Origin of the sequence: Photobacterium sagamiensis, from assembly GCF_050337085.1 — a bacterium.
GTDB classification, from domain to species: Bacteria; Pseudomonadota; Gammaproteobacteria; order Enterobacterales; family Vibrionaceae; genus Photobacterium; species Photobacterium sagamiensis.
On record NZ_JAKJSP010000035.1, the window covers coordinates 1 to 57,671 of the forward strand.

46 protein-coding genes and 3 tRNA genes (1 of these 49 running past the window's edge) are annotated in these 57,671 nt (G+C 46.4%); 23 read left to right on the plus strand and 26 right to left on the minus strand.

Going from position 1 to position 57,671, the window contains the following annotated elements; all coding sequences use genetic code 11:
- Window positions 1–6: 6 nt before the first annotated feature.
- The 3 genes from L4D76_RS17055 to L4D76_RS17065 all read left to right on the plus strand — a co-directional run bounded on the left by L4D76_RS17055 (window position 7) and on the right by L4D76_RS17065 (window position 292).
- Window positions 7–83: transfer RNA gene (locus L4D76_RS17055), tRNA-Pro, on the plus strand.
- Between the two features lie 9 nt (window positions 84–92).
- Window positions 93–168 (plus strand) — tRNA-His (locus tag L4D76_RS17060).
- 47 nt (window positions 169–215) lie between these two features.
- Window positions 216–292, plus strand: a tRNA-Pro gene (locus L4D76_RS17065).
- A 109-nt stretch (window positions 293–401) separates the two neighbouring features.
- Here L4D76_RS17065 and L4D76_RS17070 read toward each other — a convergent pair.
- From L4D76_RS17070 to tesA, 4 genes are all read right to left on the minus strand, one after another.
- The gene (locus tag L4D76_RS17070) at window positions 402–1,265 is read right to left on the minus strand and encodes a TraB/GumN family protein (RefSeq protein ID WP_428442099.1); all 864 of its coding nucleotides are present in this window, start codon (window positions 1,263–1,265) and stop codon (window positions 402–404) included.
- Window positions 1,266–1,441: 176 nt separating this feature from the next.
- The gene (locus tag L4D76_RS17075; RefSeq protein ID WP_428442100.1) at window positions 1,442–2,296 is read right to left on the minus strand and encodes a co-chaperone YbbN; all 855 of its coding nucleotides are present in this window, start codon (window positions 2,294–2,296) and stop codon (window positions 1,442–1,444) included.
- Between the two features lie 500 nt (window positions 2,297–2,796).
- Window positions 2,797–3,624 (minus strand): SDR family oxidoreductase, encoded by an 828-nt coding sequence (locus L4D76_RS17080; protein WP_428442101.1) that lies wholly within the window; start codon window positions 3,622–3,624, stop codon window positions 2,797–2,799.
- A gap of 11 nt (window positions 3,625–3,635) precedes the next feature.
- Window positions 3,636–4,235, minus strand: a complete 600-nt coding sequence (tesA, locus tag L4D76_RS17085; protein ID WP_428442159.1) for a multifunctional acyl-CoA thioesterase I/protease I/lysophospholipase L1 — start codon at window positions 4,233–4,235, stop codon at window positions 3,636–3,638.
- Between tesA and L4D76_RS17090 the strand changes: the two genes are divergently transcribed.
- Both L4D76_RS17090 and L4D76_RS17095 read left to right on the plus strand, forming a co-directional pair.
- Entirely contained in the window at window positions 4,234–4,908 is a 675-nt protein-coding gene (locus L4D76_RS17090; RefSeq protein ID WP_428442102.1) for an ABC transporter ATP-binding protein, read from the plus strand. The genes tesA and L4D76_RS17090 overlap by 2 nt on opposite strands.
- Window positions 4,905–7,358, plus strand: coding sequence for an ABC transporter permease (locus L4D76_RS17095; protein ID WP_428442103.1), 2,454 nt, complete (start codon window positions 4,905–4,907; stop codon window positions 7,356–7,358). The genes L4D76_RS17090 and L4D76_RS17095 overlap by 4 nt, the downstream gene beginning before the upstream one ends.
- A gap of 48 nt (window positions 7,359–7,406) precedes the next feature.
- Here L4D76_RS17095 and L4D76_RS17100 read toward each other — a convergent pair whose 3' ends face one another.
- Window positions 7,407–8,315 carry a TIGR01777 family oxidoreductase gene (locus L4D76_RS17100; RefSeq protein ID WP_428442104.1) on the minus strand — a complete coding sequence of 303 codons (909 nt, stop codon included), beginning with the start codon at window positions 8,313–8,315 and terminating at the stop codon, window positions 7,407–7,409.
- Between the two features lie 351 nt (window positions 8,316–8,666).
- Here L4D76_RS17100 and L4D76_RS17105 point away from each other — a divergent pair, with 351 nt between their 5' ends.
- The 5 genes from L4D76_RS17105 to yfcE all read left to right on the plus strand — a co-directional run bounded on the left by L4D76_RS17105 (window position 8,667) and on the right by yfcE (window position 11,629).
- Window positions 8,667–9,401 carry a DUF1538 family protein gene (locus L4D76_RS17105; protein ID WP_428442105.1) on the plus strand — a complete coding sequence of 245 codons (735 nt, stop codon included), beginning with the start codon at window positions 8,667–8,669 and terminating at the stop codon, window positions 9,399–9,401.
- Window positions 9,402–9,419: 18 nt separating this feature from the next.
- Window positions 9,420–10,214, plus strand: a complete 795-nt coding sequence (locus tag L4D76_RS17110) for a DUF1538 domain-containing protein (RefSeq protein ID WP_428442106.1) — start codon at window positions 9,420–9,422, stop codon at window positions 10,212–10,214.
- Complete coding sequence (locus L4D76_RS17115) at window positions 10,214–10,564, plus strand: P-II family nitrogen regulator (protein WP_428442107.1); 351 nt, start codon at window positions 10,214–10,216, stop codon at window positions 10,562–10,564. Before L4D76_RS17110 ends, L4D76_RS17115 begins: the two co-directional genes overlap by 1 nt.
- Window positions 10,561–10,977 (plus strand): CBS domain-containing protein, encoded by a 417-nt coding sequence (locus tag L4D76_RS17120; protein WP_428442108.1) that lies wholly within the window; start codon window positions 10,561–10,563, stop codon window positions 10,975–10,977. Before L4D76_RS17115 ends, L4D76_RS17120 begins: the two co-directional genes overlap by 4 nt.
- Before the next feature lie 103 nt (window positions 10,978–11,080).
- Window positions 11,081–11,629, plus strand: coding sequence for a phosphodiesterase (yfcE, locus tag L4D76_RS17125; RefSeq protein WP_428442109.1), 549 nt, complete (start codon window positions 11,081–11,083; stop codon window positions 11,627–11,629).
- A 45-nt stretch (window positions 11,630–11,674) separates the two neighbouring features.
- Here the strand turns inward: yfcE and L4D76_RS17130 are convergent, their stop codons facing one another.
- Window positions 11,675–12,436: a sulfite exporter TauE/SafE family protein gene (locus L4D76_RS17130; protein WP_428442110.1), complete on the minus strand. Its 762-nt coding sequence runs from the start codon at window positions 12,434–12,436 to the stop codon at window positions 11,675–11,677.
- Window positions 12,437–12,781: 345 nt separating this feature from the next.
- Here L4D76_RS17130 and focA (L4D76_RS17135) point away from each other — a divergent pair, with 345 nt between their 5' ends.
- Entirely contained in the window at window positions 12,782–13,627 is an 846-nt protein-coding gene (gene focA, locus L4D76_RS17135) for a formate transporter FocA (protein WP_428442111.1), read from the plus strand.
- A gap of 155 nt (window positions 13,628–13,782) precedes the next feature.
- Here the strand turns inward: focA (L4D76_RS17135) and pta are convergent, their stop codons facing one another.
- Together pta and L4D76_RS17145 are read right to left on the minus strand one after the other, a co-directional pair.
- Window positions 13,783–15,933, minus strand: coding sequence for a phosphate acetyltransferase (pta, locus tag L4D76_RS17140; RefSeq protein ID WP_428442112.1), 2,151 nt, complete (start codon window positions 15,931–15,933; stop codon window positions 13,783–13,785).
- A 182-nt stretch (window positions 15,934–16,115) separates the two neighbouring features.
- Window positions 16,116–17,312 carry an acetate kinase gene (locus L4D76_RS17145; protein WP_428442113.1) on the minus strand — a complete coding sequence of 399 codons (1,197 nt, stop codon included), beginning with the start codon at window positions 17,310–17,312 and terminating at the stop codon, window positions 16,116–16,118.
- A 334-nt stretch (window positions 17,313–17,646) separates the two neighbouring features.
- Between L4D76_RS17145 and yfbV the strand changes: the two genes are divergently transcribed.
- A complete protein-coding gene (gene yfbV, locus L4D76_RS17150) occupies window positions 17,647–18,096 on the plus strand; it encodes a terminus macrodomain insulation protein YfbV (protein ID WP_428442114.1) in 450 nt (149 codons plus the stop codon).
- A 265-nt stretch (window positions 18,097–18,361) separates the two neighbouring features.
- Here the strand turns inward: yfbV and L4D76_RS17155 are convergent, their stop codons facing one another.
- The 5 genes from L4D76_RS17155 to rlmA all read right to left on the minus strand — a co-directional run bounded on the left by L4D76_RS17155 (window position 18,362) and on the right by rlmA (window position 23,608).
- Window positions 18,362–19,156, minus strand: a complete 795-nt coding sequence (locus L4D76_RS17155; RefSeq protein WP_428442115.1) for an ABC transporter ATP-binding protein — start codon at window positions 19,154–19,156, stop codon at window positions 18,362–18,364.
- Between the two features lie 15 nt (window positions 19,157–19,171).
- Entirely contained in the window at window positions 19,172–20,098 is a 927-nt protein-coding gene (locus L4D76_RS17160) for an ABC transporter permease (protein ID WP_428442116.1), read from the minus strand.
- Between the two features lie 93 nt (window positions 20,099–20,191).
- Complete coding sequence (locus L4D76_RS17165; protein WP_428442117.1) at window positions 20,192–21,157, minus strand: ABC transporter substrate-binding protein; 966 nt, start codon at window positions 21,155–21,157, stop codon at window positions 20,192–20,194.
- 516 nt (window positions 21,158–21,673) lie between these two features.
- Window positions 21,674–22,630, minus strand: a complete 957-nt coding sequence (locus L4D76_RS17170; protein ID WP_428442118.1) for a ChaN family lipoprotein — start codon at window positions 22,628–22,630, stop codon at window positions 21,674–21,676.
- 162 nt (window positions 22,631–22,792) lie between these two features.
- Window positions 22,793–23,608 (minus strand): 23S rRNA (guanine(745)-N(1))-methyltransferase, encoded by an 816-nt coding sequence (gene rlmA, locus L4D76_RS17175; protein WP_428442119.1) that lies wholly within the window; start codon window positions 23,606–23,608, stop codon window positions 22,793–22,795.
- Between the two features lie 421 nt (window positions 23,609–24,029).
- On the opposite strand from rlmA, the gene L4D76_RS17180 reads away from it, so the two are divergent.
- On the plus strand, window positions 24,030–24,662 hold the full coding sequence (locus tag L4D76_RS17180) for an oligogalacturonate-specific porin KdgM family protein (protein WP_428442120.1): 633 nt from the start codon (window positions 24,030–24,032) through the stop codon (window positions 24,660–24,662).
- Between the two features lie 109 nt (window positions 24,663–24,771).
- On the opposite strand, the gene L4D76_RS17185 is transcribed toward L4D76_RS17180, so the two are convergent.
- The 6 genes from L4D76_RS17185 to focA (L4D76_RS17210) form a co-directional block, all read right to left on the minus strand.
- Window positions 24,772–26,049, minus strand: a complete 1,278-nt coding sequence (locus L4D76_RS17185; protein ID WP_428442121.1) for a sigma-54-dependent transcriptional regulator — start codon at window positions 26,047–26,049, stop codon at window positions 24,772–24,774.
- Window positions 26,036–28,396 carry an ATP-binding protein gene (locus L4D76_RS17190; RefSeq protein ID WP_428442122.1) on the minus strand — a complete coding sequence of 787 codons (2,361 nt, stop codon included), beginning with the start codon at window positions 28,394–28,396 and terminating at the stop codon, window positions 26,036–26,038. Before L4D76_RS17190 ends, L4D76_RS17185 begins: the two co-directional genes overlap by 14 nt.
- Window positions 28,396–29,646: an ABC transporter substrate-binding protein gene (locus L4D76_RS17195; RefSeq protein WP_428442123.1), complete on the minus strand. Its 1,251-nt coding sequence runs from the start codon at window positions 29,644–29,646 to the stop codon at window positions 28,396–28,398. Before L4D76_RS17195 ends, L4D76_RS17190 begins: the two co-directional genes overlap by 1 nt.
- A 379-nt stretch (window positions 29,647–30,025) precedes the next feature.
- The gene (locus tag L4D76_RS17200) at window positions 30,026–30,526 is read right to left on the minus strand and encodes a YfbU family protein (protein ID WP_428442124.1); all 501 of its coding nucleotides are present in this window, start codon (window positions 30,524–30,526) and stop codon (window positions 30,026–30,028) included.
- Window positions 30,527–30,879: 353 nt separating this feature from the next.
- The gene (locus tag L4D76_RS17205) at window positions 30,880–32,634 is read right to left on the minus strand and encodes a formate--tetrahydrofolate ligase (protein ID WP_428442125.1); all 1,755 of its coding nucleotides are present in this window, start codon (window positions 32,632–32,634) and stop codon (window positions 30,880–30,882) included.
- Between the two features lie 320 nt (window positions 32,635–32,954).
- Window positions 32,955–34,424: a formate transporter FocA gene (gene focA / locus L4D76_RS17210; protein WP_428442126.1), complete on the minus strand. Its 1,470-nt coding sequence runs from the start codon at window positions 34,422–34,424 to the stop codon at window positions 32,955–32,957.
- Window positions 34,425–34,660: 236 nt separating this feature from the next.
- Between focA (L4D76_RS17210) and L4D76_RS17215 the strand changes: the two genes are divergently transcribed.
- Entirely contained in the window at window positions 34,661–35,566 is a 906-nt protein-coding gene (locus L4D76_RS17215; protein WP_428442127.1) for a LysR substrate-binding domain-containing protein, read from the plus strand.
- Between the two features lie 636 nt (window positions 35,567–36,202).
- Here the strand turns inward: L4D76_RS17215 and L4D76_RS17220 are convergent.
- Window positions 36,203–37,144 (minus strand): LysR family transcriptional regulator, encoded by a 942-nt coding sequence (locus L4D76_RS17220; RefSeq protein ID WP_428442128.1) that lies wholly within the window; start codon window positions 37,142–37,144, stop codon window positions 36,203–36,205.
- A gap of 141 nt (window positions 37,145–37,285) precedes the next feature.
- Between L4D76_RS17220 and L4D76_RS17225 the strand changes: the two genes are divergently transcribed.
- The 3 genes from L4D76_RS17225 to L4D76_RS17235 all read left to right on the plus strand — a co-directional run bounded on the left by L4D76_RS17225 (window position 37,286) and on the right by L4D76_RS17235 (window position 40,507).
- Complete coding sequence (locus L4D76_RS17225; RefSeq protein ID WP_428442129.1) at window positions 37,286–37,966, plus strand: type 1 glutamine amidotransferase domain-containing protein; 681 nt, start codon at window positions 37,286–37,288, stop codon at window positions 37,964–37,966.
- Window positions 37,967–38,039: 73 nt separating this feature from the next.
- Window positions 38,040–39,191, plus strand: a complete 1,152-nt coding sequence (locus tag L4D76_RS17230) for an iron-containing alcohol dehydrogenase (RefSeq protein WP_428442130.1) — start codon at window positions 38,040–38,042, stop codon at window positions 39,189–39,191.
- Window positions 39,192–39,547: 356 nt separating this feature from the next.
- Window positions 39,548–40,507: a hypothetical protein gene (locus tag L4D76_RS17235; RefSeq protein WP_428442131.1), complete on the plus strand. Its 960-nt coding sequence runs from the start codon at window positions 39,548–39,550 to the stop codon at window positions 40,505–40,507.
- Between the two features lie 65 nt (window positions 40,508–40,572).
- Here L4D76_RS17235 and pflA read toward each other — a convergent pair whose 3' ends face one another.
- From pflA to ycaO, 4 genes are all read right to left on the minus strand, one after another.
- On the minus strand, window positions 40,573–41,313 hold the full coding sequence (gene pflA, locus L4D76_RS17240) for a pyruvate formate lyase 1-activating protein (protein WP_428442132.1): 741 nt from the start codon (window positions 41,311–41,313) through the stop codon (window positions 40,573–40,575).
- A gap of 325 nt (window positions 41,314–41,638) precedes the next feature.
- Window positions 41,639–43,918, minus strand: coding sequence for a formate C-acetyltransferase (pflB, locus tag L4D76_RS17245; RefSeq protein WP_428442133.1), 2,280 nt, complete (start codon window positions 43,916–43,918; stop codon window positions 41,639–41,641).
- A gap of 207 nt (window positions 43,919–44,125) precedes the next feature.
- Window positions 44,126–45,640, minus strand: coding sequence for a DUF3360 family protein (locus L4D76_RS17250; RefSeq protein WP_428442134.1), 1,515 nt, complete (start codon window positions 45,638–45,640; stop codon window positions 44,126–44,128).
- A 510-nt stretch (window positions 45,641–46,150) separates the two neighbouring features.
- Window positions 46,151–47,905, minus strand: coding sequence for a 30S ribosomal protein S12 methylthiotransferase accessory factor YcaO (gene ycaO / locus L4D76_RS17255; protein WP_428442135.1), 1,755 nt, complete (start codon window positions 47,903–47,905; stop codon window positions 46,151–46,153).
- Window positions 47,906–48,182: 277 nt separating this feature from the next.
- Between ycaO and L4D76_RS17260 the strand changes: the two genes are divergently transcribed.
- From L4D76_RS17260 to L4D76_RS17270, 3 genes are all read left to right on the plus strand, one after another.
- Complete coding sequence (locus L4D76_RS17260) at window positions 48,183–49,397, plus strand: tetratricopeptide repeat protein (RefSeq protein WP_428442136.1); 1,215 nt, start codon at window positions 48,183–48,185, stop codon at window positions 49,395–49,397.
- Window positions 49,398–50,061: 664 nt separating this feature from the next.
- Window positions 50,062–51,417 carry a M20 family metallopeptidase gene (locus tag L4D76_RS17265; protein WP_428442137.1) on the plus strand — a complete coding sequence of 452 codons (1,356 nt, stop codon included), beginning with the start codon at window positions 50,062–50,064 and terminating at the stop codon, window positions 51,415–51,417.
- A complete protein-coding gene (locus L4D76_RS17270) occupies window positions 51,414–52,901 on the plus strand; it encodes a YfcC family protein (RefSeq protein ID WP_428442138.1) in 1,488 nt (495 codons plus the stop codon). Before L4D76_RS17265 ends, L4D76_RS17270 begins: the two co-directional genes overlap by 4 nt.
- 195 nt (window positions 52,902–53,096) lie before the next feature.
- On the opposite strand, the gene L4D76_RS17275 is transcribed toward L4D76_RS17270, so the two are convergent.
- On the minus strand, window positions 53,097–54,017 hold the full coding sequence (locus tag L4D76_RS17275; RefSeq protein WP_428442139.1) for a permease: 921 nt from the start codon (window positions 54,015–54,017) through the stop codon (window positions 53,097–53,099).
- A gap of 120 nt (window positions 54,018–54,137) precedes the next feature.
- Here L4D76_RS17275 and L4D76_RS17280 point away from each other — a divergent pair, with 120 nt between their 5' ends.
- A complete protein-coding gene (locus tag L4D76_RS17280) occupies window positions 54,138–54,434 on the plus strand; it encodes an ArsR/SmtB family transcription factor (RefSeq protein WP_428442140.1) in 297 nt (98 codons plus the stop codon).
- Between the two features lie 79 nt (window positions 54,435–54,513).
- On the opposite strand, the gene L4D76_RS17285 is transcribed toward L4D76_RS17280, so the two are convergent.
- Window positions 54,514–56,211 (minus strand): ABC transporter substrate-binding protein, encoded by a 1,698-nt coding sequence (locus tag L4D76_RS17285; RefSeq protein WP_428442141.1) that lies wholly within the window; start codon window positions 56,209–56,211, stop codon window positions 54,514–54,516.
- Window positions 56,212–56,514: 303 nt separating this feature from the next.
- Between L4D76_RS17285 and L4D76_RS17290 the strand changes: the two genes are divergently transcribed.
- Together L4D76_RS17290 and L4D76_RS17295 are read left to right on the plus strand one after the other, a co-directional pair.
- Entirely contained in the window at window positions 56,515–57,306 is a 792-nt protein-coding gene (locus L4D76_RS17290; protein ID WP_428442142.1) for an ABC transporter ATP-binding protein, read from the plus strand.
- A gap of 125 nt (window positions 57,307–57,431) precedes the next feature.
- Window positions 57,432–57,671, plus strand: partial view of an ABC transporter substrate-binding protein gene (locus L4D76_RS17295; RefSeq protein ID WP_428442143.1) — the beginning only. Its footprint extends 537 nt past the window's final position; only the first 240 of its 777 coding nucleotides appear in the window; the start codon lies at window positions 57,432–57,434; the stop codon falls past the right edge of the window.

The following is a 57,671-nucleotide window of genomic DNA, read 5'->3' on the forward strand; positions in this document are numbered from 1 at the left end:
TAATGTCGGTGAATAGCGCAGCTTGGTAGCGCATCTGGTTTGGGACCAGAGGGTCGGGGGTTCGAATCCCTCTTCACCGACCACTTACAATGGTGGCTATAGCTCAGTTGGTAGAGTCCCGGATTGTGATTCCGGTTGTCGCGAGTTCAAGCCTCGTTAGCCACCCCATATTCAGGTAATGCATGCATTTCCTTGGCAATAAGCCTAAAACAGTTCGGTGAATAGCGCAGCTTGGTAGCGCATCTGGTTTGGGACCAGAGGGTCGGGGGTTCGAATCCCTCTTCACCGACCACATTAAAAAAGCCCCGTCGGAAGACGGGGCTTTTTTTGATCTAAATTCCAGAGAATAGCGCAGTTTGGTAACGCATCTCCGGCTTCTGATAAATGGCGGACCACCACCTCTAATTGCAGTTAGCGGACTTTTCCTGAGTCAAACGCGTAACGGTAAAACCGCGCTGCTTAAGTAAATTAGGTAAGCCTTGTTCGCCAAACAGGTGAAATGCCCCTACGACAACCACATAGTGTCCCTGCTGATACTGTTTATCGTTGAGCAATGTCTCTGCCCAATGTTTATTCCTATTAAAAATAAGTCGATTATCGGTTTCATCTGAATAATGACTATCTTCAAATAATTGAATGAGTTGCTGACTGTCACCGGCTTGCCATGCATCGATTAAACAAGATAACTCCCCACGCATTTGCTCCCATTCATTGATTGTACTTACCAGCATTTCTTTCCCATGATCCGGTAAGTCTTGCAGCAGAGTTAATTGCTGCTCGATGCTTTCCAGTTCGAAAATGGGCAAGCCCTGATTTTCAGCTCTTTTTAATAAAATGTAATCAATCCCTTGCTCCGCATTTAAGCCGATATGGTTGGCCAGTGCCATTTGCAGACTCACGACGGTTAACCAGGGCGGGTTATTGCTAAGAGTTCGGTAAGGAAGATTGAATTGATTGGCTATATCTGTGAGTTTTTTCATCTCACCAGTGGTTAACTGGCTATGAGATGTTGGCCCTGAAGTCTCGATATTCATTGGTGGTGGATTCAGAATATTGGCTTCGACGATCAATCCATCTGTTGATTGCCACTGTTGTAAAAAAGCCCTGGGCAATGGGTACATGGTGTCTGTGCCTGCATGGATGGAGCCGAGAATAACGAATTGGCGCTGGGCATCTTTAGCCAGCCATACGATGGGTTCAGCTAAAGCTGAATTCGAGAAAAAAGGCAGTATGAGAAGTGCTTTTGAAAGTAACGATTTAAGCATAATAGGATCAGACAATTAAAGAGCTGACTTTTGTTATAGCAATTCCAGTCGTCTTTTGCCATTGAGCGATACTGCTGATGTCTGTGTTTTGATATTTTTATGGGGTATATGAGGTAAAAAAGGCCAATATCATCATGGCCTTTTCTGTATGAAATGGTTTTATACCATATTTGGTGTTAGTAAAGCAGGGAGTAGAGCTGGCGGCGGTATTTGCCCGCTACCGGATTGCCCTGACCCAGTGCGGCCAGAATATCCATCATCGTTTTCTTGGCATTACCATCAGCGAAATTCAGATCCTGTCGCAGGATTGTAATTAATAGCTCTAGTGCTTCTTCCTGGCGATTTACCTGGCTATATTGCACTGCTAAGTCAAAAGAGACTTCCGTATTAGCCGGGTTTGCCGTCAGTTTCTCTTCCAGTGAACGAATTTCCGGTGAATCGCTGGCTTGTTTATGCAGCTCAAGTTTTGCCATTAAGCCTTTGAATTTAGAGTCTTGATCTTGCATCGGCACGGTTGCTAACAGGGTTTCAGCCTCATCAAACTGTGCCGTTTCAACTAAACATTCAGCAATGGCTAAAGCTACAATACTATTTTTCGGGAAGCTGGTTGCAAGCTGGCGAAGTACAGGCAGTGCCTGTGCATAATCCTGATTGTCGACCAGAGCTAACGCCTGCTTCAACTGCATCTCTTCCTGGCTGGGTAAATGTTTGCTTAGCATTGCACGTAAGCTTTCTTCGGTTTGCGGGCCCGCGCTGCCATCTGCTGGCTGACCGTTTTTAAATAGGGCAACCGTTGGCAGGCCCCGAACGCCAAATTGTGCAGCGACCGCTTGTTGCTGTTCACAGTCCAGAGTTGCAAGTACAAGTTGTCCCTGATATTGCGCAGTGATTTTTTCAAGCAGGGCATTAACTTCCGCTGTTTCAGGCATTGAGGGGGCCCAAAAGCTGATGACAACGGGTGTCTGCATCGATTGCTCAATCACTTGTTGCAGGTTTTGTTCATTCAGTTCAATAGCTAAATTTTCGTACATGCCATTCATTCCATAGACTGTTTAGTTAAATATATGGGGATAGATTCAGGATTATCAAGAAGTCGTGCAGGCGGCAATGAAAAAAGGAGAGCATTGATAGCTCTCCTTTTTAGTTTTGGAATGTTAACAGCAGCGCGAGTGTGACGCAGACACAAAGCAGATTTATCTGGCGCAATGTCATAACTACACCCTTATTTAATTTATTATTCGTTGAGCGTGCTGCAGGAAAATGAGTGATACGGGTTCCTTCAGCCTACATCCAGTAAGGTACTCTTTTTATATGACACTAATGTGACATTATTGTGTTTTTTTGTCGTGTCTAACAAATAATTGGCTTTAAGGGCTATTTCTTTAGTTTACGAGTGTTTATCTGAGCTGTTTTTGAACAGGATCACATGGTTTTTTATCTGCTCGCAGGCGTAGTTACAACAAGAAAAAGGCACAGTTTGGACTTGATAGCAAACCGCGTGAATAGCGACTAATATCAACAGCTATAAGGGTTAGTTACTTTTCACTAGTAATTTATCCAGCCAGCGCGTAGGCAGTAATCGACGCAGGAAGCCGAAGAGATAAGTAGGCTGAGTAACGAAATAGCGAGGTTTTGGCTTATCATTGTTAATTATGTGTAACAATGGCTGCAAAACGGCTTCTGGAGAGAGCGTAAATTTATTTGTTGGCGAAGATTTACCCAATCGATCCAGCGTCTTTTTGTAACTCGGCTGGTGACGGGAACTCGCAATATCAATGTACTGTTCGAACTTCTGTTTGGCATTTTCCCTGAAGTGGCTTCTGATAGGTCCGGGTTCAATCAGGCTTACCTGAACCGGCGTATCTGTCAGCTCTAGTCGCAGCGTGTCGGTGTAGCCTTCCAGAGCAAACTTGCTGGCGTTATAAGCGCCGCGGTATTTCATGGCCACCAGCCCCAGTACCGAACTGTTCTGAACAATTTTGCCGCTGCCTTGCTGTAACATCAACGGGATCACCGCTTTGGTTAATTCATGCCAGCCAAACAGGTTCGTTTCAAATTGTTCACGCAGAGCCTGAGTGGGCAAGTCTTCCAGTGCACCTGGCTGGCCATAGGCGGCATTGTTAAACAGGATATCTAATCTGCCGCCGGTAATTTTAAGAGTCTCTGTCAGCCCATGCTGAATAGATTGGCTGCAGTTCAGATCGATCTGGACACAATGCAGTCCCTGTCCCTGAAGTTCAGCGACGTCTTCAGTGCGTCGGCAACTGGCGATAACCGTGTAGCCAGCCTGATTAAGTGCCAGGGCACAGTGGCGTCCGATACCAGTACTGCAACCGGTAATAAGTATTGAGGTTGTCATAGCTGTCCGTATTAAAGGTAAGGGGTTAATTCTGAAACCATGAACTCTGCAATCCAGGGCTGGGCAACGGGTTTAGGGTGAAGACCATCTTCCATTATCCATTCTTCTCTTAAAATGATCCTTTCCAGGAAAAAAGGCAGTAGCGGCGTTGCAAATTCTTTGCTGAGCTGCGGATAAATTGTCCTGAATGTTTCGCTGTAGCGTTTACCGTAGTTCGGGGGCACATGGATTTGCATCAGCAGGGCCTTGGCATCCATCGCCTGAATTTGGCTGATCATCTGGCTGAGGTTTTTGCGGATAGTGGCTGGCGGGAACCCTCGCAAACCATCATTCGCACCGAGCTCAATAATGACGTAATCTGGGTTGTGTTGTTGTAATAAAGCTGGCAGCCGGGCTAATCCGTTGCCAGTCGTATCACCAGAGATACTGGCATTAACGACGGTCACTTTATGCCCTTGTCGCTGTAGCATCGGCTCTAATAGTACTGGCCAGCTCTGTTCTGCTCGCATTTGGTAACCTGCGCTCAGGCTGTCACCAACGACCAATAGCGTGTTGCTCCAGGCGTTTAGTGAAAATAAAAAGATCAATAAAACTGAAAGGATTCGCATTATGTCAACATCCGTGATTAAGGCTGTATCTGTTTCCAAACAGGTGACGACGGCAACGTCATCACTGACCATTTTGCAGGATGTTTCTCTTGAGGTCGAGCAGGGAGAGGCGATTGCTTTAGTTGGTGTGTCGGGGGCCGGTAAATCGACCTTGATGACCTTGCTGGCAGGGCTGGATATTCCAAGCTCCGGCGAAATTGAACTGCTCGGTAACGTGCTTTCACAATTGGATGATGAAGCGCGTGCAGCGTTGCGCAGTGATGCGATTGGTTTTGTGTTCCAGAGCTTCTTACTAATCCCTTCTTTAAATGCCCTTGAAAATGTCATGTTACCGGCTCTTATCAAAGGGGAGGCGGGGGATGCAGCGCGTGCTGCTGAGCTTTTACATCAGGTTGGATTGACCGGACGTGAAACGCATCTGCCATCGCAATTATCGGGCGGTGAACAGCAGCGTGTGGCGTTAGCGCGTGCCTTTATGACCCGGCCCAAGGTGTTGTTTGCCGATGAACCGACCGGGAATCTCGATCAGCATACGGCAGCGACGATCATTGATTTACTGTTTGCGTTAAACCGTGACCATGGCACCACCTTAGTGCTGGTGACCCATGATCCTCAGCTGGCTGAACGCTGTGACCGTACTTTGCTGATCCATGGCGGTAAGGTGGAGGCAGCATGACAGAGATCAGTGGTACCCGTCAGGCGGCAGGGCAACCGAAACAACGGTTGTTATTAAAATGGAGCTGGCGAGAATTGTGGCATGGCCAGCTATGGCCGATCGCTGTTGCACTTACCCTGATTATTGCCTGTGTGTTTGCTCTTGCCGCACTGGTGGTTCGGGTTGAAAAGATCATGACGGATCAGGGGCGAGCTGTACTTGCTGCTGATCTGGTGCTGGTTTCAGGCAATCCGATCGCGCCGTCATTGATCAGCAAAGCCGGTGAGCTTGGCCTGGCGCTTTCCCAGCAAACCCGTTTTGGCACCATGACGTTCAGCGAACAACAGATGCAATTAGTCAGTGTAAAGGCGGTAGAAGGTGATTTCCCTTTACGTGGTGAGCTGGTACTCCAAAGTCTGCAGGGTAAACACAATCAGGTGCAACCGGGTGAGCTGTGGCTGGCGGAACGACTGTTCTCGTTATTGGAGGTGAAGCAAGGGGATGTTGTCGCGATTGGTGATACAGAGCTAAAAGTGTCAGGAAAAATTGAGCAAGAGCCGGAGCTCTCTTTCAATCCGTTCAGTCAGATGCCTGCGGTATTAATACACTATGATGATATCGCCAGCACCGGGGCGATTCAGCCCGGTGGCAGAGTGCAATATCGGGCATATTTCACCGGTAGTGATGACAAGTTAGCCGCGCTACAGCAGGGGATCGAGCTGCAACCCGGTCAACGCTGGCTGAGTGAAACGACTCAGGGCCGAACGGGTGAACTGATAGAGCGGGCACGGCAATATCTTTCTCTTACCTTGATCCTGGTGATCATGATGGCGACCGCAACGCTGGTCTTAACGTGTCAGCATTATACGTCAACGCGTATCGAAACTGTTGCCATGATGAAGAGTTTAGGTGCAAGTAAACGTTGGTTATGGCAATGGCTGGCGGGGCAACTGGCAATGTTATTTTCGCTGGCTGCCGTTGCCGGTGTGTCTATCGGTTGGGGGCTTGAAGCGTTGTTGCGTCTGCCTTTGGCTGATGTATTACCGGATCCACTACCGGCAATGGGATCCTCGCCATTACTGATCAGCCTTTTTGTTGCTTTGCTGGTGGCTATTCCCGGGGTGGGGATTTCTCTTATTCGCCTGTTGGATACACCCGCTATATCCGTCATTCAGCAGCAGGCTGAATGGCCGAAACAGCGTAAAGGTTATGGTTTGTTACTTTTACCTGCTGCCGCAGCACTGATTTGGTTTGGCGATAATAAGTTTATGTGGATGACCCTGGCAGGGTTGGCTGTGGTGCTGTTCCTGTTAGCTATCTTAGGGGTAGCGGTGGTGTCTTTGCTACGTAAAGGGAAGTGGGGCCCCGCCATGAAACTGGCCCTGAGCCGTATTGGTCGTAGCCGCCTGACGACAGGTGCGCAACTGGCTGCGCTCACCAGTTCGCTGATGTTGCTGGCTGTGATTTGGTTATTGCGAACGGATTTACTGGCTGACTGGCAACATACCTTGCCGGTTGATGCACCGAATGTGTTTGCGATTAATATCAGCCCGGATCAGCAGCAGAGTTATCTCGCAGATCTGGATAAAAACAGGGTGCCTCGTTCTGAAGGATATCCGGTGATCCGGGGGCGTCTGGTGACGATTAACAACAGCGATGTCTTAGATCAGGTGCAAGATCCGGAACAGCATGATGAAGCGCTACGACGAGAATTAAATTTCACCTGGCGCAATAGCTTACCGATTCATAATCAGATTGTTGAGGGGGAATGGACGACTACCACAGGGGTCTCTGTTGAAGCAGGGTTGGCTCAGCGATTAGGGATCTCGCTGGGTGATGAGCTGAGTTTTAATGTGAACAGTCAGCCATTTTCAGCGACAGTGACCAGTATTCGGCTGGTGGAATGGCGTAATATGCGGCCAAACTTCTATTTCATCTTCACTCCTGATGTGATGGCGAATTTACCTGCAACCTGGCTGGTCAGTTTTCGTATAGAGCAAGATCAGAACGAGTTGGTTAATCAGCTCGGGCGGGATTATCCCACAGTCAGTCTACTGGATCTGCGAACGATGGCTTCACGGATCCAGTTGATGCTGCAGCAGGTTTCTTTATCTTTGTCGGTGCTGGCGGGGGTAGGGGTGGTCAGTGGCTTACTGTTAGTGATGACGTTATTACGATTGAGCCTGTCTCAACGCCAGCAAGAGATAAAGCTATACCGCACTTTGGGCGCCAGTAAACAGCGTATTTCTGCGACGGTTTGGGGGGAATACGGCATCATGGCACTGCTTGCCGGGCTCATGGCCGTCGCCGGGGCCGAAGCCGTTGTGGCGGCGCTGGTAAAGTGGGGATTTGAACTGCCGGTACAATGGCATCCGACATTGTGGTTGATCTTGCCGTTAGCGGCCATTGGCATGGTGCTGATGATGATCAGCACCATGCTGAGGCAATTACTACAGCCGTTACGATCATAGCCTTAATTGCTAATTGCTAATTGACTAGGGGCTAGAGCCTCGACACTTTTATTTATACTCGGTCAGGGTGTCTCTCAGGGCATGTTCCAGCTCTGGGTAACAGAAATGGAAACCCTGATCTTGCAGCTTAGCGGGAAGTGCCCGCTGGCTATCAAGCAATAAAGTGGCAGATTCTCCAATGCCGAGTTTTAATAACCAGGCCGGAGTGTAGAGGATGTGTGGCCGCCGTAGTATGGTTGCCAGGGTCTTACTGAATTCCTTGTTAGTCACCGGATTCGGAGCGGTGAAATTAAATGCCCCCCGGGCTTCCGGGTGTTTGATCAGAAATAAAATACCTTTGACCATATCCTGCAGGTGGATCCAGGGAAAATACTGTTTGCCATTGCCAATGGGTCCGCCTAATCCCAGTTGATAAGCCGGTAACATTTTGGCAAGAGCCCCGCCATGTTTGGCAAGTACTATGCCGGTACGCAACAGGCAAACTCGGGTTTGCTCAGATTGGGCGGCTAATGCCGCGTCTTCCCATTTTTTACAAACCAGGTGAGCAAAGTCGTTATTACTGACTTCCAGGCTCTCATCGAAAGGATCGGAGTTTTGGTTACCATAAATGCCAACGGCCGAGCCGCTGATAAAAGTATGAGGAGGCTTGTCGCTCGCTTTGATCTTTTTCACCAGTGCATCAGTGATGACACAACGGCTCTTACAGATGATTTGCTTTTGCTTTTCACTCCAGCGTTTATTGATGATGGGCTCGCCGGCAAGATTAATAACGACGTCGAAATCATTCAGATTATCAAACTCGTCCAGGCTGCTAATGACCTTGATATGATGCCCCAGTCGTTGATAAGCCATCGTGGGGTTTCGACTTAGTACGGTGACATGATCATGATCGTGATTGAAATGAGAAAGCAGTGCTTTGCCGATAAACCCGGTACCACCTGTGACTAGAATATTCATTGCCGTACTTCATCCTTAACTACGTACTTAATACCAATTGAAGTGGTTTGGGTATAAGTATAACCAATAGCTATTGGTCATTATTTAATTATTTTTTATTCAATGGGTTAATCTTTTTGAGTGGGGGCATGCTGCAACAGTATGGAATGTTACTTGGAGCGCTTCGGCCATAACTGACGCAGACCTGTTAACAGAATGTGTTTTATCCAGATGAAAGGCAAGTTCTTTGTCTGTTCAGTATTCAATTATGTGCTTAACTTCCCGACTCATGCATTAATATTTGTCTTGGAAAGGTAAAGGGTTATTAATATAACCTATTGATTGAAATTTACGCAGCAGGCAGGGGGGGGAGTGAAAGCAATCGTCGCCTTATTCCGATCCATGCTGCTGAGCTTGCGTGATTTGCTTCCTATCATAGCTGTTATCAGCTTCTTTCAGCTGGTCGTTCTGCAGCAGCCTTTACCTGAGTGGGGCACCATTTTGCTCGGGTTACTTTTCGTGGTAATGGGGCTGACATTTTTCATCTTCGGCTTAAATATGGGATTGTTTCCTATTGGCGAGTCTATGGCACATGCTTTTGCCAGTAAAGGAAGCGTGACCTGGTTACTCATTTTTGCTTTTTGTCTGGGATTTGGCACCACCATTGCTGAGCCCGCTTTGACTGCCGTCGCCAATGAAGCGGCAGAAGTGGCCGCTGAAGGGGGAATGATAGCTAAAGATGAATCAGCCCAGGAGAACTATGCATCAGGATTACGCTTAACGGTCGCTTTTTCAGTTGGTTTTGCCATTATGATCGGGGTGATCCGGATTCTGAAAGGGTGGCCGATCCATTGGATGATAATCGGTGGCTATTGCGTGGTGATGACCATGACCTGGTTTGCCCCCCCCAGCATTATCGGAATTGCCTACGACTCCGGAGGGGTAACGACATCGACCATTACCGTGCCCTTAGTGACAGCATTGGGGGTGGGATTGGCCTCGTCGATTAAGGGACGGAACCCGATGGTTGATGGTTTCGGGTTAATCGCCTTCGCCTCGTTGACTCCGATGATTTTTGTCATGGGATACGGCATGTTTGTGAGTTAGTGAGGGATAAAGATAGCAATGACGCAGTTCGCTTCAATCCTCGGCCATTTTACTGACACATTGCTGACGACGATCAGGGATGTGGTGCCGATTGCGATCATCATATTTGGCTTTCAGTTAGCCGTATTACGTCGTCCGGTCGCGAACTGGCATCGAGTAGCTCTTGGGTTTTTCTACGTCATTCTGGGTTTGTCGTTGTTTTTGATGGGATTGGAACTGGCATTGTTTCCTTTAGGGGAATCAATGGCCATGCAGCTGACGGATCCTACTTTTTTGTTTGGTGAAGGGGCGCTGATCCCGGTCAATATTCATTGGTCAGATTATTACTGGATTTACCTGTTTGCGGCTGCCATTGGTTTCAGCGCGACGGTGGCGGAACCGTCTTTGATTGCGGTTGCAATCAAAGCGAATCAGGTATCTGGTGGTGAAATCAAGGTGAGTGGATTACGTATCGCTGTCGCTCTGGGTGTGTCGATAGGGATTGCATTAGGCAGTTACCGTATAGTGGTGGGTGATCCACTGCATTATTATATTATGGCGGGTTATATCATTGTGGTGGTGCAAACCTATTTTGCGCCGAAATTGATCGTTCCTCTGGCTTATGATTCCGGAGGTGTGACAACTTCAACGGTAACAGTACCCATTGTTACCGCGCTTGGGCTTGGATTGGCATCTACCGTGCCAGGACGTAATCCGATGTTAGATGGTTTTGGTTTGATTGCCTTTGCCAGTTTATTTCCGATGATCACAGTGATGGGCTATGCCCAGTTGTCGGCCTGGCTTGGTGAGAGAAATCAAGGGAGATCTGAATAATGCGCTTTAAATTATTAGTCGCTTTTGTCGAAGATACAAAAACCGATGCTGTTCTGGATGCGGCTCGTGAGGCGGGAGCGACTGGGGCGACGGTCATCAATAATGCCCGCGGTGAAGGGTTACGAAAAAGAAAAACCTTTTTTGGCCTGACCCTGGAAGTACAGCGTGATGTGTTATTACTGGTGGTTGAAGAGCACCTTGCCCGTTCAATATTAGAAACCATTGAAAAAGTGGGTGAGTTTGACAATGAAAACGGACAGGGGATAGCGGTTCAGTTAGATGTAGAAGATGCTGTAGGTGTCGCTCATCAGGTTGAAGAGCTGACAAAGGTCGTGGAGGATAAACTATGAGAAAACAGCCAGTTGTTCGTGTGCGGGATGTGATGGCAAATACCTACGCCATTGTAGAGGGGATCACTACGGTAGCAGAGGCGATCGTTATTGCCAAAGAGCGTCAGGTTAAAGCGTTGATTGTAAATAAACGCGATGATGATGATGAATATGGCATTGTGCTAATGAATGATATTGCTAAGAAAGTGCTTGCTCAGGACCATTCACCTAAGCGCACCAATGTCTATGAGATCATGACTAAGCCCGCTTTGTCTGTGAATGCGTCTATGGACGTGCGTTATTGCGCACGGCTGTTCGAGCGGTTTGGCATTAGCCGGGCTCCGGTGATAGAAGACGGCAAAGTGATGGGGATGGTCAGCTACAACAATATTGTGCTGAATGGAATGTTGCACGAGGATATTCCAATAGATTAAACAGAATGAAAAGGCTGCAGGAATCGATATACAGAAATAGAAATATCGTCACCATCAGCGTACTATTTCAGATTATCTTGCTACATATGTTGTGTTTTTTCTCATGAAACTATTTTTTGCTTCCGATATTCACGGTTGTGCCGTAAGCACCCGGGCTATGCTTGCTGCTTTTGAGCAAAGTGGCGCTGAACACTTAATCTTGCTGGGTGATGTGTTAAATCACGGGCCAAGGAATGCGTTGCCTGAAGGTTATGCACCGACAGAAGTGGCTGAGTTATTAAATCAGTACGCCGATAAAATTACCGCGGTGAGAGGAAATTGCGACAGTGATGTCGATCAGATGCTGCTCGATTTTCCAATGATGGCAGATTATAACCTGGTACTGTTACCTCACGGCAGGCGCTTATTTCTGACTCACGGCCATCTTTATAATGGTGATAAGCACCCGCGCTTAAGAGCGGGGGATGTAATTGTCTCTGGCCATACCCACCTTCCTCTGGCTGAGCCGAAAGGTGAGTTTTTTGTTTTCAACCCAGGTTCGGTCACCATGCCGCGTGGGGAATATCAAGCAAGCTTTGGTTTGCTGGAAGACAATACCCTTAAGGTGGTTACCTTTGAAGGTGACATGGTTTGTCAGGCTGAGTTGGCGTAAAGCCAATTTATCGGGTCAAAAGAAGCGGCTTGAGCAGCCGCTTTTCTAGAAACCACCAAGTAGCTTGAAACCAATCACAAAGGTCAGTATTTCGAAGCAGCGCTTAATCAACGTATTACTTTTTTGGCTTGCCAAATGAGCGCCTAGATAGCCTCCGATGAATGAACCGGCAAGCAGTACCGGGATCCACGGCCAGTAAATTTCAGCCCCCGCAGCGTATATGGCCGCCGCGCCAAGACCATTCCAAAACAGTCCGACACTCACCAGCGTTAAGGCGACAGCTTGCTTGTAATCAAAGCCAAACCAACGAATAAGAAACATAGTGACAAAAAGTCCGGTGCCAGCGGTTAGAGAGCCGTTGAGGATACCGATGGTTGCTAATCCGAGACTACCAATCAGCATACCTTTTATATCACGATGACGACTTTGCTCTTGCTGGCCCAGTTCTTTCTTCATTCGAGAATAGATACCTAACCCGAGAATCAAGACACCTAAGGCTGCTTCTGCGATACGGCCGGGTACAAATAAAATAATATTAGCGCCGAGTACGACGCCGAACATCCCTGATCCTATAACGTAACCCGTCATACGCCAATTAAGGCTACCGGCTCGAATATGTTTAAGTGCCGCTCCAACGCCTAAAGCGACGCTGGCAACTTTGTGGGTGGCCAGAGCGATGCTAAAAGGCAGACCGAGAAAAATGAGTAGTGGGAACTGAATTAAACCCGAACCGCCCCCAGAAAGAGAGGCAAGGGTGTTAGAAAACAGTGAGCCGAGAAACAGCCCGAATGTATTTAGCATATCCATGAAAGTTAGGCCATTCCTTGTATCCGTAACTGTCAGCATCTTAGCAACTCAGTGATCAGCCTGCAGCAATATATGACTGGATATGGGGACTGGTTGAAGGATGGTGGGCCTTATGAAGATTCCGGAGGCAATGGCTTGATGGTTGTGAGGGCTTTTTTGTACGAATTGATCAATATAATTACCGAAATGTTGAGGTATGTTTACCAAATCTGTTGGCTCGGTATATCCGAGGTGTTTATTCGTTTATATCGAGCTTTGTTGTGATCGAGTCTTGAATTTTGCTTGAATTAGGTCCACTATCCAGCCACTTTTTTATGTATTTCAGTGTGTATCAGGTGCAAGTTTATGAGTCAGGGTCAGTTTGATTCCCTTTTACCGCCCCAAATGGCGGAGAAAGCGGCAGATATTGGGGTAAGTAAAGCGACCAAAGATCCCATAAAATCCTTTATGCTGGCGATTACTGCCGGCCTTCATATCGGTATTGCTTTTGTCTTTTATACAACCGTAACCACCGGAGCCGGTGATATGGCATGGGGCATGACTCGGTTGGTTGGCGGGATTGCCTTCAGTCTGGGACTTATCCTGGTCATTATTACCGGTGGCGAGTTATTTACCAGCTCGGTACTTACCTTAGTCGCCAGAGCTAGCGGTAAAATAAGCTGGAAGAGTCTCTGCATTAACTGGACAATGGTCTACGTGGGTAACTTGATTGGTGCGCTGCTTTTAGTTGGTATCATGCTGGTAACAAAACAGTATATGTCTGCCGATGGTGCGGTGGGTATTAATACCATGCAGATTGCCCAGCATAAGCTCCATCACGATTTTTTCCAGGCGGTTGCTCTTGGTATTATGTGTAATGTGCTGGTTTGTATTGCGGTTTGGATGACCTTCAGTGGGCGAAGCCTGACAGATAAAATATTGGTTACGATCTTGCCTGTGGCAATGTTCGTGTCTGCCGGTTTTGAGCACTGCATCGCGAACATGTTTCAGGTGCCGATGGCGATTGGTATTAAAACCCTGGCATCGCCGGAGTTCTGGCAGATGAGTGGTATGAACCCGGCTGACTTTGCTGACTTAACCCTGAGTAACTTCATTATCAACAACCTCATTCCTGTGACTATCGGAAATATCATCGGTGGTGGCGTATTTGTTGGTATCGGTTACTGGTTGATTTATCTGCGTGAGGCCTAAAGCCTGTAGCCTGTAGCCTGTAGCCTGTAGCCTGTAGCCTGTAGCCTGTAGCGGTATGCTGGTTGGTATAAGTTATTTAGAATATAAAAAAACGCCCTCGCAATGCGAGGGCGTTTTTATTGCATTAGCTTTTGTATCAGCCTAATAATAAATTATTAAGCTGCGTCTTCAGCTTGTTGCGCCTGAATCGCAGTCAGTGCCACGGTGTAGACGATATCGTCTACCAGTGCGCCACGAGAAAGGTCGTTAACCGGCTTACGCATGCCCTGAAGCATAGGACCGATAGAAACGAGTTCTGCTGAACGCTGTACCGCTTTGTAGGTCGTGTTACCCGTGTTCAGATCTGGGAATACGAATACAGTTGCTTTACCTGCTACTGGAGAGTTAGGTGCTTTAGAAGCCGCTACGTTTTCCATGATTGCAGCATCGTACTGCAGAGGACCGTCGATGATGAGATCAGGACGCTTCTCTTGAGCAAGGCGAGTCGCTTCACGTACTTTATCGACGTCTGCACCCTTACCGGAAGTACCGGTAGAGTAAGAGATCATCGCAACGCGAGGTTCGATACCGAATGCTTTTGCAGAATCTGCAGATTGGATCGCGATTTCAGCCAGTTGCTCAGCGTTTGGATCCGGGTTGATTGCACAGTCACCGTATACCAGTACTTGATCAGGCAGAAGCATGAAGAATACTGAAGATACGATAGATGCATCAGGTGCAGTCTTGATGATCTGGAATGGCGGTACGATTGTGTTAGCAGTCGTATGTACGGCACCAGAAACAAGGCCATCAACCTCGTCGTTTTCTAGCATCATAGTGCCAAGGAAAACAGAATCTTGTAGTTTTTCACGTGCAACTACGTCTGTCATGCCTTTGTTTGCACGAAGTTCAACCAGGCGAGCAACGTATTGCTCACGAACTGCGTCAGGATCAATGATCTTAACGCTGGCACCTAGTGTTACGCCTTGCTGTTCAGCAACACGTTTGATCTCTTCCGGGTTACCAAGAAGCACACACTCAGCAATGCCGCGCTCGGCACAGATAGCCGCAGCTTTAATGGTACGAGGTTCGTCACCTTCAGGAAGAACAACACGCTTAGCCGCTTTACGCGCAAGCTCAGTGAGTTCGTAACGGAATGCCGGAGGGCTCAGACGACGTTCGCGAGAAGAACCTTCAGAGAGTGAGTCAATCCACTGACCATCAATGTGGCTAGCCATGTATTCATTAACGAGTTCTACACGCTCTTTATCGTCAGCAGGTACTTCCAGGCTGAAGCTCTGAAGGTTCAGAGACGTCTGCCAAGTGTTACCTTGTGCCGTCATAACAGGCAGGCCTGTTTTGAATGCGCGGTCACACAGATCCACGACTGGCTTAGGTAGCTCATAGCCGCCTGTCAGCAGCAGGGCACCGATTTCCATGCCGTTCATTGCAGCAAGACATGCCGCTACGATTACGTCAGGACGGTCAGCAGAAGTGACCAGCAGTGAACCCGGACGGAAGTGCTCAACCATGTTCGGGATAGAGCGCGCACAGAAAGTGATGCTCTTAATACGACGCGTCGCGATCTCACCGTGGTTGATGATTTCAGCGTTAAGGTGCGTTGCAATATCCGTTGAACGTGTTGCGATTAGCTCTGAGCTCCATGGTGCACAACCAAGTACACGGATTGGGCTAGAGTTGAACACCTGCATGACTTCAACATTTGAAGGGATAGTGGCTTCAGCATCGTCAAAGATTTCAGACAGATCAGGACGAGTACGGCCTTCAGCATCGACTGGCGCGTTCAGTTTGTTAACGATAACGCCAGAGATTTGCTTGTTCTTAGTACCGCCGAAGTTAGAACATGCAACTTCGATACGCTCTTTAAGTTGTGCAGGGTTATCAGTACCCGGAGCCACAACGAATACGATTTCAGCATCCAGCGTTTTCGCGATTTCATAGTTAATCTGGTTCGCAAACGGGTGTTTGCGAGTAGGCACCAGGCCTTCGATTAAGGCAACTTCAGAGTTAACTGTCGCTTCTTTGAAACGTGCAACAATATCTTCTAGCAGTACATCACTCTTATCGTTACGGATAAGTTCTTCTGCATGTGCCATTGAAAATGGTTCTGCAATTTTCATATCGCTGTTAGCGCGGATGATCGTTGTTGTCAGATCCGGCTGTGCACCACCGTGACGAGGCTGGGCGATAGGCTTAAAGAAAGAAACGAGAACGCCTTTGCGTTCCATTGCACGTACAACACCAAGACTAACGCTAGTTAGGCCAACACCAGCGCCAACTGGGATAAGCATAATAGTACGGGACACTATGAATTCCTCAAACTATTGAACAATACAGTGCTGTTCAATAATGATTTGTTAATCGTTATTGAGCAGCACCACAAAAAAAGGTCATAGCTATCGTGATAGACGATAAAACCATGAAAAAATGGCCGGCCTAAGCCAGCCATTATTTGCTGAGCTCAAGGGCACAGCAGAGTATCGCTAGATTAGATATCAGCTAGACGAGCTGTATCTTCTGCGATCACTAACTCTTCGTTAGTTGACACAACCATCGCTGGAACACGGCTGTTGTCTGTAGTGATAACACCTTCGCCGCCGAAACGCGCTTTAAGGTTTTTCTCACCGTCAACTTCCACACCCAGGATAGCAAGACGGTTCAGAACCATTTCACGGATAGGTGCAGAGTTTTCACCGATACCACCAGTGAATACGATAGCGTCCAGACGGCCTTCTAGTGTTGCAGTGTAGCCAGCAACATATTTAGCCAGACGGTGACAGAACACGTCCATTGCACGTGTTGCTTCTTCTTTCTTACCGTAGTTATCTTCAACGAAACGACAGTCAGAAGTTACTTGGGTCAGACCTTGAAGGCCAGACTCTTTAGTTAGCATGTTGTTGATTTTTTCAACAGAGTAACCCAGTGTGTCGTGCAGGTGGAAGATGATCGCAGGATCGATGTCACCACAACGCGTACCCATTACCAGGCCTTCAAGAGGAGTAAGACCCATAGAAGTATCTACAGACTTACCGTTCTTGATTGCACAAACAGACGCACCGTTACCCAGGTGGCAGTTGATGATGTTTAGTTCATCTTCTGGCTTGCCTAGGATCTCAGCTGTCGCACGAGTGATGAACAGGTGAGAAGTACCGTGCATGCCGTAACGACGGATAGCGTGGTCTGTGTACAGGTTGTATGGAAGTGCGTATAGGTACGCTTCTTCAGGCATTGTCTGGTGGAAAGCAGTATCGAACACAGCAACGTTTTTCAGTGCCGGGAATGCTTTCTGAGCCGCTTTAATACCGATGATGTGAGCTGGGTTGTGAAGAGGTGCCAGTGCTGCACAATCTTCGATACCTTTAACTACCGCTTCGTCGATAAGTACAGATTGAGTGAATTTCTCACCACCGTGAACGACACGGTGACCGATAGCGGCCAGGTTTTCTGCTAGCTCAGGCTTAGAAGCAATAATGGTTTCTACCATGAATGCTAAAGCTTCTTCGTGCGCAGCACCGTCGCCTAGTTGTGCTTCGTGCTTGCCATCAAGTTTCCACTTGATGCGAGCTTCTGGAAGGTGCAGACATTCTGCAAGACCTGTCAGGTGCTCTTCACCTGAAACAGCGTCAACAATTGCGAACTTAAGAGAAGAGCTACCGCAGTTAAGAACTAGAACCAGCTTAGACATGAGTGACTACCTATAATCTGTCTGAAAGTTGATATTCAAATTGAATAAAAAAAGTACCCATAGAATAGACGACAATTTATTTAGTCGACCTAATCTGGGTCAAATTCGTTTTGTCCGTATAATAGAGAATTGAGTAACCCGCAATTCTGGGTCATCCTTGAGAGCGCCATGGGTTGCCAGAATGATAATTACAGGCAACAATTACTTTAAGGCGCGCTAAGGATAGCGACTGTTACGCAATATAACAAAAATATTTTTAGGAAAATTTAATTTGAATCAACTTTATTGTCTCTAAATTTGAATTTTTACAGTTTTTTTTGATGTTTGGTGTTTTATGAGTCAAGTAACGATCTGGCAGAATTTCCAATACGGTCAGCAATATATGGCAACCTGGCCGATACGCAAAGAGCTTGCTTTGATGTTCCCTGAGCCGCGATATATTAAAGCAACAAAATTTGCGACCCGTGTGATGCCGGCTATTGCGGTGATGAGTGTGTTAAGCCAAATGGCCTTTCACAACTACTCGGCATTGCCGCAAGCGATGGCGGTTGCGCTGTTTGCGCTGACGATGCCGCTTCAGGGGTTATGGTGGCTAGGCAAGCGTAGCCGCACTGCATTGCCTCCTTCTCTGGCAAGCTGGTATCGCGAGATACATGAAAAAATTCTTAGTGAAGGGTATGTATTGCAACCATTGAAAGCCCGACCTCGGTACATGGAGCTGGCACAAGTGCTCAACCGGGCATTTAAGCAATTGGATAAGACGTCGTTAGAGCGGTGGTTTTAATTAAGCGGTTCTATGGCCCTGAGGTTCTATGGAGATCTCGTTGCGAGTTTCTAGAAACGAGTGGCTAGGAAGAGCGGTCCTATGGTCCTGAGGTTCTAGGGATAAGACGTTTCGAGTAACTAGGTTCGAGTGGCGAGAAAAAGCGAATAGCTTGATTCTCAACTCGGGTCGGTGCCCTGTTCTGCAGGGCCACAGGACCGAGTAACGAGATACTAGCCTCTCGATACTAGCCTCTCGATACTCGCCTCTCGTTACTCTATCCTCGCTAACTCAATAACAAACTATCATCTGCCAGTTCTTCGCCGCGTACTTTGCTGAACATTTCAAGCAGGTGCTTCACATCCATTTGGTCACGTTCATGGCCATCAACATCTAACACGATTTCGCCCTGATGGAGCATGACGGTGCGATCACCATAGGCCAACGCATCTTTCATCGAGTGAGTGACCATCATTACCGTCAGGTCGAACTCTTCAACCACTTTTTTAGTCAGAGCAAGAACGAATGCCGCCATACGGGGGTCCAGTGCCGCAGTATGCTCATCAAGCAGTAACAGTTTACTGTCAGCAAGGGTTGCCATTACTAGGCTTACCGCCTGACGCTGACCACCCGATAGCAGACCAATACTGTCGCTAAGACGATCTTCCAGCCCTAAGCCTAAGATACTGATCCTTTCCTGAAACAACTTTCGACGATGGGTAGAAAGTGCCATTTTCCAGCTGCGCTTACTGCCTCGCTTATAAGCCAGTGCCATGTTCTCTTCAATCGTCAGTGAAGCACAGGTGCCAGCAAGCGGATCCTGAAAAACGCGGGCAGCATACTGAGCGCGTTCATGCACAGGTTTGTCGGTGACATCGATATTATCGATCAACACCTGACCGCTGCTCATCGGTGTTTCACCACTCACCGCGCCGAGTAAGGTTGATTTACCCGCACCGTTTGAACCAATCACCGTGACAAACTGCTTTTCAGGGACAGTTAAGCCGACGCCTCTCAGGGCCTGGTTCTCTAAGATTGTGCCTTCATTGAAGGTAACGCGGATATCATTTAATTCAATCATCTTTAGCTTTACCTCCTAGGCCAGTTTTTTTGTCGTAACGATACGTTTCTTTTTACGGTGAAAACTGCTCTTCATACGCGGGGCAATCAGCGCGACAGCAACCAGTACCGCAGTGATCAGGTTAAGATCAGAAGCTTTCAGACCGAACATGCCAGAGCTTAATGCAAAGGCAACAGCCAGACGGTATAGAACCGAACCCACAATAACAGCAATAACGGCGACCCAGATTTTGCGGCCGGGGATCAGCGTCTGACCCAGAATAACCGCGGCTAAGCCGACAACAATCGTACCGACACCGGAAGTGACATCCGCAAAGCTGTTGGTTTGAGCAAACAAGGCACCAGAGAAGCCAACAAAGCCGTTAGAAAGCGCTAAACCAAGGTAAGTGTATAGCGCCGTATTTCCTCCCTGGGCATTGACCATGCGGCTATTTACCCCTGTAGCCCGAAGACCTAAACCAAAGTCACTGGCAAGCAGGCGAATAATGAACCAGGCGCTGAGGCCGACGAGCAGGGCTACAACCAGTAAGCGCATCAGATCTGAGTCGAGTCCGTAGTCAAAGGCGAAGGTTTCAAACGGTGTCAGAATGGTTTCTTCACCCAGCAGGGCAAGGTTGGGGCGCCCCATAATGCGAATGTTGATCGAGAAGGCCGCAATCATGGTCAGGATACTGGCGAGCAGGTGTAAAATATTGCAACGAATCGCCAGGAAGCCCGTTACCAGGCCACACATTCCTCCGGCAATTATTGCCAGTAAGGTAGCTAACCAAGGGTTTACTCCCGCGACAATCGCGGTTGCCGCAACAGCTGCACCCATGGGAAAACTGCCATCGACAGTCAGATCGGGAAAATCTAATACCCGGAAGGTCAGGTAAACCCCAAGGGCAACCAAACCATAGACTAAACCTATTTCCAGCGTACCGATGAAGGCAAAGAAAGACATCTATAATACTCCTTGTCTTTAGAGAAATAGAGGCGAATATCGAGAGGCGAGTGATTAGGAATATCTCGCTTCTCGTTACTCACAACTTAAAATTTACTTCTCTATTGTCGTAGCACGCTCTAATACGGATGCTGGGAAAGTGATGCCCAATTTATCAGCCACTTTCTGGTTAAGTGCCAGATCAGAGCCTTTGGCAACTTTAACGGGCAGATCTGCCACTTTGGTTCCTTTTAAAAGGGCATCGACATAATCCGCCGTCTGCACGCCAACCTGGTAATAGTCGAATCCCAATGCTGCTAGCGCGCCGTTAGCAATGTAAGTGGTCGATGCACCAATGATAGGTTTTTTAGCCTGATTAGCGGCATTGACTAAGCCATCAATAGCACTGGCTACGGTGTTATCTGTCGGGGCGTAAAGAACATCGACTTTAGAAGCTATAATTTGTGCCGCTGATTGAACATCGGCACTTTTTAGCGCGGTGCCTTCAACCACGGTCAGCCCTTTGGCATCCGCTGCTGCATGTAGTAGCTCTACCAACGCGACAGAATTGGACTCACCAGGGTTAAAGACAACCCCGATACTTTTCAGATCAGGGATAAGTTCTTGCATTAAATCGACATGCTGAGCGACAGGAGAAAGATCCGATAGGCCTGTTACGTTACGACCGGGTTCATCCATGTTCTTGACCAGCTTAGCGCCAAGAGGATCGGTCACTGCGGTAAACACGACAGGAATAGAACGGGTAGAAGCTGCCAGAGCCTGTGCTGTTGGTGTCGCAATACCCACGAGTACATCCGGGCGTTCCCCGACAAATTGTTTGGCAATCTGCACGGCAATGGCGGGATTACCTTGCGCGGTCTGATAGGTGAATTCGAGGTTTGTTCCTTCAATATACCCTTTTGCTTTCAAACCATCTAACAAACCTTGACGAGCCGCATCAAGTGCCGGATGTTCAACGATTTGTGATACGGCGACTTTAGCCACATCGGCCAGTGCTGATGTTGATAAAACCAGTGATGCTGCGACACACGCTGCGCTAAGCAGTTTCTTTCCCTTCATTACGAGCTCCTTGCTTCTATTTATTTTATTCAGATCATGGCGAGATCATTTGTCCGTGTTGTTGGTGTTTTCGTCTACCTAAGGCCATTTTGTCCTTATTAGAATAATGTTTTATCGCAAAGGGAAAAGAAAGAACATCTAATTTTTAACAAAATAGAAACATAGGGCAGGTGGTATCTGTGGTTTTTGTTGGGTCGGGTGATATATATCACCATACGTGTTTCTCAATTCAGTTTAAGTACTGGTTGATGAGTACACGGATGGTTAATTATTCTTATTTGGAATTTTGTTGATGTGTCGATCAGTACTGAATATGAATCAAGTTTACTCTTGTTCAGCTAAGGGTAAGGAATATGGGGTATTTTAGATGTGATAGAGATACTAGCTGTCTCTCTCCCAAGAACCCCAGTACCAATGTTTATGGATTATGACTGGTTCAAAATCCATGAAAAGAGGTATGTGCCTGGCCGCCGATGGGGTTCTGTTCTTCTCTTTTGGTTATACCTAATCCATTAATTATTTATAACATTTCAAATCGTTGTTTCTGCCGTGGATCCCTTTCATCGCAGCCATCATTCTATCTTTGTTCACATAGTTTTCGGGTAACGGCATCACACTGACGCGGTAATCTGGTGCTTCAGCGGCAATATGAGCTGTTTCAGTAACCGGCGTCACCATCACCACGTCCAAATCCGGGTTGCGAGCTTTGATACGAGAAGCCGTTCCCAGCCCTTCTGCAACATGAAATCGGCCTGCCACATGAATGATCTGCTTACCCGGGTGTTGTGCCAGATAATTCACCATGCTTTCTGCCATCGTGTCATCCCATGCTGTTTGTGCCGCAAACTGGTGCTGCATTTCCGCTTCATCGCCATGGTGCATCAACGCGTTGAATTTTGCCTGGTACGCATCTGGTACCAGGGTAAGCCGTTCGGCTACCCACCTGCGTTCATGTTGCGGCAGGCTATTGAGATAATCTGCGCCATTCTGTCCGATACAACGGACTATGTTTTTGGGGGCATTAGCTGCAATCACATCTAAACCATGTTGTTTGGCAAATTCAATCAACGGGCGGTAATCACTTTCGTAATTTGGCCATGCTTTAGCGTCTTTGGTCAGGGTTTTCTCACCAATCGCTCCTGCCAGGTATTGGTCCAGCACCGGTTGATGGTCACGGGTGAACTGCTCCATCGACAGGGTGATGTTCGGGTTCTGACTATAAAGACGGGCGAAGAGTTGAGCCTGCATTAAGTGCGTGCCTGGGTGACCATGCCATTCGCCGACTAAAATAATATCGGCATCTTTGATAGCCTGGCTGAGCTCTGTCAGGCTGAGCGGTGTGCCTTGGGCAGAGGTGATAGAATAATCATACATGGTCGGCGCGAGGGGGGATACTGAGTTAGCGGTCGATACCGGTTGAGCCGCACAGCCCATAAGCAAACTTACCAATCCCAGGGAAAGCCATTTTTTCATTATTTTACTCCCCTCATAATGCTTCGAGATCAGTTGGTAGAACCTTTATCAATCACAAGTTCTTGATATAACTGTAGACTGAGTTGATGGATAAAAAAGATGAAACTGAGGCTCAATTTCATCTCTGTCAGGGTATATGCTCTGTTTGTTGCATATAAGGGATTACTGGCGGCGATAAACACGAATTGCGAAATCGGCTTCGCAGCTGAACGCCTGTGCATCTTTTAGTTGTTGCCACACCTCAGTTGATGTTTTCCAGGCAAATGGCGTCATTTGCATCAGTGCAGTCGCTTCTTCACCGGTTAGTTGCATGTTGTAATGTAACTGCTGATCAACAATCAGATCAAAGCCTTCAATGACTTCAGGTGCCATATCATGTAAGTGAACACCATCGTAAATCAGTTCTTTTAATTGATATAAATGGCGTGCCGCAGGCGTAACGGTCACTAACCCCCCCCCTTTTTTTATGGTGCGCTGCAACTCTTCTGCCTTACATGGGGCATAAATACGGACAATCGCATCGAAGTATTGTTCCGGATAAGGCAAGCGATGGCTTGATGCGACACAGAAGTGGCAGTCTTTATAGCGTTTAGCGGCATAGCGCACGGCGACTTTTGATATATCCAGGCCATGAACAGCCAGCTTGGGATGACGGGCATTTAACCGTGTAAATTCAGAGGTGTAGTAGCCTTCACCGCAACCAATATCCAGTAACTGCCCGGCATGTTCAGGAAGTTGTTCGTCAAGGTGACGAATGACTTCTTCGCGCAATTGTTTGTAGTGGTCGGTGTTTAGGAACAGGCGGCGTGCCTGCATCATTTCCTGATTGTCACCTGGATTCTTAGATCCTTTATGGTGAGCCGGCATGAGGTTCACATAACCTTCTTTGGCCTGGTCAAACTGATGATTATTTTCACAGCGCCAGGTATTTGCCTGAAGGCTAAGCGCTGAATGACAGAGTGGACATTGATAAGACATGGAGTAAACCGACGAATAAGGGATCTTGGTATTGTAAACGCCCCTATATACCCCTGCAAGCAAGGTGAAGGAAGGACGCCGATCACATATTTCGAGACTCAAAAATAGACCCTAATCACAGTTGACATTTAAATCTTGAACGGTTTCATCTGTTCAGCTTGCGTTCAGGTGAAAAAGATATTTTGCATCTAAAACAAAGGGTGTTTAATTCTATCATCATTTGTATTTATAGGTTTATTTGTTGTTATTAGTATTCATTGTAGTTTTTAATTCCGCCTTATTGTTATGAGGCATTGTTCATACCTTGGCTGATGTTGTTGTCAAAACTGGCTGTTGGTATGAATGTTATTTTCAATCATAAAAAATGCATACCGATTAAATTGTGGCGAATGCCATGCTATTTACACTCCAGGGGTTTTAAATGAAACGTGTTGTATTAGGTTCAGTTGCTTTACTAATGGCCCAAAGCGCAGTTGCTTCTTCTTATGTAACGGGTAATGTCCAGTTTCATGATAGTGATCTACATGGTTCAAATGTGACATCAACACTTGAGGCTGGGCATACGTTTGGTTCAGGAACAACGTTATTAGTTGAGTTTGATGGTATTCAGATTGGTGAGCTGAAAGCTGAACAGAATTCCCCTGCATATGTCACTATGGGTGTTGAGCAATCATTAAACATTAGCGATAACCTTTGGGTTGCAGCAGGTTATCACCATCTTTCAGCAAACGGTGAAACAGTACAGCACCGTCCGCTGGTTAAGATCGGGTATAACTTTGATAATGGTCTTTCTATCTCAAACCGTACACGTTTTCACCTTGACGCAGTCGATGACAACAATGATACACGTATGGATAACGCGATTGGTTACCAGGTTCAATCATTACCGTTGAACTTGAAGTATAACAACGTTTACATGATTGATGGCGAAGTGATGGACCACGAACTTCGTGCAACTTGGACCCGTAGCGGCGTTCAGCCATACTTCGAGCTTCGTAATCAGGCTGATAACGAAAATAATGCCTTCGTATTCGGTGCATCTTACGGCTTCTGATTGATTTAAGGGGGGCGGGTTGCCCCCTGATTTCCCGTTGACAGTATGGTTCTGTAGCAGGTAAAGCCCAGCGATTGCTGGGCTTTTTAGGTTGACGGTTATTCTCGCTTCAGCTTGATGGCCTGACTTTAAACTCGGCTTTATCCAAGTCATGTTTTTTCATTCTTAAATAGAGTTTCTTGCGTGGTATCTGCAGGTAAGAAGACACTTCATTAATACGCCCGGTAAAGAGGTACAATGCATCTTCGATGAGTTGTTTCTCATAGTCATCGACCAAGTCATCTAACGGGCTGCTCATTTGATCTAACGGCTTAGAGCGTTCTTGTCCGGTCAGTTTGACAATACCAATGGCATACAGCTCCGCGACATTTTTTAGCTCCAGCACATTTCCTGACCATTCATGACGATTAAGGGTGTTGATGTAGGCTTTATCAACTGCAGGAATCGCTTTATTGAGTTTTTGACAGCTCAGTTTTAAGAAATGTCTGAATAACGGCGTAATATCGCAGCTGCGTTGCCTTAGGGGCGGCAAAGAAAAGCGCACCTGGCTCAAGAAGTAGAACAATTCAGGTAACATTTGTTCATTTTCTACGACTTTTTCCGGTTCGCCTTCCACAATGGCTAATACTCGTACTTCCTTTTTACACTGACGTTCTTGCTCCAACAAGAAACGACATAACCATTGCTGTGCTTCAATTGGCATGTCGTGTGGGTTGTTGATACATAAACTACCAGTACGTGCTGAAATCATGCTCCGTTGCAGATCCGGCGTGCAAGTCATGGCTGAACCATTGACGTTGACATAAGGTCCCTGGTGAATAACGCTATTTTTATGCAGCAGTTTGGCAACAGTATGGCGGCCGGTACCGCTTTCCCCTTCAATCAGCACATCTTTGGTTGTGAGTGCAATTTTCGTTATCTGCTCACGAATTTTGATGATTAAAGGACTGTCGCCATTTATTACTTGTGATGCCGTGTGGTTCAGGGTTTTACGCTGATTAATGACCTGTTTACGCCGAGGCAGGAACCTTTCTAATAAGGTCAGAAGATCTGCCGGTTGTAATGGTTTTTGTAAAAAATCGATTGCCCCTTTTTTTACCGCATCGACCGCCATCGGGATATCACCGTGGCCTGTGATCATGATAACGGGCAACTCTTCATCCAGGTCTTTTATTCTATCCAGCAATTCTATACCGTTCAGACCTGGCATATACATATCGGTAACAACGACACCAGGCCAGTTTTTATCTAGCATCCTTAATACCTGGGTCGGATCTGTTGCGGTTTGTGCTTTATATCCAGAGACTTCAAGTAAATGTTGATAAGCATCGACAACATCCTGATCATCATCAACGATCAGTACTTCAATATCATCATTCATTATCATAATTATTTAACTCCAATACGACCATGGCTCCACCTTGAAGGTTTGAAGCCAGGAAAATCTCGCCCCCTAAACGGGTCATAATTGAACGACAAATACTTAACCCCAGGCCAAGCCCGACGTCTTTCGTTGTAGTAAAAGGAATAAAAAGCTTCTTGATGATCTCAGCAGCAAAACCATCCCCGGTATCACTGACCGTAATACGCAGAGGACTGCTGATATTTTCAAGTGTGCTTATAGTGATTTCACGCTGTTCGCTTGCTGCGACAGCATCGCAACTATTCACCATTAAATTGACCAGAACCTGCCCTAGCTGCACTTGATCGGCTTGAGCGTATAGCGCTGTATCAACCTCATTGATAATGGTTGTTTTTTGGACTTTCGCCCGGCTTTCAACAATCAGCATGGCTTGATGTATCGATTCATGGATATCGACACATTTGAGCGGATTACTCGCTGATTGTTTGCGAGAGAAACTGCGCAAACTGGAAATAATGTGGCCCATGCGTGCGGTAAGGTTGTCTATCTTGTCCAGACTGATTGCCAGCCGATCGTAATTTTGCTTTTTTATCGCCATTTTAGTGGCAAAAACATGGGTTGAGATGGCAGAAAGAGGTTGATTTAATTCATGCGCGAGCGATGTCATCGCTTGGCCGACCACTGCCATTTTTGCCGCTTGGATGAGATCATCTTGCGTTGCGCGTAAATCATCTTCCACCCGCTTACGGTCATCCACTTCAGCCCTCAACTGGCGGTTACGGTCGGTCAGAGACTGTGTTTTCTCCCGCACCATATTTTCTAACCAGCGAGCGGCATTTTCCTGCTCGGTGATGTCTGTCATCGTAATAATAACCTTGTCACTATTTCCTTGTTTAAACAGGCGGAAATCGAGCCGAAGATACAATATGTTTTCTTGGTAGTTTTGTTTCAGAGTGAGATTGCAGGCACCGTTTGCTACTAACGGGCTACCGTCTGAAAATAGATACTTCAGTCTTTGCTGCATGTTTTCATTAAATAAATCCCAAACCGTTATATCGGCCATAGCAGTATCGTAGCTAAACAGCTTTAGGGCGCTGGGGTTTACGGATTCCACAACACCGTTTAAATCACAGGTGATGATGCTGGCTTGCGTGTTGTTGATTAGGTTAAGGGCATTACTTTGCTGCATTTCCTGCATCTGGCAACAGAAATTGCGGAGACTATCACCGAGCAAACCGATTTCATCATCACCGGTAACCTGAATATTGGCATTCAAATTACCTTTGGTAACCTCATCAAGGTCCTTACTCAGTAGGTTCAGGCGTTTTACTATCCCTCTGCCAACCAAGTAGATTGATAGTACAATGGATAATAATACTGACAGAGATACCACACCCAACAGCATAATATTGCTGAAAAAAATGGACTTTCTGGTTTCATTATTTAACTGCTGCAGAGAGGTGTCAGCTTGTTCGACCATGGTCTGGATCCGTTCTTCCTGATTGTTCAGACGGGTCTGGATACGTTTTTCATGCAGGTTGATATTCACATGCAACTGTACATCCTTCTTGAGCTGTTTCTCCAGCACACCGTCAGGCTCAACTAGCGTAATAAACTCTTGCAGTAATTGCCGGTATGATATCGTTGAAGGGTAGTGGCGCAGTGTTTGGCTCATGTTGCTAAGTTCATCTGTTTTGTAACCAATAAAGTAGAACGCATTGCTGATATCACGGGTTTGGCGTTGCTGAATGATCTCCTGAACCAATTGGTGAAGTTTGTTTTCATTAATGGTAATCGATTGGATCAGCGAAAACTCGGTCATGACCTCAGCGATGGCTTCACTGTTAATGGCATTGGGCAACATACGCGTTAATTGCCACTCAACCTCCTGGCGCAGTGGGGTCAGTTCATCGATCAAATCCTGATGGAGCCACCTGATGGTGTTTTCGGTTTGTGCTAGCGAGTACAGGTGCGTGTTACGCTGGTTAAGTAAATCAGCATAAGCGTCGATATCTTCCAGTAACACTGCATGCTCAGTCTTTATCGATGGATAATACTTGAGGCCGGCGGTGTCAGTGATCGCATTGGTGATCTGTTCCAGCTTGATGTTGATGTTCTGCTTCAGATCGTTATGCATGATGGGGTCAGTATTTTGGCTCAACAGGTGCAGGGTAGCCTGCAGTCCGGCGGTATTTCTTTCTAGCTGGTAACTGGCCTTGAGAGTTGGCATATTGTTGTCAACGATCGCCTCAATCTGGTTATCGATGGCTTCCCAGTTGACTACCGCTATTAAGCTCACGCTGATGGTGAGAAAAGCCATAAAGGCAATCGCGGCGATCAGGCGGTTTCCGATTGTTTTTCTGCGAAGCATCAGTTTTTTCCTTCGCGCTCAGCAATGATCTTCTGACTGAGAGTGATCGATTGCTCAAGTTGACTACGCATAATACGGCGCCAGGCATTAATACGCCTTGCCGTTTGCACATGCGTACGGGATAGCGAAAGTTCATGATACGACTCGCTATTGGCCTGAGTTTCCGTGACGGGTGGGGTCGAAGCCAGACGGATCGCTAAATTAAATTGGCGGCGGTGCTCGTCTGTCAGGTTTTGCGCCGTGTTGAGTTTGTGGATCAGCTGCCAAGCCTGGTTTAATAATACTAATTGATGACTGATAGTTTGCTCAAATAGGTGTTTTACCAGTACTTCCCGGTGACGCATAAGGGTCATATTCAGCGCTTGGTGCGTATAAGAATGTGCTGTTTTTTGCTTTAGGCCATATTTATGCAGCGAACTCGCCGGTAGTTTTTCCTGCACCTCATCAGAGAGTAAATAATCAATAAATGCCAGACTATGATTGGCCTGATTAATATTGTTGACTGCTGCGATATAACTCGGGATCTGCGGACTGTGGTTCTGGTAATTGAATCCTATAAAAGGGAATTGTTTCTGGCTTTCGTAGGCGAAGCTGTCAATGACAGGGCCAATACCTGCCAAACCACGAGAAATGGCATCGCTCACCCCAAAACTACGGGCAGAAATTGAAGCTAAGTTACCACCAACTTGCAATAGTAGTTTCCAGCCATCTTTCCAGCCATATCGTTGCAGAATGTTTTCAACCATGAGATGTGTGGTACCAGAGCGGTACGGGCTGCTCATGATCACATGCCGAAAATATTGGGGGTGGGTCAAACTTTCCCAGTGGGTCGGTATATCAAGATGATGCTTGGCTAGGTAATCTTTATTCCACATCAAGCCATAGCCTGAGTAACCGAAGATAACGATGTTCTCTGACTGACTTTGCTTAAAGGGCTGTATGAGTTGCGAATGCGCGATGTCGGCAGAGAGAGCAGTCAGCTTTTTTTGTTCAATCAAAGGTTGGAGTAATGATTGCGATGATGTAATCACAATATCAATATCATGACCGTTTTTTTCCAGCAAGCGAACGCCTGATTCTACCCGGCGGTGAAGAACTTTTATATTTGCATCTGGGTATTGCTTCTGAAATTCCAGAGTGATTGGTGTAATTGATGATTCAGTAAACGTTGTTAGAATTATTAAATGATTCGTTGATGCAGCAAAGCAACCTGGCGAAATAATTAGCAATAACAGAAGCAATCGAATCATAGTGTTAATACTATTTCCATTTTTGATAGGTTTTATATACAAGCTTAGTTCGCGAGATTAAACTTAAATGATCTAACTTATTTTTAATCTTATAAGGTGTTAATTGTTTTCATAGGTGGAATAATTGAAATGTGTCGTTCGTTACTCCTTATTGGTGTGAGTTTATACTTATACGCATTCTTAACGATAATAGATACAAAAAAATACTGATCAGTGAGGGAATTAGTAAAATGATTGCTGTTTATTTACTCGCGGTATATTTTGGTGTTTATTTATATTGCTGACGGATATTTGTTAAAATAAAACCGGAGTAGAGACTCCGGTTTATATATATCTATAGAATAATAACTAATGCAAATACTGCTAAATAATAATATCGCTAGGCATTTAGGATTTGTTGTATCTCAGTGGCGGATAAATGATATTGGCGAGGGCAGTTGCGCCAAGTTTGCAGCATACGTTGATATTTTTCTAACATTGATACCTGGCTGTTGAACTGGTGCTCAGATTTATCAAACTGAGGATACAGACCTTCTTCGTCAGTTAAGAATCGCACATAGTGAACCAGTTGTGATTCCGTGGCGGCATCAAAGCCCAGAAATTGCAGGCGGCGAGGCTCTACGAGTTGCTGGTTGGCATCATCGAGCATTTTATAAGATTCCTGCAGCGCGTGATGCATCTCCATGAAGTCAATAACATTGCGGCAGGTTTCTTCAGGAAGACAACCGAAGTCTTTGTCCAGTTCGCGCATTTGCAGGCCATAACCGCGCTCTACAATAGTCTGAAGCCGACGGTATTTTTCTGCGTTATCAGGGTTCATCTGAGACATCAGAGAATACTGGTTAGAAAGAATAAGACGTTGAGCGTTTGTCATTTCCATAATAAAAGGCCTTAATATTGTTATGTTCTGCGGTCGAGATTATCAGGTTAAGTTAAAAAAAGCTTGATCTGTCGACGCGTAGCCGCTGATTTTGCACTAAATATAACTGAGTGATGAAAGCTTAAATAATAACGCGATATGCTATTGATTTACTTGTATTTAACCTTGTTTTTGCAAGGTTATTACGTTGTTCTTGTCTTCTACAATCGTAATTTAGGTAAAGGGATTAAGGCAATAGATGCGGAATGACAATTTTACAGTGGGGAGGTTTAAGAAAGAGCCACTGAATGTAGCCCTTTCGTGTTTGGATGTGGATGGCAGGAAGAGTTTTGAATTGACTCGCTTTAAGGCGGTTAGCTTAAGCCAACAATATTTCCATTGTCATCAATATCTAATGCCATATAAGCCGGCTTTTCAGGCAGGCCTGGCATGGTCATGACATTGCCGCATAAAGCATAAACAAAGCCAGCTCCTGCACAGAGTTTTAGTTCACGGATTGGCAGAAGAAAACCTCTCGGTGCGCCTTTTATGCTGGGATCATGGGTGATTGATAATGGTGTCTTTGCCAGGCAGACCGCTAAATTATCATGGCCCTGAGCTTTTAGCTCTGCCAGTTGTTGTTTGGCACGTTCAGACAATTCAACACCTCGGCTACCATATCCCACCTCGGCGACTGTCATCAGTTTCTCTTCTAAAGTCTGTGACAGGCTGTAAAGCGGCTTAAAGTCAGCCGGTGTTTCACAGGCTGTTACCACGGCTTGAGCCAGTTCAATGGCTCCGTTACCGCCTTTACCGAAAGCTTCGCTGATCGCCACATCAACATAAGTACCAAAGTCCTGGGCATTAACCATTGCTTTTAGTTGTGCAAGTTCAGCATCGCTATCTTGCGGGAAGCGGTTAATGGCTACAACAACCGGTAAACCGTATTGGGCGGCATTACGAATGTGCCATTTCAGGTTCTCAAAACCCGCGATGAGCGCTTTTTCATCCGGGGCGAAAATGGTTTCTGGCAGTGGCTGACCCGGACGTAAATCATACAGCCCTGAATTGGCTTTTAATCCACGCAGTGTTGCAACCATGACCGCACAATCAGGGCCTCGTTCGGCTTGTTGCGCTTTGATGTTGCAGGCTTTCTCGAAGCCCATATCAGAGCCAAAACCGCCTTCAGTAACGGTGAACTCACTTAATTTCAGCGCGATACGATCGGCAATAATGGATGAGTTACCATGGGCGATATTGGCGAATGGCCCGGCATGAATAAGAGTCGGTACGCCTTCCAGCGTTTGCATCAGTGTCGGCTCAATGGCTTCGCACAGAGTGACGGTCATGGCACCGGCAACTTGAAGATCGTCGGCAGTGATCGCCTGGCCATCAATATTATAGGCCAGTACGATACGGCCGATACGCGCACGCATATCAGCAAGATCGTTAGATAAGGCCAGGATCGCCATTAATTCTGATGCTGCAGAAATATCAAAACCGTCTTCGCGTTCAAAGCCATTTATGGTTTTGCCCGGCTCATTTAGTCCCACAGTGATCTTACGCAGTGCGCGGTCATTGTGATCCATGACTCGCTTCCAGACCACACGATTAATATCGATACGCAGCGGTGTCAGATCGGTTCTACGGGCAAATTGCTCATAACCGTGGCGTTCTTCATGGTACAAGCGGGCATCAATCGCTGCCGCCGCAAGGTTATGGGCGGCGGTTACTGCATGAATATCGCCGGTCAAATGCAGGTTTAACTTTTCCATTGGGGCGACCTGGCTGTAGCCTCCTCCGGCCGCGCCGCCTTTCACGCCAAAGACCGGTCCCATAGAAGGCTGGCGAATACAGGCAATGACTTTTTTCCCCACTTTGGCTAGCCCTTGAGATAGGCCAATGGTGGTTACCGTTTTACCTTCACCGAGTGGGGTCGGGGTGATGGCTGTCACTAGCACCAACTTACCTTCAGGTTTATCAGCGAGGCGTTTAAGAATTGAAGGTTTAACTTTGGCTTTCAAGGAGCCTTGTGGTGTCAGATCTTCAGGATTAATACCTGCAAGTTGGGCAATCTGGTCGATAGGAGTGAGTAGGGTGTCGCGGCAAATTTGAATGTCGCTTTTCATTTGGGCTCATTTCCTCTTAGCTATGACAACAGAGAATGGTAACAACGGATATACTGCATCAGATTGAATTAACAGGTCGCGCAATCGTTTGCGCCGTGTTTATACCATAATTTTATCATGGATAAATAGAGTAATGGCGAGATAAATGTCGGCATTTTACATGGGGCGTTCTGTGGCGGTAGTGGAATGGGTTTATTGTGGCTGCAGCGGCCGGAAAAATTTGAGACTGGCGTAATTTCGATCACCGAGTTCGTAATGTGGAAACGGTGCAGAGCCAGACTATTATCCCGATTGGGCCAATAGTCTGGCAGGTTTGTTTATCAGGCTACTTCACACTCTTGGGATTTCTTCTCTGAGACGATAACTGGGATCTGTTTGCCATAGACCGGGCGAAGTGCTTTGATAATGTCATTACGTGAGATCATACCAACGAGCACCTCATCTTTCACTACAGGGAAACTGTGCGGACGGTTTACCACCATAGTACGGGCACGCTCATTCAACGAAAGCGTAGTCAGTCGGGTTGCAATGCCACCACTTGTGACCGGGTACAGAATATTTTTGTCGATACTCATATACTCAGCAATATCAAGAATAGTGTTATCCGGACTAACGGTCTGGATTTCATGTTTCATTAAGTCTTGCACTTTGCTTTCAGCATTTGGCACATAGTCACTACACCAAAGGTCAACCAAGGTGTCATGGATAGAGAAGAAACCGACTAAACGCTGGTCGCTTGATAGTACCGGTGCACCTGAAAGTTCTTCGTTAATCAAGATATCAAGCGCTTCGGCAACAGGCATGCCTGGCTGAAGGGTTGTAGTCGCAGGGCGCATGTGATCGTTAACAAGTAGGTTGTCCTGAAGCATAGTCGTGTCCTTATTTAAAACGGTAGAATTTGAGAAGTCGGGTGTGATGATGGTCGCTGTTGCATGGTGCTCTTTAGGCGAGCTGAAAATAGCCCAGTAGCTAAGCCCGACGAGAACCCCGCCGCCAACGATATTGCCCAGAGTGACGGGAATAAGGTTGGCAAAGATAAAGTTATGGATATTGAGATCGGCGTATTGTTCTGGTGACACACCGAGGTTTAACCAGAATGAGTCTGGGGCGATGTTCTGGATAGTGATACCCAGTGGCACCATAAACATGTTGGCGACGCTGTGCTCAAAACCGGTGCTGACAAACATCGCAACGGGTAAAACCATGATGGCCATTTTTGTCATCATGTTGTTCGAGCAAAATGTCATCCAAATAGCAAGACAAACCAATAGGTTACATAAAACCCCCAATGAAAAGGCTTCCAATGGCTGGTGATGCAGTTTGTGCTGGGCAACGTTTAGCGCATTTAATCCCCACTGGCCGCCATCGAGCTGGTAAAGGCTGGCCATGGAGACCAGAAGTAATAGCAGCATCGCACCCAGGAAGTTGCCGAAATACACTTTTGCCCACGTTTTTAGCATGTGTCCGGTGGTGATGTGCTTATTGGCTCTGGCGATAGAAGACAGCACTGTACTGGTAAACAGCTCACCACCGCAGATGACGACTAAAATCAGGCCCATGCTAAAGGCTAACCCACCAAATAAGCGGTTGATCCCCCAGTTTATTTCGCCATTACCTGTCGTCACCGTGAGGTAGAAAACAAAGGCGAGTCCAATGAAAACACCGGCAGTGATCGCTAATGCGATTGTTTTGCTCGTCGACTTTGATGCTTTACTAACGGCATATTTTTCTGCCTGTTTCATCATTTCCATCGGACTGTAATTGGAATCTGTATTTATTGCCGAGCTCATCGATATGATCTCCATTTCGATTCGACAACATTGCCGGGTGAATTAAACAAAAAGGGGGGTAACTGAGTCATTGCTTCTCCTTATATCGAGATGAATGCGTTTAACGTGGCTTCAGCTTAAGGGGGGATAAAGGTGTGAGTAAAATTGATTTTTTTCTTACTCCTAATCATAAAAATTGATATCAGAAAATGTTAAAGTACCGGTTAATCATAGGGTTCAGAAAGGAAGGAGTCGCAATGCGATATTCTTTGAAGCAATTGGCGGTATTCGAAGAAGTAGCCAGCTCGGGCAGCGTCAGTAAAGCTGCTGATGAGTTAGCGCTTACTCAGTCTGCAGCCAGTATGGCGCTTGCTCAGTTAGAAAAATTACTCGGCAGGCCATTGTTTGAACGCCAGGGAAAGCGAATGGCGCTGACATACTGGGGGACATGGCTAAGGCCAAAGGCGAAACAGCTATTATTTGATGCCCAGCAGATCGAATTAGGCTTTTACGAGCAGCATTTAGTCAGTGGCGAGATTGCGCTGGCATCAAGTCAGACGGCCGCAGAGCACTTACTGCCAGAGCTTATCAGCAATATTGATAGTAACTTTCCTGAGCTGCGTATTAATTTCAAAGTAAGAAATACAGAGAAAGTCATCGATGGTATAAAAAACTTTAAGTATGAGTTTGGTATCATAGAGGGGCGTTGTGATGATAGCCGTCTCCAGCAAGAAGTGTGGTGTCACGACCATTTAGTGATTATCGCTTCTAAACATCATCCGTATGCTCAGTATGAAAAAGTCAGTTTTGCCCAGCTTGAACAGGCCAAATGGGTCTTGCGTGAACAAGGTGCCGGCACGCGGAAAATTTTCGAGAGTGCAATCCATGGTGTGATTGATGATCTTGATGTCTATCGTGAATATGAACAAGTCTCCGTTCTTCGTACTTTAGTCGCGAATGGCCTCTACTTGAGTTGCCTGCCCTACCTGGATGTTGTTAAGTTTATTGAACGCGGTGAACTGGTCGCCTTGAATGTACCAGAATTAAATATGGAGCGGACCTTATCGTTTATATGGCGAGCAGATACTGTCGAAAATCCGTTACGTGACTGTATTAAGCGTGAAGCTTTGCGCATGATTAGAGAAAGCAAGAGAGATATGTAATCTGTATCAATTTAATTGATACATTAATATGCAACTAAGTTGTACGCGTCGGTGTTTGTGGCGGGCTTGTTGACTAATTCCGATCCAAACTTCTTAGATTCCGTAAAGTGAGGAACGTATACGGGATCTAAGAAGCACACGGTTAGAACTGGCTCCCGAAATCATGCTCTTCGATTGCGGAAAGGTATGTTTAGACGTTTAAAGGGCGAGTTTCCGTGGCTTCTATACTAGTACCTAAACACAATGAAGATGACTGATTGAAACGGTCAAAGTCCGTCATCCCAGAAACCGCCAAACACTGAACTTGCAGGCTTTCTCAAAACTCACCTGGCGGTTATCAGGGATCCATTATGCACGGAAGGTTCTGTGGACTGTGGATCCCCGATAATCGCTACTGTAAATCCAATCGATAATGAAAAGATCAGCATTAAGCGCTTCAATGGATGACAAAGAGCAAGGATGACGACGGCTTGGCTTCATCGATAAAAAACTAATCTGTTCAATCAATCATAATTAATGAGTCAAGGTACTAGTTAGCCACGCTCCAGATAGAACCACTATATTCCCTCGGAGCTCTGCATTTCGAGTGGGTTATGTTATGGGAATAATTGCTATAAAATTAATTGCGTATTGGTATTAATTTTTTTGATGGTTTTTTGAGCCTAACATTTGAAATAGTGGTGCAGGAAGCTGAGTGAAATAATCCTGTAAATGGTCCAGCAATAAGCGCATTTTCTTGGAATTGGCCGCTCTCGGCGGATAAACACCGTAAATATTGATATCACTCAGCTGATATTCTTCCAGGATCGGGGTGAGTTGTCCCGACGTTATCAATGGCAGGGCATCGTAAATGGGTAATCGCCCGATGCCATGGCCGCCTAACACAAAAGCCGTTCTTGCCGATGCACTGTTGGTGGCAATGCTGCCTTGCATTCTGACATTGTATGAGCGGCTGCCTTTAGACAGCGTCTGAATACGAGACGCTTGTTTATAGACCACCCATTCATGATTAGCCAGCTCTGCCGGTGTGTGGGGCAGGCCATATTGACTAAAATAGCTCGGGGTGCCACAGAGAATATTTTTCATGGTCATTAGCTTACGGGCATACAAGCCTGAATCCGCTAGCGGTGCTCCCCGAATCGCCAAATCGACACCTTCCTGAATGATATTTACTACCTCATCGGTCAGGTTCAGATCGATTTCAATTTTTGGGTACTGTTTTTTAAAGGTATTCAGAGCCGGTACAATGGTATACATGCTGATATTGACCGGGGCGGTGATGATGAGTTTTCCTTCCGGCTCTTCGCGCAAATTTTCGATTTGCTGATTGGCTGCGGCCGCTTCGTCACTGATGTTCTTGCAACGCTGATAATAGCGCTGGCCTGCGTCGGTCAGGCTAATACTGCGAGTGGTACGGTTTAATAAGGGGATCCCAATATGAGTTTCGAGCTTTTTTAAATGGTAACTCACTACCCCGCGGGACAGGCCGAGTTGTTTTGCTGCAGCCGAGAAGCTGCCTTGCTCTACTATTTGTGCGAATACCACCATGCTTTTTAGTTGCTCAAAGGAAACATCCATTAGGCTCTCATTTAATTCGGTTTTAACTCTAACAGTATCCACTGTTCTAATTTTTAAAACAATGATTCTCAATTTATCGCCATTGTTAGATTAATCGTTCAGGCATAGACTTCAATCACGCTCTTAATGACGAGGTTGATAATGAAAATTTTAATGGTGCTAACATCCCACGATAAGCTGGGTGAGACTGATCATAAAACCGGTTTTTGGGTCGAAGAATTTGCCGCGCCGTATTACTGTTTTTTAGATGCCAATGCTGACGTTACTCTCGCTTCACCAGCAGGTGGTCAACCTCCGATTGATCCGAACAGTGAATTAGAGCAATCACAAACCGATGCCACAGTGCGTTTCAATAACGATGAGCAAGCGCAGCAGGTGTTAGCAAATACCTTAAAGTTGGCCGATGTAAGTGAAAAAGATTACGATGCTATCTTTTACCCTGGTGGTCATGGGCCATTGTGGGATCTGGTGAGCGACAGCCATTCAATTGCGTTGATTGAAGCCTTTTGGCAAGCTGGTAAACCCGTGTCGGCGGTGTGTCATGCACCGGCTGTGTTACTTAATGCGAAGACACAAGATGGTGAATATATAATTTCCGGTAAAGCGGTGACTGGCTTTACAAATTCAGAAGAAACGGCTGTTGGGTTAGCTGAGGTAGTACCATTCTTGCTGGAAGACGAATTGAAAGCCCGAGGCGGACAGTTTGAATCGGCACAAGACTGGAACCCGCTGGCAATTCAAGATGGTATGTTAATCACAGGGCAAAACCCTGCATCATCAGAAGCAGTTGCAGAAGCGCTTCTGAGCCTGTTAGCTAAATAAACGAATAGCTAAACAAACGATAGATAAAGATACACAAATAATAATTAAACCCTTGGATACAAAGGAACGAGCAATGCTTAACTTCACGTTTCATAACCCGACGCAGATCTTTTTTGGCGAAGATCAAATTGCAGCGATTGCAAAAGAGATCCCTGCGGATGCTAAAATTCTCGTCACTTATGGCGGTGGTTCGATCAAAACCAACGGTGTGTATGAGCAAGTCAGCAATGCGCTGAAAGATCATAACTGGATTGAATTTTCAGGCATCGAGCCTAATCCGCAATATGACACTTTAATGAAAGCGGTTGAAGTGGTTAAAGCCGAGCAAATTACTTATCTGCTGGCGGTTGGCGGTGGTTCAGTCGTTGACGGTACTAAATTTATTGCTGCGGCGGCATGTTTCGAGGGTGACGAACCTTGGGATATTCTGGCGAAGCAAGCACAAGTAAAAGATGCCGTGCCGCTGTCGTGTGTATTAACCCTGCCAGCGACAGGCTCTGAAAGTAATATCGGTTCTGTGGTCACCCGTGGCACGACGAAGCTGGCATTTATGTCACCTCATGTACGTCCAATCTTTGCTGTATTGGATCCTAAAGTGACCCTGAGCCTCTCTGATCGCCAGGTTGCGAACGGCGTGGTGGATGCTTTTGTTCATACTATGGAGCAATACTTAACGTTCCCGGTGAATGCGAAGGTACAAGATCGTTTCTCTGAAGGTTTACTGATGAACCTGATTGAGGAAGGACCTAAAGCCCTGGCAACACCTGATGATCTCGAAGTGCGCTCGAATGTCATGTGGTCGGCAACGATGGCACTGAACGGTCTAATCGGTGCGGGTGTACCGCAAGACTGGAGTACCCACATGATCGGCCACGAGCTGACAGGTCAGTACGGTATGGATCATGCGCGTACATTGGCGATTATTCTGCCTGCTGTAATGAAAGTACAGCGTGAGCAAAAGCGCGGTAAATTAGTCCAGTACGCACAACGTGTCTGGCACCTATTTGACGGTACTGAAGATGAAGTGATTGATCAGGCTATCGCGAAAACAGAAGCGTTTTTCAAAGCGATGGGCATGCCTGTACGTTTGAGTGATGCAGATCTGGATGCCGCAAGTATTGAAACTGTGTTGGAGCAACTTGAACTTCACGGTATGACATTATTGGGTGAACATGGCGACATGACACCAGAAGTTAGCCGTAAGGTACTGGAAACCGCGCTGTAAGCGCTATCGTTAAATCACGGTGAATTAATTAAGCCCTGCCGGTGATACGCTGGCAGGGCTTTTTTTGTAACTGTATGTATTTAATGGGTTAATGTCATTTTGATGTTTATCTCAGTCTTTCAGGGCTGTTATGTTCAGCCCATAAGCTCTGCATGTCACCGGTTTTTTTACCCGTAAGATGCTTGGGCTATCAGGAAAAAAGAGGTTGCTCCCAAAGATGGAAAAAAATGGAAATACATCTATTTGATTTCATTTGCTGTATCAATAACCGCTCAAAAAGTGGGCGTTTGATCTATGGACAAGGGCACAATTATCTATAAAATCCGGCCGTAGTTGATACTGCTAGGGAACATAAAATGATCATCAAAGGAAAGCCGGTGAGGGACTTTTCCCTCAAACTTAATACTCTGTTTCGAGGGGTCGGCTGCCTGCTGTTACTGCTGCTGTTGATTAACTTGAATACGATCACAGAAAAGCTGTCTAAGTCTGCTTTTGCGCTTCAACAGTTGACTGTATCGGCGAGCTCTGGCGAAGCATTGTCACTCATACCGGAAGCTGCTTTAGCGACACCTTCTGAAGAGAGTACTCAGCCTGGTGAGGCGACCACAGCTGGTGAAGATGAGATTTTCGAACTCAGGCAAGCGGCGTTAGTGCGCTTTGCCAATAAGTTTAATTTTCCTGATTCGGTTGAGTTCTACAGCCTGGCCAGTAGTGAGAACTGGATGTTTAGCCCGGCAACGGTGATGGAAAAAGACAATGTGCTTAATCTCACCACTTGCGGTTATTATGCAGCGAAGAATGCAATGGGCCTGGCTCGTGATAGGGTGCCATTTATTGTTGATCTGGTTTATGACTTTTTAAATCAAAAATACAGTGTTCATGGTTATTTTAAAGATGATCGAGCGCGTTATTATCAATTTGACGGAATTAAAAAACCGGTTGAGCTAAACCGTAACCGTTTCAAAAATAAATGGGATGTAGCCTGTAAGCCGCTGAACGTTGATAAATATGACGATATTCTTTCGCTTGCCACCGTCGGACGCTTTGAGCCCAAAGAGGATATTGCCTTCAAGCGACAGCTTAATGCATTTGATGATCAAGTACAGAACGAAATTGTAAGCTGCGTTGAAGATGAAGTACTCACCGCATCGGTGTCAGGTTTGTCAGCCCGTAAAAATCTGTGTCTGATCAATGCCCAGTGCAGCATTCTGGAAGGGGTGGCCAAGAGTAAGTGTGACTTGGTTAATCAGACCTGCTCTGGTGATGACAAGTCGCTGCTTTGCAAAGCAACGACCAAGACTCAGGTAGCCAGTTAACCTTTATACCAATCAGAATAAGGGCAGAAGCCGAGGGGGTGATGAACGTCGTCCCCTCGATTTTTTTAGTACATCACCTTGTGGCCATAGCTGGCGAGGATGTCTTTCACTTTTTCCATGGTTTCTTTTGATGGTGGGTTTACATCAGATAGCGGGTAGTCATAGCCCATAGCTTCCCACTTATGTTCACCTAGCTGGTGGTAAGGGAGTAGCTCGACTTTCTCGATATTGTCCATATCTTTGATAAATTCACCCAGCAGATGGGCAGAGCGTTCGTCATCGGTATAACCCGGAACAATCACGTAGCGGATCCAGGTTTTTTGCCCCCGTTTGTGCAGGTAGCGGGCAAAATCCAGAACGCGCTTGTTAGGAACACCAACAAGATTTTGATGGATGCTATCGTCCATTTGTTTCAGATCGAGCATGACCAGATCGGTCGCGTCCAGCACTTCATCAACGACATCGGTATGTTTACGGATGTAACCGTTAGTATCGAGACAAGTATGAATACCTTCCGCTTTAGCCGCCCGGAAAAAGTCGCGGATAAATTCAGGCTGAAGCATGGCCTCACCACCGGATGCTGTGACACCGCCACCAGAGGCATTCATAAAATGGCGGTAAGAAACGGCTTCCTTCATGATTTCTTCAACGGTGATTTCTTTCCCGTCATTAAGATCCCAGGTATCGCGGTTGTGGCAATACTGACAGCGCATTAAGCAGCCTTGCATAAATACGATAAAACGGATGCCTGGTCCGTCGACGGTTCCGCATGATTCGAAAGAGTGGATACGGCCTTTTACTGACATTGCTTAACTTCTCCGCGTGGGGCGTGTTATATACCTGTCATTTTATTACAAAACCTGAGGCTAAAATAGCAATAATACTACGGGGTTGCTGCTGTCTCTAATAAGTATACCCAAACCACTTCAAGATGCGTGATTCAGCGACTTTTTACAAGGCGAATAACGGTTATTGGGAGTGTGGCTTGTAGTGGAACGACCGAGGTGGGTTTTCGTGGTTGGTATAAATCGAAAAAACAAAAAAAACCGGTCAGAGACCGGCTTTTTAACTTACTTTTAAGTGGCGAGTATCTAGACTCTAGTTTCTCACCCCTCGAGACTGAACTCTAAATTATAGAGAATCAGTGAAAGTACGTGCAATAACGTCTTTCTGCTGTTCAACTGTCAGAGAGTTGAAACGCACAGCGTAACCCGATACACGGATAGTTAGCTGTGGGTAGTTCTCTGGGTGCTTAACTGCGTCTTCAAGAGTTTCACGGTTAAGAACGTTAACGTTCAGGTGCTGACCGCCTTCGATGCTGCCAGACTCATGGTGGAAGTAACCATCCATCAGACCTGCAAGGTTAGCTTTTTGAGACTCAACTTCTTTACCTAGCGCGTTTGGTACGATAGAGAAAGTGTAAGAGATACCATCTTTTGCGTCAGCAAACGGTAGTTTACCTACAGATGTTAGAGAGGCTACAGCACCTTTCTCATCACGACCGTGCATTGGGTTTGCACCAGGTGCAAAAGGAGCGCCAGCACGACGACCATCTGGAGTGTTACCCGTCTTCTTACCGTATACAACGTTAGATGTAATAGTAAGGATTGACTGAGTAGGGATAGCATCACGGTACATTTTCAACTTACGGATTTTGCCCATAAATGTTGAAACTAGTTCACAAGCGATGTCATCTACACGTGAATCGTTGTTACCGAATTTAGGGTAATCACCTTCGATTTCGAAGTCGATAGAAATACCGTCTTCGTCACGGATAGGCTTAACTTTTGCGTACTTGATAGCAGACAGTGAGTCAGCTGCAACAGAAAGACCTGCAATACCACAAGCCATGGTACGATTAACATCACGGTCGTGAAGCGCCATTAGTGATGCTTCGTAGCTGTACTTGTCGTGGCTGTAGTGAATGCTGTTTAGTGCAGTCACGTATTGTGTTGCTAACCAATCCATGAAGTGATCTAGACGAGCCATCACATCAGCGTAGTCTAGAACTGCGTCAGTTACTGGTGCAGTCTTAGGACCGATTTGGATTTTAAGCTTCTCATCAACGCCGCCGTTGATAGAGTAAAGCATTGTTTTAGCAAGGTTAGCACGTGCACCGAAGAACTGCATTTGCTTACCAACAACCATTGGAGATACACAACAAGCGATTGCGTAGTCATCTGAGTCCATGTCTGGACGCATTAGGTCATCGTTTTCGTACTGGATAGAAGAAGTATCGATAGATACTTTCGCACAGAAACGCTTGAAACCATCAGGTAGCTGCTCAGACCAAAGAACAGTGATGTTCGGCTCTGGAGAAGGACCCATAGTGTACAGGCTGTTTAGGAAACGGAAGTTTGAACGCGTAACTAATGTACGACCATCAATACCCATACCACCCATTGATTCTGTTGCCCAGATTGGGTCACCAGAGAATAGTTCATCGTATTCAGGCGTACGTAGGAAACGAACCATACGTAGCTTCATTACGAAGTGGTCAATCATTTCTTGTGCTTGAACTTCTGTGATTACGCCAGCAGCGATATCACGCTCAATGTACACATCTAGGAACGTAGAAGTACGACCTAGAGACATTGCAGCACCGTTCTGTGATTTAACAGCAGCCAGGTAGCCGAAGTAAGTCCACTGAATTGCTTCTTGTGCAGTTGTAGCAGGACCAGAAATATCGTAGCCGTATTTAGCTGCCATAGTTTTGATCTGACCTAGAGCACGGTGTTGCTCTGCAATTTCTTCACGAAGTTGCATTGTCATTTGAAGATCTTCGCCTAACTCGAAACGCTCTTGTAGAGACGTGAACTGAGCGAACTTGTCTTTCATTAGACGATCGATACCGTATAGTGCTACGCGACGGTAATCACCAATGATACGACCACGGCCGTATGCATCTGGAAGACCAGTCAGTACACCAGACTTACGACATTTCATGATGTCAGGTGTGTAAACATCGAATACACACTGGTTGTGTGTTTTACGGTATTCAGTAAAGATTTTAGAAACTTCAGGGTCTAGTTCGCGATCGTACGCTTTACAAGAACCTTCAACCATACGGATACCACCGTTAGGGATGATAGCGCGCTTAAGTGGAGCTTCAGTTTGAAGACCAACAATCGTTTCAAGATCTTTGTTGATGTAACCTGCATCGTGTGCAGTGATGGTAGAGATAACAGAAGTATCGAAATCAACAGGAGCGTGAGTGCTGTTTTCCTGCTTGATACCTACCATTACTTGTTCCCAAAGCTTTGCCGTTGCTGGCGTTGCTTCAGATTCTAGGAAAGACTCATCACCTTCATACGGTGTGTAGTTCTTTTGGATGAAATCACGAACGTTTACATCGTTCTGCCATTCGCCTGCAGCGAAACCTTCCCAAGCTTTAGCAAATTGCTCTGCCATGTTATACCTACCTTTTTAGTAGAAAAAATACGTACTGATTTTGAAGCTGTTGAGCTAATCACCATCGAGTGGTGGACAGTACACTTTCATTAACAATAATACGGATAATTAAATCTATCAGTTCAATGTAAATGATGATTTCATTATTCGTATTAGTACTAATAACCAAGCTAAGAAAGGGCAGTGCAGCGCACTGCCCTCATCAGATTATAGTAGTGCTGGAATGCCGTATTTGCCTTCAAGCATACCTACCGCTAGCATCGCCATTAGGCAGATGATAAGAACAGAGGCAGGGATAACAATACGATCCACGAACGAGAGTTTCTTCGCGCGTTCTTTGTCACCAATCAGGCCGTTGTTATCTAGCAGCATGGTTAGTGCCCATGCCAATACCGGGTTAGCAACCGCTGAAGCAAAGATACAGATACCAGCAGATTGTGAATCTTTGGTGTCTTTAACCATTTGCATACCGGCTTCCAGTAGCGGCAGGAATACACCCACTAGCAGAGCAATACGCATTACTGGTGGCCATACTGCAACATCCATTGGGAAACCAAGGATTGCAATAAGCATTACTAAACTACCAAGAACGATCGCACCGGCAGGGATAGGACGCTTAGCAATTGCCGCCGGGATCATGTACGTACCCCAAGAAGATGTGATGTTACCACCACCGACTGCAGTACCTACCATCTGACGGATAGAACACATAGTCATAGTGTCATCAACATCCATCAGTACTTTGTCAGTACCTTTAGGGTAGTTAAGTTCTTGGAAGATACGGTGACCCAGGAAGTCAGGCGACCACATTGCTACCGCCAAAATGGCAAATGGCAATGATGCAATGAAGTGCTGCAGGTTTGGCAGACCAAGCATCCAACCTTCATCAGTGCTGCCCCACCAGTATACAGGGTTCAGGTTTGGCAGACCCATTTTGGTTTCGAAAGTAAGGTCAAAGCCGGCACCAAATGCCAGAGCAACGAGAAGCCCTGTTACCGCACAAGCCGGGATAGCTAACCAGCGCTTGTTGATGCGGGCAAGGAATGCATAAAGAACGATGTTAACCGCCAGCACAACCAAGCCGACATAACCCAGGCTGCCTTTGGCAATCTCAGCAGTTTCCAGGCCGGTTGCCCAAGTTTGGATCTGGCCGATTTGACTCATTGCCCCGGTAAAACCAAGGAAGACTAATAAGCCACCGGCAACACCCTCACCGGTCAGATTGACCAGTTTAGAGCCGCCTTTGAAATAACTAAGTAGCAGACCGAATACACCAAGAAGGATTGCAAGAGCAAGAGGGTGTGCACCGGCAAGGGCAATGGTACCGATCAACGGGATCATTGGTCCGTGGTTACCTGCCAGGTTGGCGCGGGGGTTGATAAATCCGGAGGCTAGAATACAGAAAAGAAATGCAGGAATAAGCATTTCAACTCGTGCAACTTCGATAGCGAACTCTTTGCCAAGATTGATATGATCCCAGGCTTGAGTCAGACCTTCAGCCCAAGACATCATTACCGCAGAGTACATTGCGATAATACCTATAGTACCGGCTAAAGCGGGAACCAGATCTTCCCATTCAAAGCGGAAGTCACGGCCTGGCAGGTTTAAGCGAAAGCGGCGTGGTTTCATTATCTTGAGCTCGTTGTCAAGATAGTCCGATCGACTTGAGAAGTCAGAGGCAGGACGGTGTTGCTCCTGATAACTTCTTTCTTCAGATGACATAATTGCCTCGTTCTACGTTATAAAATAATTCTTGTGATTATTGCTGTAATGTAGCGTTCTCACCTGACAATAAATTCTTCACTTCAGGCTCGAGCTATTTATTAGTGTAATATTATTTCACCAAATTTGGCTAAATTCTACAGCTTGGTCTCACCAATGCAATTGATCTCGATCACTACGCTTAAAAAAATCTAGGAAAATCACCAAAAAAATTTGAGTGGGAATAGCTGTTATTATGATTCATGAAAAAAACTGTATAACAAAAATAAATATGTGAACGAGTTCACAGTTAGTGATTCTTGTTTTAAGTGTTTATTCTATAATGGTTTATAAGCTATAGCCCGTATTTTACGGGCTATAAGTCACCCTACACCTAAAGTGGCAGGGGCAGTACAAAGTTTGAACGCTGCGTTAAGCGGGTAGAACCAGAAAGTGGAATGCCAGCAAAAGTTCGCTGGCATTGAAATTGCTGGTTGGAATTAGCTCGTCGCTAACATAAATGTAATAAAATTACCGAATATTCGTTTTTTTGGCGACTTGAAGTTTATGGTATGACGCCAGCAGCTTCTGATGTGCCGGGAATTGGCTCATGGTTAAATCACCCGCCGTTAAACCATAGAAGCGTACCGTGCCTTCAATTGACCCCCAAACCGCGGCCACAGTCTCTGCCCCATACTTGCGTTCGAATTCTGCCTTAACTTGTGCCGGATCACTGTCTTCATCGAGTGCCAGTTTTAAGCTCGCAATAACACAGCGGAAGAACTGCGTTCGTGCCTGACTGTATGTTGATACATTATAATCAATACACCAAGTGGCGATCTCTAAGGCCAATTCCAGATCCCCGCCAGCGAGTGCCAATAGGCATTTCAGCTCACCAATTCGCAATGTTTGCCACGCTTCACCGGCTTGAGGCACCAATCCAATAATTTCATGGAGAAGAACGGTATCATCGAAGCCTTCTTCGTCAAGAATCGCGTACATTTCAGCGTACTGTTCACCTTCCCAATCCACACTCGGTAAAGCCAGGAGAGTCTCGCGTAACTCCAGTGCGACATTGTTGTTACTTTCGATCAGTACCTCTATTGGATAAATTTCAGACCAGCCCGGAACGATAATACGGCAGCAATCCACTCCAAGGTGGTCGTAATCTGCAATATAAACATCAGCTCTTTCTGCCGTTAAAATTCCCATCAGGTGAGCAAATTCTTCTTCCGGCTTACCCGTGAAGTTCCAGTCTGAAAAAGCATTATCAGCATCGGCTTTAAACAGATCACAAGAAACTATAGCTGATGAGTAACTATCATGTGTTGCTTGATTCTGGTGTTCGGCGACATTTTCAGTATTAACCGAAGGTTGTGGGACTATCCCCAGATCGGTTAATGAACGGTGTTGCAGTAATTCAGTCACGGCTCGTTCAAGTGCAACGTCAAAGCGAGGGTGGGCACCAAAAGCGGTTAGACACAGATCATTGCCAGGGATTGATAGCATCGCGCAAAGAACGGGGTATTTACCTCCGAGTGATGCGTCATAACAAACAACTGGGAAGCCTTTCGCCGTTAATGCCTCAATCGACTCTTTTATGGCAGGGAAGCGATTCATCACGTCAGTGGGAATTTCAGGCAGGCTGATCTTTTCGGCCAAAATACGGTTTTTGAGCCTACGTGAAAATATTTCAGATAAACATTGGCTACGGGCTTCGGTTTGGGTATTGCCTGCAGCTATACCGTTAGACTGGTACAGATTACCGATGATATTCATCGGAATATAGACGGTTTCGTTATCGGTCTGACGCTCGAAAGGCTGGCAGCAAACCCCACGCTCCATATTACTTGACTGAAGATCAACCAGATCCGTACCGAGCAGCTCCAGGGTTGGATCGTAAAACTGCGTTAAGCGCTCATCCAGAATACCTTCTGGTGGCAGGTTATCTTCATCAATATCAAACCACTGTTCATTTGGGAAATGAACAAATTCACTCTCTGCAATCTTCTGCCCCAGATAGTAACCGGCATAGAAATCGTTGGTAGACAGGCGCTCGAAGTATTTACCCAGAGCCGATGCCAGTGCCGCTTTTTTCGTTGTGCCTTTACCCTTGGTGACGTTCATCGGAGCATCGACGTCACGAATTTGTACTGACCAGACGTTAGGAGCAGGGTTAAGCCAGAAGTCCTCTTCAATGTTGAAATTCAAATTCTTTAATTGAGTTTGGAAACGCTCAATCGATTCTTCAAGCGCGGCTTCTTTACCCGGGATAAATGTTTGCATTCTACGTCTCGTCATTAAAAGCTATTGTCTGTATTGAGTGGCGCGAAGTATATACCCAAACGACTTCGAGATGCATGATTCACAGCATCTTGAAGTGGGTTGGCTATAAACTAATTGGGTATCATAAACTTAAATGCGATACATCATCATCAACCATCCGGTGTTAGAATCAGATCAGATATCGAATAGGGATCCAAGATAAGCGATGAATGGCAAAGGCGAATTACCTCGACATAAGGGAATCGAGTTATCTCTGCTGAGGGGAATAACAACGGTAATGAGCCGGCTCTTTATCGAGAGCCTGAAGCTAGGTAGTCTACTCTGCGTTGTTATGCTATCCAGTTTCAGGCTTCATGCTGCGGTCTCTGCCGAGGTTTATCAGGCGCTGACAAAAAGTGAAGTCTATTTACAGCGCAACCAGCTCGCGCTTGCGCTGAACACTCTGGATCAGCTCAAGCCTAAATCAGCCAAAGGCTATGCAAACGAAGACAAGGCAAATATAGCCCGTATGAAGGGCATTATTTATCAGAATCAACATCAGCCCAAACAGGCTTATGCTGCCTACCATCAAGCCTTATCTCTTAACGTGTTTCAAGGTGATGACCGGCTTATTCTTCGTCGGGCATTAGGCGGTCTGGCGTTGCAACAAGGTAAAAACCGCGAAGCCTATCACCATTATCAAGCCTATTTAGATGAATACCCTGATCATGCCCCGACGTTAGCGAATCAGGCTCAGGTGTTGTTATTGCTTGATCAACCAGGGCAAGCACTGGCACTTTCTGAGAAGGTGAATAGCAACAGTGATCAGCAGTCGAGGCTAACAGCCGGACAGGTGAAGCTGCGGGCTCAATACCAGTTACAGCGTTATTTAGATGTCGTCACCACCAGTCAGTATCTGCTCACTCATTTTGACGCTCAGTCAGATTGGTGGTTATTACAGGCTGATGCCTATCACCAGTTAGGGCAAAATCTACGTGCCGGGCAGGTCTTAGCGCAAGGCATTAAGCAAGGGGATGTGTCTCCGTCAGAGAGCTATCCGGCAGCCGCGCAGTTTCTGGCCAAGTCCGGTGATCCGCAGCAGGCCGCAGAATTATTGGATAAAGCCATCACTCAACAACAGCTTACTGACAATATCGCCTTACAGCGCCAGCGTTTGAATTATTACCTCCAGGCCGGGCTGTGGAATAAAGCCGAAGCAATGCTGAATCGTATTCAGGCAACAACACCTTCTGTAGATCTCGCTAACATTCAGCTCGGGCTTTATGAGCAACAGCAGCGATGGCTGGAGGTTATACCGTTAGCTCAGCAGTTAATTGATCAGGGAGGCGGCCAGCAACCATCACTCTGGCGCTCACTGGGTATTGCGGCAATGAAATCACAGCAGTTAAAAATGGCCGAATATGCATTTACTCAATTAGCGCAGCTAGCGCCGGACAGCGATGCGAAGGGCTGGCTGACGGTTCTGGAATTACAGAGAACAAACTCGGAGTAACAGATACCTAAACACAATGAAGATGATTGATTGAAATGGTCAAAGTCTGTCATCCCTGGCAGACCCGATACTGACATCAAGAGATAAAATCAGCTTGATATGATCAATTTATCGCCCCACAGAAGGTAATAGACCAGGGATCCATTGTGCACGGAATTATCCAGCCATGAAGAACCTAATTGGTATGTAAGCCCTTTAAATTTCACCGCACATGGATCCCTGATAACCGCCAGATAAGTCTTGAGCAAGTTTGTAAGTCTACTGTCTGGCGGTTTCTGGGATGACGATGGTTTGGCTTCATCGATAAAAAACTAATCTGTTCAATCAATCATAATTAATGAGTCAAGGTACTCGTTTTTAATAACTGCAATATCAATCGATATTGAACGGCTGTTTTCTTCTTTTAATCACTTACGGAATAACTTGGCTATATCGCCGCTCCACATACCAATAAAGTTAATGTTGTCTTTTTGACCTACATCCCATCTTGATCCTGAATCGAGTGAAAGTTGTCACAGTTCATGATGTTAGTCTGTAGCAGAATTAACCGGCACAAAGGGAAAATGCTTAATATTTATGCCAACAATTAAATAACCTTCATTATTTTAACCTGCATTACAGTGATTGAGCAGGCTAAATTTAGGAGGAAGCAAAGAGGGATACGATGAAAGCAACAGTAGCATCTAACATTGACAGTATGCGCGATGAGTATATTGCCGCGGTGAAACGTCTGGTGGCAATACCGAGTGTCTATCAGGATGATAATAGCGGTAAACCGTTTGGCCAGCCTATTGATGACTGCCTGACCGAAACACTGGCACTTTGCCAGCAGCTAGGATTTACAGTTTATCAGGATCCGGACGGCTATTACGGTTATGCCGAAGTCGGACAAGGTGAGCAGATGATCGGCATATTAGGTCATCTGGATGTGGTGCCGGTTGGGGACCTATCGACTTGGGAATCAGCCCCTTTTGAGCCGGAAATCAGAGACGGGCGTTTATATGGCCGCGGCACGCAGGACGATAAAGGGCCGACACTCGCAGCCCTGTTTGCAGTGAAAGCATTGCAGGAAAGTGGCGTTGAGTTCAGTAAACGGATCCGCTTTATTTTCGGTACCGATGAAGAAACCCTGTGGCGCTGTATCGACCGTTACCTTGAAAAAGAAGAAACCCCTCAATGCGGTTTCACGCCAGATTCTGTCTTTCCTTTAATTCATGCCGAAAAAATGCTGATCCAGTCCTGGTTACATGGCGCTGGCTCGCCTGACGTGGAATTAGATTGTGGTGGCGCATTAAATGCGGTGCCCGAGCTGGCTAAATACCAAGGGCCTTTGTGGGAAGAATTAGCAGGCGCTCTGGATGATCTGGGTTTTGATTTTCACTGCGAAGATGGCGAAATTACCGTTCTGGGTAAAGCGGCGCATTCAGCTTCCGCTGACGAAAAAGGGGTCAATGCGATTGCCCGTTTGTGTCTGGCTTTGCAAAAAATCGGTGTGATGCACCCAATGGTACGCTTTGTGGCTGAGCAAGTCGGCCAGGATGCCAATGCGACAGAAATATTTGGTCCGGTTGAAGATGTTAGCGGGCGCCTGACGTTCAATGTGGCGCAATTATACATTGATGCCCAGGCCAGCAAGCTCGGCATTGATATTCGGGTGCCGGTCACCTTTAGCAAAGACGATTACGACAACGATATTCAGGCCGTAGTGGAACAATATGGTCTGCAATATGAAGAATTTGATGTGTTGCCTTCTCTGTATATGCCAGCAGAGAGTCCGGTAATTAAAACCTTGATGGCTGCGTATCAGGAAGTGAGTGGCGATCTGGAAAGCCAGCCAATGACCTCCGGCGGAGCAACGTACGCACGCGCGATACCAAACTGCGTGGCATACGGGGCGATATTTCCGGGACGCGACAAAGTGGAACACATGCCCAATGAGTATTTGATTATTGATGACATGCTTAAATCGATGAACGTATATGCAAATGCGATTTATCAATTGCAGGGAGTAGATCTATGACCACCTCAACTGAATCTGGACAAGTAAAAGTAAAGAAATCATTCAAAATGCCAACGGTTTACACCATCCTGTTTATCATTATCGCACTGGTTGCGTTACTGACCTGGATAATGCCGGCGGGTAAATATGACTATATCGTCAATGGCACCGATCAAGTGATCCCGGCAGCTGAAGTGCTTGCCTACGACGGCGGCGAACGTTTGTTACCGATCCCGGGCACTTATACCGAGCTGGAATCGTCACCGCAAGGTGTGATTGATGTCTTGATGGCACCGATCAAAGGTTTCCATAAAGCCGTGGATGTCGCGTTATTTGTTCTGGTGATTGGTGGCTTCTTAGCCATTACCATGCGAACGGGGGCGATGGATTCGGGGGTTGCGGCAATTGTGCGTAAATTCCATGGCCGTGAGCAAATGATGATCCCGGTGTTGATCACCCTGTTCGCCATCGGTGGTTCCACGTATGGCATGGCAGAAGAAACCGTGGCTTTCTGGGCGGTGATCCTACCGGTTATGACCGTCGCGGGTTATGACCGTATGGTGGCTGCCGGTATTATCTTGCTAGGCTCCGGGGTCGGGGTGCTGGCTTCTACGGTTAACCCGTTCGCAACGGGTATCGCATCCGGTTTTGCCGGTTTGCCGATAGGTGAGGGTATTGGCCTGCGTCTGATACAACTCGTTATCTTGATCGCGATGGCGTCTTGGTATGTGATGCGTTATGCCGCCAAGGTTAAAGCAGACAAAGCCAATTCAGTGCTGGCTGATATAGAATTTGATGATGAATTTTCTCATATAAAGGAAGATAACGGCGAGTTCACCACCAAGCAGAAGCTGACCATGTCAGTGTTCTTTGGCGCTTTTCTGGTGATGATTTACGGTGTGATCCCATGGGAAGATATGGGTATTACCGCTATTCCAACCTTATGGTGGTGGTTTGATGAGCTGTCGACTCTGTTCTTAGCCTCAGCGATTTTGATTGCAATAATCAACCGTATGTCAGAAGGGGAGTTCATTAAAACCTTCCTCGAAGGGGCCAAAGATCTGATCGGTGTGGCACTGGTTGTTGCGGTTGCCCGAGGCATTTACGTGGTGATGGATAATGGTGTGATCATCGATACTATCCTTCATTGGGCAGAAGGCATGGTAACCGGGTTATCGTCCGGTGTTTTTGTTGTCGTGTCTTACCTGGTTCACATCGTACTGAGCTTCTTTATCCCGTCAACGTCAGGCCTGGCGACGGTATCTATGCCGTTAATGGCACCGCTGGCAGATTTCTCCGGAATTGGCCGTGATTTAATTATCACCGCGTATCAGTCTGCAAGTGGCTGGATCAATATCTTTGCTCCGACTGCTGGTCATCTGGTGGCTGGTCTGGCACTGGCGAAGATCCCTTATGAGCGTTTCCTTAAGTGGGTAATGCCATTTGTGATCATGGTGCTGGTGGTGACAATTATTACTCTGTTCGCAGGCGCTGCGATGGTTTAATTCTCGGGACGAGAATCGAGTACCGAGTACCGAGAAAGAGCGAATAAAGGCGAGTGTTGATTATTGATCTCACTCGCCTTTTCTATATTCTCGACCCTCGACCCTCGACCCTCGACCCTCGACCCTCGACCCTCGACCCTCGACCCTCGACCCTCGACCCTCGACCCTCAGTCTATCTCTCTTCTCGTCACTGGCTTACGCAAACATCATCATATACAGATAGCCGGCACTTGTTGCCATGCCCAGGATGACAACCAGGAAGGCGGCAATCATTGGATTTTTGAAAATGGATTTCAGCAAAATCACTTCTGTTAGGCTGGCACCGGCACTGCCGATAATCAATGCCATTACGGCCCCTAACCCCATCCCTTTGGCTGCCAGTGCCGCACTGAGTGGAATGACTGCTTCAGCTCGAATATAAAGCGGAATACCGATGACAGCGGCAACGGGAATAGCGWACAGGTTATCGTCACTTGCTACGCTGGCGACAAATTCTGTTGGCATGAAACCGTAGATCATTGAGCCAATTGCGATACCGCCGATCAGGTAAGGCAATACTTTTTTAAAGTCAGACCAGGTTGTCAGCCATACTTTCTTCCATTTGTTGACTGGTTTATTCGCCCCGCCACAACGGCTGCCACATCCGCTTGATTTTGGTGCTTCATACGCTTCTGGCTGGATGTACTTTTCAAACCCCAGCTTTTCAAGGGTGTAACCCGCGATGACAGATACTCCCATGGCAATCACGAAGTAAAACAAGGTGACTTTAATGCCGAAGGTCACGGCAAACAGACCGATAATGACCGGGTTTAGCAGTGGACTGGCAAATAAGAACACCATCATGGTGCCAAATCCAGCTTTAGCTCGTAGCAGGCCTTTCAAAAACGGAATGGTCGAGCAAGAGCAAAATGGCGTTATAGCCCCAAGAAAGCCTGCCACAATATAACCTTTACCATTTTTCGAACTCAGTATGCTCTGGATTTTTGCCGGCGGGATATATTCCTGCAGCATGCCCACCAGGTAGCTAATTAACAGGAACAAAATGGTTAACTCGGTTGCCAGAAAAGCAAACATGCTGGCCGTTTCTTTTATCATCGCAATAGTGTCTGGACTCATGGTATTACCTATACTCATTGATTCTGTATTTCTAGAATGTTCGAAATATAAGGTTTTGTGATTAGGGTTGTCAATATATTTCTGGTATTATCGAAATATAAACCACGAGGGGAATGCATCATGGAACTGGATTTTGTCGCAAAGGCACTGAAAGAGTTAGGCCACCCAACCCGATTGTTTATCTTTAAGCATCTGGTGAAATCCGGCTATAACGGCTTGCCCGTTGGGCGGTTGCAAGAAGAGTTATCGATCCCGGGCTCGACCTTATCGCATCATATTTCGAGTTTAGTCTCAGCGGGTTTGGTGAAACAGCATCGTGAGGGACGCACGTTATACTGCATCCCGCAATACGACATTTTGCAGGGCGTGATTGGATTTTTGCAAGATGAGTGCTGTAGTACGGAAGAGAAGTCGTGAGTTACGCTGCGCTTCGAGGGACGAGGTACGAGTAACGAGTAACTAGTACCTAGTCTCTCGCTACTCTACTCTACACTCTTTATTTTTTCGGCCTCAGCGCCAGCACATGTAGCAGCCGCTCCGGAGTTTGCGGCCATACCAGCGGGTTGGCTCTGGGGTTGTTTTCATTAAACCAGCCGGTAAATCGCTGGGTGTTGTACTGATAAAACTGTACCGTATTGTACAACGGTACCGTGATCTGCTGGCTGGCTACAATGTCATTGAGTTCGTGAAGAATGGCTAAACGTTTGCGGGCTGAGGAAGCAATAGGAAACTGATCCAATAAAGCATCAATCCTATCATTGCGATAGAAATGCATCGCATAGCGCGGATATTGCGGAGCCTGATAAGCGCTGTTAAATGCCATGTCAAAATATTTAAACGGCGTTGGCCCCTGGGGATAATTGGTCAGTGCCGTGACGTAATCGCCGGCAGCCAGTCTTTCGACAAATTCACTGTATTCGACCTCTATTGTGCGTACATTAATGCCTATTTCCTGCATCATTTCAGTCAACAGTAGTGCTGTTATATTAAAATCTGACCAACCGCGCGGAGTCAGGATGGTCAACTCTAACGGTTCACCTGATGGTAGATCACGCCATTGATCGCCATTTTTATCTGTGACATTAATATAAGTCAGCCAATCTGTGGCCAGTTCGGGATTAAAGCTCATATATGGCAAGTACTTCTCAGTCACCACCGGATCGGCCCATCGGTTGAAACGCTGACTCATCCCTGATGCCAATCGCGATGGAACGCCCTGGCCAAATGCGGCGATATCGATTAAGCGCTGACGGCGAACAGCCATCGAGATTGCACGACGGAATTCAACTTTTGATATCACAGCTCTGAGTCCCGGATCAGCTGCTTTGAAATTAAACATCAGGCTGATGGTGCTGGCTGGTGGCAACCAGTATTTAAAATCTGGCGAATAGGAGGCGTAATGACGCTCTATATCTGGAATGAAAGAACCTGTCCAGTCGAATTCGCCTTTAGCAATACGAGCAATAAAATCATCATTATTGGTGACTTTAGGGTAGCGTAAACAATCAATTTTTCTCGCATCAGCCTGCCAGTAGGAAGGATTCTGGCACTGAAGGTAGCCGTTTTCATCCATTTTCTCAATTTGGGTGAACGGACCGGTACCAATAGGGCTGGCATTGGCAAAATGGACCGGATCTGACACATTCTGCCACTGGTGTTTCGGTACGATAGGAAATAATACTAAGGTATAGGCTGCGAGTGCATTTGGCTTATTAAGTTTAAAATAGATTTCTGTCGGGCTACGCTTTTGTACCGATCCCAGCAATTGATTAATGCCATGTGAGTCAAGTTCCGGATGTTTTTTCGCCAGAAAAAAAGAAAACACCACATCATCGGCAGTGAATGGTTTTCCATCTGACCAGGTCACTCCCTCTCTTAGGCTAAAGCTGATCCCGCTTAAATCATCATCAAACTGGTAATCTGTTGCAAGTCGGTATTCTGGTTGATTGTTCTGCAGTGAGTTAAAGACAATTAAGGGCTCAAAAATGAATTCATGCGTGGTTGGCATGCTGGCTTTCGAGTAAGGGTTAAAATTCGCAATAATCTGATCTTTATGCTCTGGTACCAAAGTGAGAATAGTGCGATTTTTTTCGATATTCTGAACAGCGAGCAGATCCGTTGAAAACATAGAGCCAGTCAGGGCTAACAGACAACACACAACGCGACAGCTCAGTTGAAGTGAGACTCGAAACATAGACCAATCCGGTTACAGCTTACAGCAAGATAAAAGAAGACAATTTCATCGCGATAACCTACAGCATGTAAATCTTATTGGCAAATGGCTAAATCACTGTATTATGTGCGTAAATATTCACTTTATTTGACTATTCATACCGGAAGCGTAAAGTTAACAAAATGTTGCCAATCGTGTGTCGTGGTGATACCTTCGATGAATAGTTTGTAAAGTAGCTAAACATTTTGCGAGTAATATCAGGCTGAGCCCATGATTAATCAGGTTGGTATTTTCCCAGTTTTATGGAGCAACAGGAGTTAGCGCATGGCTGGAGTAGTAGCCCTTGAAAACAATACAGTGGCGCTTGAAGTAAAGGATCTACATAAATCTTTTGGTCAAAATGAGGTCCTGAAAGGGGTTTCTCTGACCGCTCACCGTGGTGACGTCGTCTCTATTATCGGTTCTTCCGGTTCGGGTAAGAGTACTTTTCTTCGGTGTATCAATCTGCTTGAAACCCCAACCCAAGGTGAAATATGGGTGAATGGCGAACTCATCGAAATGAAAAACAATCGCCGTGGCGAGTTTCTGCCGGTTGATGAAAAACAAGTACAGCGCATTCGTTCGCGGCTGGCGATGGTATTTCAGGGTTTCAATTTATGGTCGCACATGACGGTGCTAGGCAATGTTATTGAAGCGCCAGTTCATGTCTTAGGTGTACCTAAAGCGGAAGCTATCGAAAAAGCGGAAGAGATCTTAAAGAAAGTCGGTCTTTATGATCGCCGTCATTATTATCCGGGACACCTTTCTGGTGGTCAGCAGCAACGAGCGGCGATTGCCAGGGCGTTAGCGGTCGATCCTGAAGTCATGCTATTTGATGAGCCGACCTCAGCCCTTGATCCTGAATTAGTGGGTGAAGTGTTAGGCGTTATGCAGGACCTGGCCCAGGAAGGACGGACCATGTTAGTGGTTACCCATGAGATGGCATTTGCCCGAGATGTCTCTAACCATGTGATGTTCTTACATCAAGGCCTGGTGGAAGAGCAGGGCCATCCTGAAAAACTATTCACCAATCCCGAGTCGGAACGACTAAAACAATTTATCTCGTCAATTTATTAAAAGTGATACGTCGAATAACTATAATTATTGAGTAGCTGCCCGGGTAAGTTTGGGAACGTGCGGTAGTTAGTAATACCAATCGGGACAATTATCTCGATAAGTATAAACACAACAGGAGAAGCAAGATGAAAAAATGGATTTTAGCTGCTGCAATGGTTTCAGCATTGGGTGCAACATCGGTTCAGGCGAAAGAGTGGAAAGAAGTGCGTTTCGGTATTGAAGGAGCATACCCTCCCTTTAGCTGGACTGAGCCGAGCGGTGAGCTGAAAGGTTTTGATGTCGATATGGCTAATGCACTGTGTAAAGAGCTGCAAACGAAATGCAAAATTGTCGCTCAAGACTGGGATGGCATCATCCCTTCTCTG

What these genes read in the sequence shown, in the direction of transcription:
- L4D76_RS17110 (WP_428442106.1), top strand. Translation starts at nt 9,420, where the DNA reads ATGACGCAGTTCGCTTCAATCCTCGGCCATTTTACTGACACATTGCTG.
- pflA (WP_428442132.1), bottom strand. Translation starts at nt 41,313, where the DNA reads ATGTCAGTAAAAGGCCGTATCCACTCTTTCGAATCATGCGGAACCGTC.
- pflB (WP_428442133.1), bottom strand. Translation starts at nt 43,918, where the DNA reads ATGGCAGAGCAATTTGCTAAAGCTTGGGAAGGTTTCGCTGCAGGCGAA.
- L4D76_RS17220 (WP_428442128.1), bottom strand. Translation starts at nt 37,144, where the DNA reads ATGGATGTTTCCTTTGAGCAACTAAAAAGCATGGTGGTATTCGCACAA.
- L4D76_RS17090 (WP_428442102.1), top strand. Translation starts at nt 4,234, where the DNA reads ATGTCAACATCCGTGATTAAGGCTGTATCTGTTTCCAAACAGGTGACG.
- L4D76_RS17180 (WP_428442120.1), top strand. Translation starts at nt 24,030, where the DNA reads ATGAAACGTGTTGTATTAGGTTCAGTTGCTTTACTAATGGCCCAAAGC.
- L4D76_RS17280 (WP_428442140.1), top strand. Translation starts at nt 54,138, where the DNA reads ATGGAACTGGATTTTGTCGCAAAGGCACTGAAAGAGTTAGGCCACCCA.
- L4D76_RS17100 (WP_428442104.1), bottom strand. Translation starts at nt 8,315, where the DNA reads ATGAATATTCTAGTCACAGGTGGTACCGGGTTTATCGGCAAAGCACTG.
- L4D76_RS17165 (WP_428442117.1), bottom strand. Translation starts at nt 21,157, where the DNA reads ATGAAGGGAAAGAAACTGCTTAGCGCAGCGTGTGTCGCAGCATCACTG.
- L4D76_RS17250 (WP_428442134.1), bottom strand. Translation starts at nt 45,640, where the DNA reads ATGTCATCTGAAGAAAGAAGTTATCAGGAGCAACACCGTCCTGCCTCT.
- L4D76_RS17170 (WP_428442118.1), bottom strand. Translation starts at nt 22,630, where the DNA reads ATGAAAAAATGGCTTTCCCTGGGATTGGTAAGTTTGCTTATGGGCTGT.
- L4D76_RS17205 (WP_428442125.1), bottom strand. Translation starts at nt 32,634, where the DNA reads ATGAAAAGCGACATTCAAATTTGCCGCGACACCCTACTCACTCCTATC.
- L4D76_RS17130 (WP_428442110.1), bottom strand. Translation starts at nt 12,436, where the DNA reads ATGGATATGCTAAATACATTCGGGCTGTTTCTCGGCTCACTGTTTTCT.
- L4D76_RS17145 (WP_428442113.1), bottom strand. Translation starts at nt 17,312, where the DNA reads ATGTCTAAGCTGGTTCTAGTTCTTAACTGCGGTAGCTCTTCTCTTAAG.
- L4D76_RS17285 (WP_428442141.1), bottom strand. Translation starts at nt 56,211, where the DNA reads ATGTTTCGAGTCTCACTTCAACTGAGCTGTCGCGTTGTGTGTTGTCTG.
- L4D76_RS17260 (WP_428442136.1), top strand. Translation starts at nt 48,183, where the DNA reads ATGAGCCGGCTCTTTATCGAGAGCCTGAAGCTAGGTAGTCTACTCTGC.
- L4D76_RS17215 (WP_428442127.1), top strand. Translation starts at nt 34,661, where the DNA reads ATGCGATATTCTTTGAAGCAATTGGCGGTATTCGAAGAAGTAGCCAGC.
- L4D76_RS17225 (WP_428442129.1), top strand. Translation starts at nt 37,286, where the DNA reads ATGAAAATTTTAATGGTGCTAACATCCCACGATAAGCTGGGTGAGACT.
- L4D76_RS17155 (WP_428442115.1), bottom strand. Translation starts at nt 19,156, where the DNA reads ATGATTGAATTAAATGATATCCGCGTTACCTTCAATGAAGGCACAATC.
- L4D76_RS17270 (WP_428442138.1), top strand. Translation starts at nt 51,414, where the DNA reads ATGACCACCTCAACTGAATCTGGACAAGTAAAAGTAAAGAAATCATTC.
- L4D76_RS17230 (WP_428442130.1), top strand. Translation starts at nt 38,040, where the DNA reads ATGCTTAACTTCACGTTTCATAACCCGACGCAGATCTTTTTTGGCGAA.
- L4D76_RS17265 (WP_428442137.1), top strand. Translation starts at nt 50,062, where the DNA reads ATGAAAGCAACAGTAGCATCTAACATTGACAGTATGCGCGATGAGTAT.
- L4D76_RS17160 (WP_428442116.1), bottom strand. Translation starts at nt 20,098, where the DNA reads ATGTCTTTCTTTGCCTTCATCGGTACGCTGGAAATAGGTTTAGTCTAT.
- L4D76_RS17290 (WP_428442142.1), top strand. Translation starts at nt 56,515, where the DNA reads ATGGCTGGAGTAGTAGCCCTTGAAAACAATACAGTGGCGCTTGAAGTA.
- yfcE (WP_428442109.1), top strand. Translation starts at nt 11,081, where the DNA reads ATGAAACTATTTTTTGCTTCCGATATTCACGGTTGTGCCGTAAGCACC.
- L4D76_RS17075 (WP_428442100.1), bottom strand. Translation starts at nt 2,296, where the DNA reads ATGTACGAAAATTTAGCTATTGAACTGAATGAACAAAACCTGCAACAA.
- L4D76_RS17095 (WP_428442103.1), top strand. Translation starts at nt 4,905, where the DNA reads ATGACAGAGATCAGTGGTACCCGTCAGGCGGCAGGGCAACCGAAACAA.
- L4D76_RS17190 (WP_428442122.1), bottom strand. Translation starts at nt 28,396, where the DNA reads ATGCTTCGCAGAAAAACAATCGGAAACCGCCTGATCGCCGCGATTGCC.
- L4D76_RS17080 (WP_428442101.1), bottom strand. Translation starts at nt 3,624, where the DNA reads ATGACAACCTCAATACTTATTACCGGTTGCAGTACTGGTATCGGACGC.
- rlmA (WP_428442119.1), bottom strand. Translation starts at nt 23,608, where the DNA reads ATGTCTTATCAATGTCCACTCTGTCATTCAGCGCTTAGCCTTCAGGCA.
- L4D76_RS17200 (WP_428442124.1), bottom strand. Translation starts at nt 30,526, where the DNA reads ATGGAAATGACAAACGCTCAACGTCTTATTCTTTCTAACCAGTATTCT.
- L4D76_RS17070 (WP_428442099.1), bottom strand. Translation starts at nt 1,265, where the DNA reads ATGCTTAAATCGTTACTTTCAAAAGCACTTCTCATACTGCCTTTTTTC.
- L4D76_RS17195 (WP_428442123.1), bottom strand. Translation starts at nt 29,646, where the DNA reads ATGATTCGATTGCTTCTGTTATTGCTAATTATTTCGCCAGGTTGCTTT.
- L4D76_RS17185 (WP_428442121.1), bottom strand. Translation starts at nt 26,049, where the DNA reads ATGATAATGAATGATGATATTGAAGTACTGATCGTTGATGATGATCAG.
- focA (WP_428442126.1), bottom strand. Translation starts at nt 34,424, where the DNA reads ATGAGCTCGGCAATAAATACAGATTCCAATTACAGTCCGATGGAAATG.
- L4D76_RS17120 (WP_428442108.1), top strand. Translation starts at nt 10,561, where the DNA reads ATGAGAAAACAGCCAGTTGTTCGTGTGCGGGATGTGATGGCAAATACC.
- L4D76_RS17235 (WP_428442131.1), top strand. Translation starts at nt 39,548, where the DNA reads ATGATCATCAAAGGAAAGCCGGTGAGGGACTTTTCCCTCAAACTTAAT.
- ycaO (WP_428442135.1), bottom strand. Translation starts at nt 47,905, where the DNA reads ATGCAAACATTTATCCCGGGTAAAGAAGCCGCGCTTGAAGAATCGATT.
- focA (WP_428442111.1), top strand. Translation starts at nt 12,782, where the DNA reads ATGAGTCAGGGTCAGTTTGATTCCCTTTTACCGCCCCAAATGGCGGAG.
- L4D76_RS17115 (WP_428442107.1), top strand. Translation starts at nt 10,214, where the DNA reads ATGCGCTTTAAATTATTAGTCGCTTTTGTCGAAGATACAAAAACCGAT.
- yfbV (WP_428442114.1), top strand. Translation starts at nt 17,647, where the DNA reads ATGAGTCAAGTAACGATCTGGCAGAATTTCCAATACGGTCAGCAATAT.